Genomic DNA, 57,671 nt, shown 5'->3' with positions numbered 1-57,671 from the left:
TCTGCAATCGATTTATCAATACTTCCGTTTCCTTTTATTTGCGCAAAATCGCGTGTTCTTCTTAACAAAGCATTTGCAATACGCGGTGTTCCACGACTTCTACCAGCAATTTCTATGGCCGCTTCAAAATCAATTGGAGTTCCTAAAATTCGAGATGAACGATCTACAATTGTACTTAATAATTCGACATTATAATATTCAAATCTAAAATTGATTCCGAAACGAGCGCGTAAAGGTGCTGTTAATAATCCTGAACGGGTTGTTGCGCCAATCAAAGTAAACGGATTAAGACCAATTTGTACAGAGCGTGCATTTGGTCCAGATTCTATCATAATATCAATCTTAAAATCTTCCATTGCAGAGTATAAATATTCCTCAATAATAGGAGACATACGATGGATTTCATCAATAAATAAAACATCATTTTCTTCCAAATTTGTCAATAAACCAGCCAAATCACTTGGTTTATCTAAAACTGGACCCGAAGTAATTTTAATTCCAACACCCAATTCGTTTGCAATAATATTTGCCAATGTTGTTTTTCCCAAACCCGGAGGTCCGTGCAACAACACATGGTCTAACGCTTCGCCACGTAGTTTAGATGCTTTTACAAATACTTCTAGATTTTCTAAAATATGCGCTTGTCCGGCAAAATCATCAAAACTTTGCGGACGAACGGTATTCTCTTGATTTAAATCGTCATCTGGATAAAATTCTTTATCTGGATTTAATAAATCTGACATAAATGATGATATAAATTATAATGATGATTTTACAAAGGTTAAATTAAATAATCCTCCGTACTTTTACAGCTACAAAGAACGCAATATTTTTTTAGATAAAAAGAATTTATGAGCAAAGGAATATTATTAGTGAATTTAGGTTCGCCAGATTCTACCAAAGTTGAAGATGTAAGAACTTATTTACGCGAATTTTTGATGGATAAAAAGGTTTTAGACTCACCTTGGATTATTCGTAAAACAGTTGTTGAATTATTTATATTACCAAAAAGACCAATAAAATCAGCGGAAGCTTATCGTAAAATTTGGACAAAGGATGGTTCACCATTAATCGTTATTTCAAAAATTTTACGCGAAATGGTTCAAAAACAAATGGATATTCCGGTTAGTTTGGCCATGAGATACAAAAATCCGTCGATAGAAGTTGGTTTACAAGAATTGTATGATAAAGGTGTGCGCGATATTTTAGTTGTTCCACTTTATCCTCAATACACAATGTCTTCTACAGAAACTGTTGCAGATAAAGTACTTGAAATTCAGAACAAGAAATTTAAGGATACAGAAATCAATTTCTTAAAAGCTTTTTATAATCATCCAGATTATATCAAAGTTTTGGCAGAATCTATAAAAGAAAAATTACCAGAAAACTACGATAAGCTTTTATTCTCTTATCACGGTATACCAGAACGCCACGACAATAAAGCTATTGGAGCTGCAAAACGCACAAAATTACCAATAGAAACTTATCGTAATCAGTGTTTTGAAACAACAAAATTAGTTGCTGCGTATTTAGAATTACCAGAAGATAAATATTACACTTCTTTTCAATCTCGTTTGGGTAGAGATCCTTGGATTAAGCCTTATACAGATCATATATTAGAAGAATTTCCCGAACAAGGTGTTAAAAATTTAGCTATTTGTACACCAGCCTTTGTTTCGGATTGTTTAGAAACTTTAGAAGAAATTTCGATGGAAGGTCGAGAAGAATTCTTAAAAGCTGGAGGAGAATCATTTACTTATATTCCTTGCCTTAATGATCGTCAAGATTGGGTGGATGTTTTAGTAAAATGGTTGAAAGGTTGGCAAAATAATTAAAAACGGTTTTAGGCTTACAAAATAAATTAAATATCTTTGTTTGGAATTTTTCAATTTTAAACAAAGATATTTTTTTTTAATGCGACTAATTTTCTCAGTCATATTTTTAGTATTGTCCTTATTTACTTCGGCTCAATTTTTAGATACCAGCGGTAATCTAATTATTGATGGTCGTAAATACCTAAAATCTAAAGTTGACACAACTGGAAGATCTTCGGGTTGGGAAATTTATGGTTCAAATACATTAACAGTCAATCAGAATACTTTTTCTAATTGGATGGCCGGAGGAGAAAATTCTGTTTCTCTAAATGCAAAAGTCGATTATGAGTTTAATTATCGCAAGAAAAAACATTTTTGGGACAATCGTTTTATTCTCGAGTATGGTTTTTTAGATAATAAAACCAACGGAACTCGTAAAACGACAGATAATATCAATATCACAACTTCTTACGGATATCTTATTCGAGAAAAATGGTATTTAACATCGTCGCTAAATATTCGTTCACAATTTTCTGCTGGATATGATTATGCTCCAAATCCGAAGAAAAAATTATCCAATCTTTTTGCGCCAGGTTACGTGACTATTGGAGTTGGGGCAAATTATACGCCTAATTCTAATTTTTCGATTAGTTTTCATCCAATAACATCACGAACAACGGTTGTTGCCGATAAAGATTTACAAACCAAAGGTAATTATGGTTTAAAAAATGACGGCGATGCTTTGTTGTTTGAAATTGGTGCATATTTAGGTGGACGTTATAAATTGAAACTTTTTGACAATGTGACCTACGATAATAACATTGGAATTTTCTCTAACTATTCGCACAAATTTTATAATCTAGATATTGTGTATGCTGGATTATTGGACATGAAAATTAATAATTTTATGTCGACACAATTAACTATTAATTTAATTTACGATGAAGATCAAGTCAAACAAACGCAGTTTAAACAAGCGTTAGGAATTGGTTTGACGTATAAAATTGATAGTACAAAAAAGAACGAAAAGAAACGAAAACGTAAAAAAGAAATCTTACCTTATTTTGATACATCGCATGTTTATCCTGTTATTATTCCTAAAATAAAACTGAATAAACAAAATTATGATCGTGTTTTTGATAAAAATACTGTTGATGAAAAATCAACTTATATCAAATCAGAATCAATATTTTAGATTAAATTTGTCGTATAAATCAACTTAATTATATGAAAAAAATTTTATTCTCATTAGCGCTTATAGCAACAGCTACAACTTTTGCGCAAACGGTAAAAGATGGTAAAGTTGCTACTGATAGCAAACGATATTTAAAAGAACAAAAATTTGACGGTCGTCAACCAGGCTGGTTTGTATCTGGTAATAATTCACTTTTATTTTCTCAAAGTGCATTCTCTAATTGGGTTGCGGGTGGTGTAAATTCTTTTGCGCTAAATGCCAATTTAGATTACGAATTTAATCTAACAAAAGACAAACACATTTGGGATAATCGCATCGTTTTGGGATACGGTTTACAAGCCAATAAAGGTGAAGGAACAAGAAAAACAAATGATGTTATTGATTTAACTTCGTCGTACGGTTACAGCATCGGAAACAATTGGTATTTGGCTGCAGCTATGAATTTTCGTACACAATTTGCCGAAGGTTATGATTATGCAACAGAGCCTAAAACAAAAATATCTAACCTAATGGCACCAGGATATTTAAGTTTAGGATTAGGTGCAGATTATAAACCAAACGAAAATTTTCAGGTAAATATTCATCCATTTACGCCAAGAGTAACTTTTGTTTTAGACAAAGATTTACAAACAAAAGGAACATTTGGTCTTAAAAATGATGGCGATAATACGTTGTTCGAGTTCGGCGCATATTTAGGCGCACGTTATAAATTACAAATTATGGAAGGAATTTCTTACGATAATCGTGTAGGTATTTATGCAGATTATCTTAAAAATTTCGGAAATATGGATGTTGCTTATCAAGGAATTTTAGACCTAAAAGTTAACCGATTTGTTTCGGCTCAGGTTAGTATAAATTTGTTGTATGATGAAGATCAAATCATGAAAACGCAAATCAAACAAACTTTAGGTGTTGGTTTTAATTATAAATTTGACAATACACCGCCAAAAGTAGAAGAAGTTCCTGCAGTAAGTTTTATACAAGAACAACCAATTTTTGAAGAAACAAATTCGCCAGAAATTGCTACAAATGTTCTACGAAACGAACCAATTTTAAATGAAACAAAATTAGTCACACAATAAATTAAAAAAACCTGCTTATAACGAGCAGGTTTTTTATTTTTCTTATTTTTACACTTCAATAAAAAAATAAAATGACTAAAAATATTTTCGGAACATTAATTCCACAACTTGTAATTATTATTTGGGCAGCTTACGAACTTTGCATTGGTTTAACTCAAAACAATACAAGTACCGTGATTATTAGTTCTATCGTTATTCTAATTTTCTCTATAATTTCTATTAATGCATTGGTTAAAGTAGTAAAACACCCAAATAACCCTACTTATTTGAAGAAAAATAAAAAATAATTTTAGATGAATACAACTCTTACTACAGAACGATTAACTTTAAGATTAGTTAAAATTGATGACTTAGCACATATTCATCAATTACATTCTTTAGAAGAAGTTGATAAATTTAATACGCTAGGAATTCCTAAAAACATAGATGAAACTAAAGCTTTAGTTGAGAAGCTAGTAGAGTCTAATAACAAAGAAAAACCTAACAAATATACATTTGTTTTACAAACGACAAATAATGAGATTTTTGCAGGTTTAATCGGCATATCTTTAGGTAAAGAAAAGTATAAAAATGCCGAAGTTTGGTTTAAATTACATCCTAATTTTTGGAACAAAGGTTTTGCTACAGAGGCTTTGAAGAAAATTATTGATTTTGGATTTAATGATTTGAATTTACATCGAATAGAAGCTGGTTGCGCTATAGAAAATTTTGGTTCGATAAAAGTTTTAGAAAAAGTTGGAATGATACGTGAAGCGCATACAAGACAACTTCTTCCATTAAAATCTGGTTGGTCAGATAATTATGGCTACGCTATATTATCAACTGATTAACTGCAATCAAACTCATTTTAAAATAAGTATTCATAATTGGTAATTCCTTAATATCTCCTTTAAATTTCGTAAAATTGTAGTGTAAAACAACAAAAAATGAAATTAATAGGTCCTTTCAAACAAATCGTTACACTTGCCAATCTACCCTTAAAAGGAAAAATAAACGAAGATCAATTAGAAATTATCCAAAATGGAGGAATCATTGTTGATGATAATACCATTGTTGCTGTCAATAATTTTGATGTCCTTCTACAAGAAAATCCAACCATAGAAATTGAACATATAGAAACTGAACAAATTCTACTTCCTGGATTTGTAGATTCGCATACACATATTTGTTTTGGAGGAAATCGCGCTAAAGATTTTGCAATGCGTTTGGACGGAAAAACCTATTTAGAAATTGCGCAAAGCGGTGGTGGTATTTGGTCTACAGTTACGCAAACACGTAACAAAACGGTAGATGAATTGAAGGATATCACACTAAAACATACTACTCAATTAACCAAACAAGGTATAACAACTGCCGAAGTAAAAAGCGGTTATGCATTATCTGTTGATGGTGAAATTAAAATGTTAGAAGCTATAAATATGGCAAATCAAGAAACTGAAATTGACTTGATTCCTACATTTTTAGGCGCACACATGAAACCAAAAGATTTTGATGGCTCTAATAAAGAATATTTAGAAATTTTAGTTAATCAAGTTTTTCCAAAATTAAAATCGGACGAGCTTACTAATCGTGTTGATATTTTTGTAGAGCAATCTGCTTTTTTGGTTGAAGAAGGTGATTATTTTTTGAATGAAGCACAAAAACAAGGTTTTCAGATTACAATACACGCTGATCAATTTACACCTGGCGGAAGTTATTTAGCTACAAAATACAATGCTTTGAGCGCCGATCATTTAGAATTTTCTGGAGAAAAAGAAATTGAAATACTAGCCAAATCTGACGTTGTTGCAACGGTTTTACCTGGTGCTTCTATTGGTTTGGGCATGCAATATGCACCAGCGCGCAAATTATTAGATGCCGGTTGTTGTGTTTCTATTGCATCAGATTGGAATCCTGGCTCTGCTCCTATGGGAAATCTTTTAACTCAAGCATCCATATTAGCTACTTTCGAGAAATTATCAATGGCAGAAGTTTTAGCTGCAATTACTTTTAGAGCTGCAAAAGCACTTAATTTAAATGATCGTGGAACAATAGAAAAAGGTAAAAAAGCCGATTTTATCAGCTTCTCTACCTTTGATTATAGCAATATTATTTATCATCAAGGACAATTACAACCAACGCAAGTTTGGAAAAATGGACTGTTGATTAATCAATAATGTAAATATTATCAGATGTGAAGGTCATTGTTGGCGAATAAATCAACCAATCGGTGATCATTTCTTGCGGATAAAGACCTTCATCTCCTTCATTTAAACCTTCTACAGCATAAGGACGATTTAAACAAACAGCCAACATTTCGTTGTTTTCATTTATATCATATACATCAAACCAAATGTGTTCTTTGCTCATTTCATGGTCTACATCAAAACCTAATTTCACCAAAAATCGCCAATAATTATCACCATCTGCTTCTGGATCAAAATGTTCTTTAAAAGCTTTTTTGTATGATCCAAAACGTTGATAAGCCAATGCTGACATTCGTTCCGTTTCTTGATCGCTGATAAAAAATATCGGATTATCTGCAATAGTTGTCGCGTAAACTTCGGGCGTCAATGTTATACCTTCTTGCACCGCAAGTAAAACACCAGACGGTTCGTAGTTTTCATTTTCGGGTTGACGCTCATCATAACCTCCAGGTATATTTGCAGGATAATCTTTGACCACATCTTCCCAACGTTTCCAACAAAATGTAATATCTAAACCATCATATCCAATATTAAATTCATGGTTTTCTGGCGCGCGATAATCTGGTTTTATAAACGCATTTACAATCATATCCAACGCAGAATTTAATTGCTCTATTCCACTTTTCACATTAAGCATTTCTAATTCTACAGATCCGCAACGATGCAAACCATGCGTATGCAACCAATATACTTTTTCGCCATTTTCTAACTCATCATAAACACCATGAATCGTATACAAATAAGTTGGCGCTGGCGGAATTTCTGACTCTGCAGTAACTTTTGCCCATTTGCCCGAAAGCAAACGAAAAGGCATAAAATCGGCTATAACAGACGGTTTTTCTACAACAGCCTGCATTACTTTTAGTTGTAAATGAAAACTATCCAAAGCATCATTTCCAAAATACATGGCAGTTTCTAAATAATATTTTTGCAGTTTTGCAATTTCCATCTCTTCATCAGAAATCATGTTTCCTAAACCAAATTCAGAAAAATCATACGATTTTACATCAACTACAAATAAATCAACATCAAATTCTTCGTCTAAATAATTAATTTTAATCGAATATTCTTGTGTAATCGCTTCATTTTCGTCTTTGTCTTTTTCTACTTCATCAAAAGAAATCAACGTAAAATAATTGCTCCCTTTTAGTTGATTTTCAATAAATTCTTTTGAAAAAACAACAGCATTTGACGAAGGAAAAATTCCCATTGCAGACGGTAAACTCAATCCTTCGTTGGCTATTCCGTCATATAATTCTTGATTTGTCATACTCCGTTTCGTTTGGTTTATATAAATATAATCGAAATCTTTTCAATATAATTTTATCGAAATGTTAAACTTTGGTTGGATTAAACTTGAGTAGAATTATCGATTTACGTTAAATTATTGTAATTTTACCCGCATAATCATGCAATTATGATAGCATCAATGACAGGTTTCGGTAAAGCCGTTTTAGAATTACCTGAAAAAAAAATAACGATAGAAATTAGATCTTTAAACAGTAAAACACTTGATTTAAATACTCGAATTCCATCTTTTTATCGTGAAAAAGAATTAGAAATCAGAAATCTTATTTCAGAAAAAGTACAGCGCGGAAAAGTCGATTTTTCGATGATGGTTGAATTAAATCTTGGTGCTAGAAATCAAAGTATAAATGCGGATTTAATCAAAAGTTATATCGCAGAATTTAAAGCAATTACTCCTAATGTTACAGATGGCGAATTGTTGCCAGTTGTAATGAGATTGCCTGATGTAATAAGCTATACGCAAGATGATTTGGGCGAAGATGAATGGAATCAAATTCGTGCAACAATAATTATTGCAATTAATTCTTTAAATGAATTTAGAAGTGATGAAGGAAATGTTTTAGACAAACATATTACCCAAAACTTAACAAATATTTTAGAGCTTTTGACCCAAGTTATTCCTTTTGAAAGCGAAAGAATTACAACAATAAAAGAGCGTTTTGCAAAACGTATGGACGAAATGAAAATTGATATTGATCAAAATCGTTTTGAACAAGAATTGATTTTTTATCTAGAAAAATTAGACATTACAGAAGAAAAAGTACGTCTTAAAAATCACTGCGAATATTTTTTGAAAGAGTTACAAGGAACAGAATCTAACGGTAAAAAATTGGGTTTTATTTCGCAAGAAATTGGTCGTGAAATTAATACGTTAGGCTCAAAATCAAATCATCCAGAAATGCAAAAAATTGTTGTTCAGATGAAAGATGAATTAGAAAAGATAAAAGAACAATCGTTAAACGTTTTATAATGAAAAAGGGAAAATTAATCGTCTTTTCAGCTCCATCAGGCGCAGGAAAAACTACTTTAGTAAAACATGCTTTAGAAACTTTAGAAAATATTAAATTTTCAGTTTCTTGTACAACGAGAGAAAAACGCGAAGGTGAAGTAGACGGAAAAGATTATTATTTTTTAACACCAGATGAGTTTAAAGCAAAAATTGCAGATGACAAATTTGTTGAATACGAAGAAGTTTACCGTGATAATTTTTATGGAACTTTAAAAGCCGAAGTAGATCGCATTACAACTGAAGGAAATTCGGTTATTTTTGATATTGATGTGATTGGCGCTTTAAATATTAAACGTTTATATGGTGACGAATGTTTAACAGTTTTTGTTAATCCACCGTCGTTAGAAACGTTAAAAGAGCGTTTGATTTCTCGTAATACCGAAAGCGAAGACAAACTAAAACAACGTTTGGACAAAGCCGGAATTGAAATGGAAAAAGCAGCAGAATTTGATATTATTTTATTGAATGATGATTTAGCAACAGCCAAAGAAAAAACAAACGAAATTATTACAGATTTTTTGAAATAAAATAGAAATCCATTCCGAAAAAAATCGGTTGGTATAAAAAATAAAATGCCTTGGATAAATAAATTCAAGGCATTTTTTTATCTTTATTCTTTCTTAAAAAAACATCTATTTATCATGGAAAATACGAGTACAATACAAATCAATAACGCTACTATTAATTATTATCACCACGAAATAAATCCATCTAAACCTACGCTTATTTTTTTGCATGATTCGTTAGGTTCTACTCAACTTTGGAGAGATTTTCCGAAAGAAGTTGCAGAAAAAACCAATTGTAATTTGTTTATTTATGATCGTCAAGGTTACGGAAAATCTTCACCATTCGTAATCGAAAAACGCACAATAACTTATATGCATGATGAAGCAGATTTTTTGAATGCGCTTGTTAAACAATTCAATTTTAAAGAAATAATTTTATTTGGGCATAGCGATGGCGGAACTATTGCGTTACTATATGCCGCAAAATACCACGAAAACTTGAAAGGAATAGTTGTTGTCGGTTCGCATATTATTGTGGAAGATGTGACGTTGAACGGAATTAGAGCTGCTAAAATTGCCTATAAAGAAACTAATTTGGCCGAACGTTTAGCAAAATATCACGGTGATAATACACAAAAAGTTTTTGAAATGTGGACAGAAACTTGGTTAGAACCTGATTTTATGAATTTCGATATAAGAAAAGAATTAAAAACTATCGAATGTCCAACATTGGTTATACAAGGAATTGATGACGAATTTGGAACGATGAAACAAGTAGACGGAATTCTTGAAAATGTAAAAAGTCGAATAGAAAGTTATATCGTACCAAACGCAAAACATACGCCTTATAAAGAAAATAAATTGCCTACTTTAGAAAAAACTATTGCATTTATTGATACATTGCAATAACTTATAACTAACAAATAATGAGCGTTTTATTGATTCGTATTTTACTGATTTGTGCAATACCTCTCGAAATTTATATTCTAGTAAAAGGAATTAAATTACTTCGAAAAGCATTTCATGGAAAAATTATTTTAGAACTTCCTCTCGATAAACTTTCCGAAAATTTTATGCTTACAAAATCAGGAATATATTCTATTTGGTGGAAAGGTCAATTTTTACAATCAATTCCGATTCATGTTTTTAAACCTAAAATTATAAATCAAACAACAAAAGAAATTATACCATTAATTCCATCTCTTTTAGCACCAAGATCCAATGATTTTTATGAAGCAAGATTAGAAGTTTACACGTTTAGAGCGAAACAAGGAAATTATATACTTGAAATAGTTGAAGGTACAAGTGTCAATGTTTTTCAGACAGAAATTGCAAGATATTTTTCAGGAAATAAAAACTTTGATTATACTAAAATCCGAATTCAAATCAGAGAAAGTCAATCGCAATTACTCACTTTATTAGGAATTCCTATTTGTATCATCGGCGGCGGCGGACTTATAGTTTCTTTTGTATTTAGTCTTTTAGCCGATCAAATTTTCTAACTAATTTTAAATAATCTTTCTGATACAACGCAAACGGTGCGAATATTTTTGTGAATCGGTATTAAAAATCCCATTTGTATCAATTGGATCAATTCGTACTTTTCCGTGCGCATGAAGAATTTTACCATTTCCACACATAATTCCGACATGTATTATTTTACCATCTGCATTATCAAAAAAAGCTAAATCGCCTGGTTCTGCTTCTTCCACAAAACTCAAAACTTCGCCCATTTCTGCTTGTTCGTAGGCATCGCGTGGAATTTTATAACCTCCAATTTTATATACTTGTTGCGTTAATCCAGAACAATCTATTCCAAAAGAAGATTTTCCGCCCCACAAATATGGCACATTCAAATACGCTTTTGCAATTTCTACTAATTGTTCTTTTGATTTTTTTCCGGATGTATAAACACCAAAATATTCAAAACATTTTGGTCCTATACTTATTTTATTTTCACGTAAAGATCTTACCTCAGCACCAATTGTTAAAGTCATTGGTAATCCGCATTCCATCGCGTGATTGTATGGATTTATGGCAAATTTATCGGTAGAATTAGCTAAATATTCTGCTTCCGAAACGGTTAATATTTGTTTCGGATCTACCCAACCTTCGTAACCGTCAAATGCAAGCTGAACTTTTGTCCACTTTTCTAATTCTTCTAAGATAATTAATCTTTCTCCAAATAAAATTTGACTCACCATTTCTGATGAATCTCTTGCTTCTGCGCGCAAAGGCGACACACTAACTTGGCAAATGGCGTACTTCATTATTTCTTTCGGATTAATGTAATACCATCACGAATTGGTAAAATAATAGATTCTACACGTTCGTCTTTTGTTACCATCTCATTAAATTCTTTTAAGATTTTTGTTGATGGATCTTTTTTATCTTCTTCCTCCAACATCACTTTTCCGTACCACAAAACATTGTCCACTAACATTGTTCCGCCTGGGCGAAGAAGTTCTAAAATTTTTTCAAAATAATAAGGATAACTTTCTTTATCGGCATCTATAAAAGCTAAATCTACAGAATTTTTCTCAATTGTATTTAATTCTTCGCGCGCATCATTGATTCTGAAATCAATTTTTGACGCAAATTCAAATTCATCAAAATATTTTCTGCACAGATATTCTAATTCATCATTTTTATCAATCGTTATTATTTTTCCGTCACTTGGCAAACCTTCTGCCAAACACAACGTTGCATAACCAGTAAATGTACCTAATTCTACTATTGTTTTAGGCGAAAGTATCTTAGCCAAAATACTTAACAAACGCCCTTGATATTCTCCCGAAATCATGTGCGGTTGTGTTGTACATTGATAAGTTTCAACACGTAAACGACTCAAGATTTCTGGTTCTTGATCTACGTGATGATCCAAATACGATTCTAAAATGGGTGAAATGTTTATCATACCTCTAAAAAAGTCTACAAAAATAAAAAATTCGTACCAAATTAGGGCTATATAAAGCTAATTTCGGTACGAATTCTTTTATATTGAGTAAAATTATTGATTTATAAATTAAATGTCATTCATTCTGAATCATTTCAAGAATCAACGAACGTAATTAATTTATAAATACTTAAACCTTTCCTTTTTGAATAATTGTTACAATTTCTGGATCTAATAATGTTGATGTATCACCAAAATCAGTTTCGTCACTTGCAATTTTTCTTAAAATACGACGCATAATTTTTCCACTTCGTGTTTTTGGTAATCCAGGTACAAATTGTATTTTATCTGGTTTAGCAATTGCACCAATTGATTTTGCAACTTCGTTTTTAATGTCTTTTTCTAATTCTGGCGAGCCTTCTATACCATCTTGCAAAATAACATACGCATACAACGCATTTCCTTTTATATCGTGTGGAAAACCTACAACTGCACTTTCCGCAACAGCTTCGTTTTGATTAATTGCATTTTCTACTGGCGCCGTTCCTAAATTATGTCCCGAAACAATTACCACATCATCTACACGACCCGTAATTCTGTAATTGTCCATCGCATCGCGATATGCACCATCTCCTGTAAAATAATAACCCGGAAATGTAGAAAAATAGGTTTCGATATAACGTTTATGATCGCCATAAATAGTTCGCGCCATTGCAGGCCAAGGAAATTTAATTGCTAAACGACCTTCTGCTTTTTCATTAATTGTTTCAACTTCTTTTCCGTTTTCGTCCATCAAAACGGGTTGAATTCCTGGTAATGGTAAAGTTGCAAAAGTTGGTCGAAGTGGCGTAATTCCTGCCAAAGGCGAAATCATAATTGCACCAGTTTCTGTTTGCCACCATGTATCTACAATTGGGCAATTTCCTTTTCCAACATAATCATTTAACCAATGCCAAGCTTCCTCGTTTATTGGTTCGCCAACAGATCCTAAAACTTTAAGACTTGATAAATCATATTTTTCGACATAATCTAACGATTCGCGAGCTAAAGATCTAACTGCTGTTGGTGCTGTATAAAAATGAGTGACTTTTAATTTTTCTACAATTTCCCAAAAACGTCCAAAATCTGGAAAACTTGGAATTCCTTCGAACATTACCGAAGTTGCACCGCACATTAATGGTCCGTAAATAATATAACTATGTCCCGTTATCCAACCAATATCAGCTGTACACCAATAAATATCATTTGGTGCCATTTGAAAAATATTGTCAAACGAATATGCTGTCTCCACCATATAACCTCCACACGTGTGCACCATACCTTTCGGTTTTCCCGTAGAACCAGATGTATAAAGAATAAATAAAGGATCTTCTGCATCCATTACCTCAGCAGGACAATTGTCATCAACTTTGTACATTTCGTCCATCCAAAACTTATCTCGCCCTCCAACCATCGATGTTGGCTCTATAGCACGACGATACACGATACATGTTTGGATAGATGGACAATCTTTTAGCGCTTCATCACAAATTGCTTTTAAATTGATTGGTTTCGTACCACGATAAACTTCGTTTGCTGTGACCAAAACTTTACATTGTGAATCGTTGATACGCGAAGCAATTGCCGAAGATGAAAAACCTGCAAAAACAATAGAATGCACAGCGCCAATACGCGCGCAAGCTAACATTGCAATTGCTAATTCGGGAATCATAGGCATATAAATACACACACGATCGCCTTTGTTGATTCCATTATTTTTTAGAACATTCGCAAATTGACAAACTTTTGAATGTAATTGACGATAAGTTATGATTCTAGTTTCTTCTAAAGGATTATTTGGTTCCCAAATTAAAGCAGTTTTATTTCCATTTTTTTCTAAATGACGATCTAAGATATTTTCGGTAATATTTAATTTACCACCTTCAAACCATTTAAAATCTGCATTTTCAAAGTTGTAATCAAGTGTTTTAGTCCAACGTTCTTTCCAAACAAAGCTTTCTGCAACTTTATCCCAAAATTTTGCAGGATCCTTTACACTCTTTTTATACTCTTTTTTGTACTCGGAAAAAGAGTTGATTCTAAAATCATTAATCATTTGTAACTTATTTTGTGGTTTTGAATACACAATATAAAAAAAGTGAGTCAATTTATCAAATTAACTCACTAATATTTTTGAAATGAATAAATACTATCCTATTTTCCTTTATACGGACTTGCATTGTAATAAGCAATTGCTGTAGGCAAAGCTTGTTTTATTGTACTAATACGTGTCGCATCCGAAGGGTGAGTGCTTAAAAACTCTGCTGCACCAGCGCTACCACCTTTTGCAGACATTCTTTCCCAAAAAGGAATTGCTTGAGATGGATCATAACCAGCCATTGCCATTAAATATAATCCTGTAACATCAGCATCTAACTCCATCTTACGCGAATAATTTAACAAACCTACTTGCGCACCTACTGGATATAATTTTTCGAAAGCTGCTGCGTAATTAGAATTTGAAAGAGAACCGCCTACAATTTGTCCAATTCCTTGTGCTGCCATTTGCTGAGAAGCTTGTTCTGCACTATGACCTGCCAAAGCATGTCCAATTTCGTGACCTAAAACTACCGCCAAACCTGTTGCGTCTTTTGTTATTGGTAAAATACCAGAATAAACTGCAACTTTTCCGCCTGGCATACACCATGCGTTTACTTCGTTAGATTGTAATAATGTAAATTGCCATTGGTAACCTTGCAATTGAGCAGATAATCCTTTTTCTGCATAATATTTATCAGCAGCGTATTTTAAACGATCACCAACTGTTTGTATCATTTTAGCATCCGTTGTTCCTGTAATTACTTTACCTTCTTTCAATACTTTTGAATATTGTGTAAAAGCTGTAGGCATCAATTCTGCATTAGAAACTAATGATAATGATTTGCGCCCTGTTACTGGATTTGTAGCACAAGCTGCCAAAACTAAAGCAGTTGTTACTGTCAAAATTATTTTTTTCATATTTATAAGTTTATTTACCGAGTTTCTTTTTTATTTCGTTCAATTTCATCAATGCTTCAACAGGTGTTAATGTGTTGATATCGGTGTTTATAATTTCTTCTCGAATTGATTCTAAAATTGGATCATCTAACTGAAAAAAGCTTAATTGCATATTATCCTGCGTTATTTTTTCTGTTTTATTCGAGAATCCTTCATCTGTTTTAGACGCTTCAAGAACTTTCAAAACATCATTTGCTCTATCAACCACTCGTTTTGGCATTCCCGCCATTTTTGCAACATGTATCCCAAAACTATGCTCGCTTCCTCCCGGAATTAATTTTCTCAAGAATAAAATCGTGTCTTTTGTTTCTTTGATACTGACATTAAAATTCTTAATGCGTTCCATTGATTTTGACATTTCATTTAATTCGTGATAATGCGTTGCAAACAATGTTTTTGGTTTTAAAACACTTTGATGCAAAAATTCTGCTATTGCCCAAGCAATCGAAATACCATCGTATGTAGATGTTCCACGTCCAATTTCATCCAACAAAATCAAACTTCGTTCCGAAATGTTATTTAAGATACTTGCCGTCTCATTCATCTCTACCATAAAAGTAGATTCGCCCGACGAAATATTATCCGAAGCACCAACTCGTGTAAATACTTTATCTATAATTCCTAATTCGGCAGATTCGGCAGGAACAAAACAACCCATTTGCGCCATCAAAACAATTAAAGCTGTTTGACGAAGCAACGCCGATTTACCAGACATATTAGGTCCTGTAATCATTATTATTTGCTGATCTATTGCATTTAGCTCAACATTATTCGACACATATTGTTCGCCAATTGGTAATTGTTGCTCGATTACCGCGTGTCGTCCTTCTTTTATTTTTAAATCAAAACCATCATTCAAATTTGGTTTGATGTAATTATTTTTCTCTGCAATTTCTGCAAAATTTGATAAAACATCTAAAAAAGCAATTGCTTTTGCGGTTTGTTGAATTGGTAATAATTTGGTAATTATATTTTGTAAAAGATCAATAAACAATTGATTTTCTATTGCTAATATTTTTTCTTCAGCACCTAAAATTTGTGTTTCATATTCCTTTAATTCTTCGGTAATATAACGCTCTGCATTTACCAAAGTTTGCTTGCGAATCCATTCTTCTGGAACTTTATCACGGTGCGTATTTCTAACTTCAATATAATACCCAAACACATTATTGAAAGCTATTTTTAAAGAAGAAATTCCTGTACGTTCCGTTTCGCGCTGACACATTTTGTCTAAATAATCTTTACCAGAAAACTGAATTTCTCGTAGTTTATCTAATTCCTCCGAAACACCTTTTCTTATCACATTTCCTTTTACAATTTGATGTGGTGGTTCGTCGGTTAATGTTTCAAAAATTGTTTCATTTAACGGCTCAATATTTTCTATTCGAGTAAATAAATCGACAATTTCACTAATTTTAGAAGTTTCTCCAATTGTTTTAATTTCTTGCGAAAGTTTTAAACTTTGTGCTAATTGCAACAATTGACGAGGCGTTATTTTTCCTGTCGAAACTTTTCCAGCTAAACGCTCTAAATCGGTTAATTGACCTAATTTTTCTCTTAAATCATATCGAATATCTCCTTTTGAGAAAAAATAATCAACAATTGCTTGACGACGTTGAATTGATTTAAAATCTTTCAAAACCATAACCATCCAACGATTCAGCAAACGTGCGCCCATCGGCGTTTTGGTATCATCCAAAATATTAAGCAACGTTACACCTTTTGCATGCGGCGAATAAACTAACTCGAGATTTCGAATTGTAAATGGATCCATCCAAACAAAATTTTCTTGATTTAGACGTTGAATTGACGTTATATGTTGAATTTCGAAATGATGCGTATCATCCAAATAAGCTAAAATTGCACCAGCAGAAGTAATTCCTTCTTTTAAATTCTCGATTCCAAAACCTTTCAAATTTTGAGTTTTGAAAAGATTGGTTAATTTATCAACCGCAAAATCATATTGAAACGCCCAATCGTCTAAAAGAAATTTACTTTTAACATCCGAAAAATTATATTTTACTCGTTTCTGATAAATTACTTCACTTGGTCGAAACGATTGAATGATTTTCGCCACTTGATCTTCTGGACCTTCCGAAACCAAAAATTCTCCCGTAGAAACATCTAACAAAGCAACTCCAAAAGATTTATCGCCTTGATGAACAGCCATCAAAAAGTTATTAGATTTAGAAGATAAAACCTCATCTTGTAAAGCTACACCAGGCGTTATCAACTCGGTAACACCACGTTTTACAATTCCTTTCGCTGTTTTTGGATCTTCCAGCTGATCGCAAATTGCAACACGCAAACCAGCTTTTACCAATTTTGGCAAATATGTATTTAGCGAATGATGCGGAAAACCTGCCAAAGCACTATTGTCCGAGCCATTTGCTCGTTTAGTTAAAACTATATCTAAAATGCGCGAACAACGCACAGCATCATCTCCAAAGGTTTCGTAAAAATCTCCAACTCGAAACAACAACATGGCATCAGGATACTTTGTCTTGATGGCGTTATATTGTTTCATAAGAGGAGTTTCCTTATTCTTTACTACTTTTGTCAAATTATTATAAATTTTGAACAGCTAAGTTAGTTAAAAACGCAGTGATGAGAAAACTAAAATTAGACGAATTAGGTCGTGTTTCGACTGAAGAATATAAAGAAATTGAAAAACATCCGATTGTAGTTGTTTTAGACAATGTTAGAAGTATGCACAATGTTGGTGCGGTTTTTAGAACATCTGATGCTTTTTTGATTGATAAAATTTATTTGTGTGGAATTACGGCAACGCCTCCACATAAGGAAATTCATAAAACTGCAATTGGTGCAGAAAATTCTGTAGCGTGGGAATATGTAGAAGATTCTAACAAATTGGTTGCAAAATTAAAAGCAGATAATTACCAAATTGTAACAATAGAACAAGCGGAAAATTCGGTTTTATTGAATGAATTTAAAGTTGATCAATCTCAAAAATATGCAATCGTTATGGGAAATGAAGTAGATGGTGTACAACAATCTATTATCGATCAATGTGATACATGTATTGAAATTCCGCAATCTGGTACAAAACATTCGTTAAACGTTTCGGTTTGTACAGGAATTATCTTGTGGAAATGGTACGAAGGTTTTATGAAATAAATTTCAAATTAAGATAAATAAGAAGCTGAAATAAATTTAGCTTGACAAAAAAAAAGCGATTCAAATTGAATCGCTTTTTTTATTAAAATTTTACTGATACATTAATCCATTCTGGATCAAAATCAGCATTGTATTTTTTATAGAAATTAATTGCAGACTCGTTCCAATCCAACACTTGCCAAACCATCCCGTTATAATTATTTGCTTTACCGTAAGCAATTAATTCATCTAACAATATTTTTCCGATTCCAGTTCCACGCATAAATTCGGTTACAATTAAATCTTCCAAATATAAACGACGACCTTTCCAAGTTGAATAACGGTCATAATGCAACGCAATACCAACAATTTCGTTGTTTACTTCTGCAACCAAAGAACCCCAAACTGGCTTTTTACCAAAACCACATTCTTCCATTTCTTCTAATGTTACCGTCACCTCATCTGGCGCTTTTTCGTACAAAGCTAATTCTCTAATCAATTCTAAAATTCGAGGACAATCTTCTCTCCTAGCCTCTCTTATTGTTACATTATCCATTTTATATCTAAAAATTTTACTTTTTTAAAAAGATTTTTCGACAAGCTCAAAATGACACGATTTTGAACTTATCTGATGTGATGTTGAAATAAATTCAACATGACTTAATTAGCAAAAATCAATATTTAAATGATAGCTTTTTAACTTGTTTGATGTGATGTTGAAACAAGTTCAACATGACTTTTCTAATTAATAATTCATCATTTATAATTCAAACTAAATTGTCATTCCGATTTCAATTCCTTTGATACGACGATATAATTCTGTTGCGTAATTATCTGTCATTCCCGAAACATAATCTAAAATTCCCATCACTTTTTGGTATTTTGTTCCTTTTTCGTACAAAAATTGAGAAGGAACCAAGCGTAATGCTTTTTTCTCGAAACTTTTTCTTTCAGCTTCATCTTTCAAAATTGGTGGAATAAATTGCGAAAGTAATTCGGACATTACATTATAACCTGCATTTTCGATTTCTAAAACCGAACGATGATTGTAAATATTTTCTCTGGAAAAACGTTGAATTTCGGTCAAAACTTTTTTAGTTTCGTCTACCGTTTCATCTTTAATAATATCTAACAGCGCTGTTTTGAATTCACCTTTTACAATTTGTTCAAAATTTTGTTGGTAAACTTGCACCGATTTTTGCGTTAATAAATTGATTGATTTTGCACGCAAATAAGCGATTCTATCATTTTTATCAGAAATTGATTTTAATGTAATTTTTGTTTTATCAATTTGGGAAGGATCCAATGATTCTACCAAATTCAAAAATAATCTTTTGCATTTATCATGATCAATAATTCCTAAACGTTGCGAATCTTCAACATCAATTATGTTATAACAAATATCGTCGGCCGCTTCTACCAGCCAAACAAACGGATGTCTTTTGTAAATAATTGGTTCGTTAGCTTCTAAAATCATATTCGTTTTAGATGCAATTGTTTTGAAGGCTTCTTTCTGTGCTTGAAAAAATCCAAACTTTTTACGGTGCAATTGACTTTTATCTTTCGCTACCGATTCGCACGGATATTTAGCAATTGCAGCCAATGTAGAATATGTTAAACGCAAACCTCCTTCGGATTTTCCGTTTTGTTGTTGCGTTAAAATTCTGATTGCATTCGCATTTCCTTCAAAATTAATTAAATCTGCCCATTCAGCTTCTGTAAAAAAACCTTTCAACTCTTTTTCATGTCGATCAAAATAAGACGCAATTGCATCTTCTCCCGAATGTCCAAATGCGGGATTTCCGATATCGTGACACAAACAAGCCGCCGAAATAACGTCGTGAATACTATAATTATAAAAATCATAAGATTCTTCACTCAAATTATAATTTTCGGTAATAAATTTCCCAACCAAATTTCCCATAGAACGTCCTACCGAAGACACTTCTAAAGAATGTGTCAATCTATTGTGTACAAAAACACTTCCGGGTAAAGGAAAAACTTGGGTTTTATTTTGCAATCGCCGAAAAGCCGATGAAAAAATAATTCGATCATAATCTCTCTGATATTCAGACCTTGCATCCGATGTATCGTTGGTATTACTACGTTGATTGGTGTATATGTGATTGAGAGATTCCATAAATTGATTTAAAAATCTAAATTAAGTATTAATAATTAGCTATAAAAAATCCAAGCTGTAAAAACAACTTGGATTTTTTATATTTTTTAGTAATTTATTTTACCAACTTCCTGAAGCGCCACCGCCGCCGAAACTTCCGCCGCCGAAACCGCCAAAGCCACCGCCGCCAGATGATCCACCAAATCCACCACCCGATCCGAAGCTTCCGCCTCCAAAAACTGATCGCCCAGTGTTCATTAGAATTACATCATCTAAAATGCTTCGTCTTCCACCGTTGTTTCCGTTACCTTTTCCACCGTTATTACCTTTTGACATGATGTAAAAAATAAATACAAAAAATAAAATACCGAATATTAACGTTAACCAATCGAGACCAGAATCTGTTGATTTTTTTGGTTTATCTTGTTTATATTGCCCTGCAAATGCTTTAAAAATATTATCGACACCTGCATTAATTCCGCCCGCATAATCGCCTTGTTTAAAATACGGTATAATCGTATTGTCAATAATAGCTTTATTGATGCTTGGTGGTAAATAAATTTGAGCGCTATAACCTGTTCTTATGGTTATTTTGCGGTCTTGTTTACTCAAAACAATTACAACACCGTTGTCTTTGCCTTGTGTACCAACACCCCATTTTTCTCCAATATCATTCGCAAATGTTTCTAACGGATAACCATCTAACGATTCAACTGTTAATACTAGTATTTGTGTTGAGGTAGAATCGTCATATGCAACCAATTTTCGTTCTAATTGATCCAATTGCATGGCATCAAAAACATGGGCATAATCATGGACTAATCTTTTTTCTGGCTTCTGTTTTAATAACTGTTCTGGTGTTTGACCAAAAGCAGTAATCAGTGCAAGAAAAAATGTTAGAAAAAAGTATCTAGCTGTAGCTAATTTCATCTGGTAATTCGTTTACATCGTCCTCTTGATGAGGAAAATATTTTTTTAAAGCTTTTCCGGTTTTTTTAATTCCTTCGCAAAGCCCTTTTACATATTTTTCTTTTTTGAAGCGTTTTACAACATCTTCTTTTATATCATCCCAAAAATCATCAGGCGTTACTTTGTCAATTCCTTCATCGCCAATAATCGTAAAATTATGATCGTCCGGAGAAACATGAAATAAAACCCCATTTCTGTCTTTAGTTTGATTCATTTCTAATCGCTCAAAAACTTCTAAAGCTTTTTCTAAATGATTAGCAGAAGATTCGAACTCGATATGAATTCGAATCTCTCCGCTTGTATTTTTTTCAGCTTTTTGAATGGCTTTGATGATTTTTTTTTCATCTTTTGGAGAAAGAAATTTGTGTTTCTTATTTCCCATATCTACTTAAAATTCTACTTTAGGTGCATTTTCAGAACCTGCAGCAGCTTTAAAATAACCTTTCTTCGTAGCACCTGTAAATCCAGCAATTAAGCTATTAGGAAATGTAACAATCATGCTATTAAATTTTTCTGCAGAATCGTTGTATTTTTTTCTTTCGAATAAAACTTCTTGTTCAATGCTAGATAATTCTGCTTGTAATGCCGTGAAATTTTGGTTGAATTTAATGTCTGGATATTTTTCTACAGAAACTAATAATCTACTCAAAGTTGATCCCAATTGATCTTGAGCCGCTTGAAATTTAGCAATATTAGCATCCGTTAATTGACTTGCATCATCAATTTTAATTTGATTAGATGTTGCTTTTGCACGCGCATCAATTACAGCCGTCAATGTTTCTTTTTCCATATTAGCCGCACCTTTTACCGTGTTTACTAAGTTTGGAATTAAATCAGAACGTTTTTGGTATGTATTTTCTACATTTGACCATTGTTTTTGTACACTTTGATCTGTTGTTTTAATGTTGTTGGAAATTCCAATTCCCCAGAAAACTACACCTGCTAATAACACAAGAATAATTCCCCCAATAAGACAGCCTTTGCTTTTCATAGTTTTTAAATTTATTAATAAAGTAAAAATAGTATTTTTCAACAACAATATAGCAAAAATAAAGCCGAGCTTTTATAAAACTCGGCTTGTACTTTTAATATTTTGTAAGACCTTAATTTAACAAGGTTTTTGCCCAACTATCCTCTAAAGGAAGTAACCAATTTTGTTTAAAATCGCTTAAAGAAGAAACACCGTTATTAAAAACATTGACATTTGTAATTTCTCCTGCTTTTACTTTTTGTTTAAAAGCTGGTAATTTTTCTACCACAACTTTTTCTTGGTCTTCGTAAGAAACTAACATTCTGTTTAATAAATCATACGAATAATCTGCATCAATTTCGCGGATTAACTTTGTTAATTTATCGATAGAACAACCACTTGCAGTTGCTTGCTTTTCGTCTACACCAACCACAATAAATTGATCAAATGGTAAATCAAAATCCGCTAAAAGTTCTGCACCATGTGCGTTCCAATCAGCAATAAAATTATTTAGTTTAGCTGTAATAGCTTCTTTTTCTGATGTTGAGAATTTACGATTGGATTGAAAAATCCAAATTCTTGAATCGTCTGTTAAATTCATTTTCCTCGTTTTAAATTTCTGTTTCAAAGATACAAAATAAATTTGGTGCTTTGATGCGCTTTCATTTTGAGAAAACATGAGATAATCTTCTCTTCTTAAAATTTAATCATAAAAAAAACCACCTCAACGAGATGGCTTTTTTATATTTTAAAACTAGAAAATTTGGTTATAAATCTTTCGCTTCCATAATCAATTCGGCTAAATCTTTTACAAGTACCGTTGATTCTTTCTCAAAATGTTTTACACCATCTGTCATCATTGTATTGCAAAAAGGACAACCCGTTGCAATAATATGTGGCTCTTTTTCTAAGGCTTCTTCTGTACGTTCTACATTAATGTCTTTATCACCTTTTTCTGGTTCTTTAAACATTTGCGCGCCACCTGCACCACAACATAATCCACGTGTTTTACAACGTTTCATTTCCACAAGTTCTGCATCTAATTTCTCAATCAAATCGCGAGGCGCTTGGTAAACATCATTACCACGACCTAAATAACAAGGATCGTGAAAAGTGATTCGTTTTCCTTTAAAAACATCTCCTTCAATTGTTAATTTATCTTCATTAATCAATTGTTGTAAATATTGAGAATGATGTAAAACCTCGTAATTACCTCCCAAACTTGGGTATTCGTTTTTTAAGGTATTGAAGCAATGTGGACAAGTTGTTACAATTTTTTTAACGTCGTAAGCATTCAATACTTCAATATTCATCATAGCTTGCATTTGGAAAACGAATTCGTTACCAGCACGCTTTGCAGGATCTCCGGTACATGATTCTTCTGTTCCTAAAACTGCAAATTCTATTCCGATGTTATTTAATATTTTGACGAATGCTCGTGTTATTTTTTTTGCTCTGTCATCAAAACTTCCGGCACAACCAACCCAAAATAAAACTTCTGGTTGTTTGCCTTCGGCCATATATTGAGCCATTGTTTTAACTGTAATAGTTGACATATTTTTTTGTAGTCTTTAAGTTATTTTATTTGATTTGGCTTAATGTTTACCGTCATCAAAAACTTGAATCGAGACATTTTTTTCTACCAAATCTGTAAATTTACCATTGTATCGTGTTGCTTTTACTAAATGGTTGTCTACCCAATGATAATTGCCTCCTCGAGGTTTTCCCATTAATAAACCATAGTATTTAAAGCCATGTTGTTTTAACCAAATTTCTGTGTATTCACGATGTTCTTCTGTTCTTGATGTAAAAAATGTGATAACATGTCCTTCGTCGTACCATTTATTTAATGTTTCTAAAGCATCAGGATAAACTTCTGCTGTTAACATGCGTTCTGGTTCTTCGTTTGGAATATCGTCGCAAATTGTTCCATCAATATCAATCAAATAATTTTTGATATCTTCTGGTAAAATAGGACTTACTCTTTCTCCGTTTTCAATCTTCTCCTCTAAAAAATTCTCCATTGTGTGTTGTGTTTGTATGTGTAATTAATAGTTTTTGAGAATGAGTAATTGTATTTTACAATTTTAGTCGTTTGCCCAGTTTAATCTGTCTGCTGTATTAAATTGCCATGGTGCACCATTGTTTTCGACATTGGTCATCATCATATTCAATTCATTTGGCGCAGCAGATTGTTCCATTACCAAATAACGACGTAAATCTATAATAATAGACAACGGATCGATATTTACAGGACAAGCTTGTGTACACGCGTTACAAGATGTACAAGCCCATAATTCTTCTGGCGAAATGTAATCGTTAACCAATGTTTTACCATCGTCAACAAATTTACCTTCGTTCGCATCCATATTACGGCTAATATCTTCTAAACGATCGCGCGTATCCATCATAATTTTACGAGGAGATAATTTTTTACCTGTTAAATTAGCTGGACATTCAGACGTACAACGTCCACATTCTGTACACGTATAAGCGTTTAATAATTGTACACGATTAAGATCAAAAACGTCTTTTGCTCCAAATGTTTCTGGCTCTCCCTGTGGTTCAGCAGGTGCAGCGTAAGGATCTGCATTTGGATCCATCATCATTTTTACTTCGTTTGTTACCGCTTGTAAATTGTTAAACTCTCCTTTAGGTTCTAATTTAGAAAACCATGTATTTGGGAAAGCTAGGATGATGTGTAAGTGTTTTGAATAATATAAATAATTTAAGAAAAAGAAAATCCCGACGATATGAAACCACCAAGCAGCTCTTTCTACAAGTGTTACAAAAGTAATGTCGTTAAAATGACTTAACAACGGCGCTGTTAACCAACTAGAAATTGGAAAAGATCCAGCTTTTGGATAATGAGCTGCGCCCATTTGTTGTAAAACTTGATCGGCACCATTCATTGTAAATAAAGCCAACATAAATGCAACTTCCATAAAAAGGATATAATTTGCATCATCTTTTGGCCAACCTTTCATTTCTGGCTTCCAGAAACGTTTAATTTTTACAATGTTTCTTCTGCACCAAAAAATGATACATGAAACCATTACTAAGAATGCTAAAATCTCGAAGAAAGCAATCATTCCATCATAAAATCCACCCATAAAACTTAATATACGGTGCGTTCCAAACAAACCGTCTATTATAATTTCTAGTACTTCAATATTGATTAAAACAAACCCTACATAAACAAAAATATGTAGAATACCAGCAAGCGGACGAGCGGTCATTTTGCCTTGTCCTAAGGCGACGCGCGCCATCGTTTTCCACCTTTCTTTTGGGTGATCAAAACGATCAATTTCTTTTCCTAATTTGATATTTCGAATCAGGCGTTTTACGTTTTGCGCAAAAAACCAGAGACTACCAATCATTATTAGGGCAAAGATTACATTTGGAATGTACTTCATCATTTTAAATAATTCTTTTGTGAGTTTTGAGTATTAGTATTTTTGTCTTTTTGTTATGGTTGAACAGGTTGTTTTTTTCCAAAAACCGAAATATTAACATATCGACTTGGATTTTTCTTTAAATCTTCAACCAAAGAATTCATATTTTTTATTGTCGCTTCTAGCTCATTTGCAATACTGTCGTCTTTTGCTAATTTACCTAAAGAACCTTTCCCATTATTCATATCTTCTAATAATGTGTTTAAGTTTTTAGATGCATTTTCAAAATTCTTGATTACTTGATCCAACTCTAATGCATTTAATTTATCAGCCGTTTTTCCAAATTTGTCAACCGTTGTTTTAGCCGAAGCTAAAGTTGCATTTGCATTATTAAGCGTTGCATTTAACGTTTTTTCGTTGGTTTTAATTAAATTATTTGCACTATTAGAAGTTGCAGTTAATGATTTTGCAGTTTGATCAAATGTATCAATTGTATGATTCAAATTCTTCAACATTGCTTTAATATCTTGCTGTGTATCGGCGTCTAACACCTTATTTACACTTCCTAATGTTTGATTAAAACTTAATAAAACACTGTCTAATTTTGCTTGTGTTGGTGATAATTGTTTTGTAAAACCATCTAACATTCCGCCTGCAATACGTCCTTCTAAATAATCGCCATCTTTTGCGATATCTGGACCATAATCTAACAATAAACGTACTTCTGGACCAGACATAAGTCCTGGTTCGTAAATTTCTGCAATTGTTTTCTTAGAAAATTCAATGTCTTTATCTACTGATAAAACAACTTCAAAATAAATTGGTTTAGCAGTTTCTATAATTTTTATCTCTTTTACTTGTCCAACCCTCAATCCGTTTATTGATACAGGTTTTGAAGGAGCAAGTCCATTCACGTTTTCAAATTTCACCGTAAATAAACGTCCTGATGAAAAAATATTTTGTCCTTTTAAGAAATTGAATAACATGAAAAAACCAATTAATGTTATAATGGTTATGATTCCTATTTTTAATTCTTTAGATAATTTCACTTGTAATGATTTTGTGCAAAAATAAAACTTAATTTGTAAAGAAACATTTTATATTACATTATAATGGATCTTCGCCATTAAATGTCACGATAAAGGCGTTTCTAAAACCTTTGTCTTGTACGTCTTTCAGTGTTTTTTGAGCAGCTTCCATTGTTTTATCTGCACCAAAATAGTATTTCTGTAAATTGCCTTCTTTTACGCGTAATACGTTTGTAAGACCGTTAAATTTATCGTCGCGATCTTTGTATTTTTTGTTCGAAGTCATAAACTGAACGCGGTAATTTTTACCACCTTCCAATCGTTTATTCGTTTCAAATTCTACAATTTTAGCACCAGAAAAACCTTTTCTTTTTACGGTATTTAGTAAATCATCTGCGCGAGATTGCAAATCTGTTTCACCATAATAATACACATAATTGTCTCCTTCTTGTATTACATCCAAATCTGTTAAACCTCTTAATTGTGGCGATGTTGCAGAAAATTTCATTTTAGATTCCATTACTTTCACCTTAAGTTTTTTACCTTCTACTGGTTTTTCAACTTTTTTAACTGGTTTTGGCGCTGGTTCATCTTCGATTCCACTTCTACGGTCAAATTCTTTTTTAAATTGTTTGAAAGATTCATACAAAGTTTCTGCCGTTTTTTGTTTTCCATCTTCCGAAGCCAAAAAAGTTCCTTCATCATAATTCGAGATAAATCCTAACTCGACCAAAACCGATGGCGATGCATTTCCTCTTAATACGTGAAAGTTATTTTGTTTAACTCCTCTACTTTTTCTGAAATCTCGGTTAACAAAATTCTTTTCTACCAAATCTGCAAAACGAATAGATTGCTCTTTATACGCAGCATTCATAATCTCGAAAGCAATAACAGCTTCGGGATCGTTTGGATCAAATTTCTCGTATTTCTCTTGGTCTTTTTCTAAAAAAACTACCGAGTTTTCTCGTCTTGACACCTCATCAGTCTCACTAGATCGTTTTAAACCCATCACAAATGTTTCGGTTCCTGTTGCGCTGCTATTTGTTGCAGAATTACAGTGAACTGAGACAAATAAATTAGCGTGATTGTCATTCGAAATACGAGTTCTTTCCCATAATTCTAAGAAAATATCCGTTTTACGTGTCCAAACCACTTTAACATCTTTGTGATTTTTTTCAATCATATTACCAAAACGAAGTGCCACATCTAGCGCGATATTCTTTTCTAAATCAGCTACTCCTCTTGCTCCTACATCTTTCCCTCCATGCCCAGCATCGATCACTATAACAAAATTTTGTTTTTTTTGTGCAAATGAAATCGTAGAAAATACCAACATCATTGCAAAAAATAAATACTTTTGTATGTTAATCATTTTTAAACTCATACTATAGGTTTGTTTTTTTGATTAATTTTGACGCAATTTATAAAAAATAAGTTTTTCAATTTGTTTACAAAAGCAATTAAATCGATTTTATTTTTTAGTCCAGTTATGGTTTGCACCATTTCCTTTGGACAAATTAAAGATAAAGATAACGCTAAAGTTGTTTCTGATTCAATAAAATTAGATACAATTATTCCTGTAAAGGAAAAATTAGAGTTTATAGTGGAACATAGTTCTGAAGACGAAATTCATAACCGTAAAAAACGCATGACGTATTTGCTACGCAAAGCGCGTGTGGTTTATGGCGATATGACTATTGATGCTGATTACATTGAGCTTAATTGGGATACGGGTGACGTATATGCCGAAGGTAAGCGCGACTCTATTGGTAATATTATTGAAAAAACAAAGTTTACGCAAGGGCAGCAAGAAATTCTTCAAGATGCTTTTAAAGTTAATTTCAAAACCAAAGTAGGGATTGCGTATAATATCCGAATGACGCAAGATGAAGGTATTATTATCGCTGATAAAGCAAAGCGAGTTAACGACTCTGTAATGCTTTTGAAACGTGCAGATTTTACAACCGATACTTATTTTAAGGAAGGAAAAGATACGCGACCAGATTATTTTATGCGCGCAAGCGAAGGTAAAATGATTGATAAAAAAGGAAAGAAAACATTGATTACAGGTCCAATTCAGTTTTGGGTATATGATGTTCCTACACCTTTGGCGTTACCATTTGGTTATATTCCTGCAATGGGCGAAAAACGTGCGGCAGGTATTTTGATGCCTCGACCAGGAGAACGTTCAAACCTTGGTTTTTTTATTGAAGATTTAGGTTTTTATGTACCATTTGGGGATAATTTTGATTTAAAACTTTCTGGTGATATCTATACAAAAGGTAGTTGGGCAGCTCGTGCAGAATCTACTTACCGAAAACGATACAAATACAATGGTCAAGTATCTGCCAATGTAGAAAATAGATTAACGGGTATAAAAGGTTTAACTGAAGGTACCAATGCATTTTCTAAACAAAGCTTGTTTGGTGTTATGTGGTCGCATACACAAGATAGTAAAGCCAATCCGTATTTATTATTTAACGCAAATGTTAACTTTTCGAGTTCTAAATATTACCGTGAATCTGTAAGAAATCAATATATCAATACCGGTCAAGTTTTTACAAATAACGTTAACTCGTCTATCAACTTAACAAAAAACTTTGAAAATGCACCTTTAACTGCTCAATTGAGTATGTCGCACTCTCAAAATTACAATACAGGTGATATTAACATTGCTTTTCCTCGACTTAACTTAAACATGTCTCGTATTTTTCCGTTTGCAAAGAAAAATACACCAAAAGAAGGTTTATTACAAAATCTTGGATTAACCTATGCAATGCAGGCTGGGAATGAAGTAAAAACCAACGACAACGATATTTTTACAGATAAAATGTGGAAAGAGCAAATGCGTATGGGTGCAAATCACAAGATTGGTTTGCAAACTGGTATTACGCTTGCTAATTATTTCCCATTAACTTTATCTTCTGATTATAACGAAGTTTGGGGAGATAATAAATTAGTGAGAAACTATAATTCGGTTAATAATAAAATCGAAGATACCTATCTAAAAGGATTTAATGCATATCGTACTTTTAACTTTAACGCATCGGTTTCTACCAATATTTACGGAACGTTTATCAACCAAAATAAAGAAGCTAATATTTTAGGAATTCAGCACGTTATTACACCGTCTATTGGGTATAGTTACACACCAAACTTTCAGTCAGAAAATTGGGGATATTATTCTTTTTATAAGAATATGAACCAAGAAGAAATTTGGTATTCTCAATACGAAAACATGTTATATGGTGTTAGTATTCCTGGTTTAACAAATTCTTTAAACTTTAGTTTATCTAACAATTTAGAGATAAAAGTAAAAGATAGTAGCGATCCAAAAGGTTTCAAAAAAGTAAAAATATTTGAATATTTACGTTTAAGCTCTGCTTATAATTTTTCTGCAGAAGAATTTAAACTTTCTCCAATTAGTGTTAACGGAATGACTTCTTTGTTTGATCGTAAAGTTAATGTTCAATTTGCGGCAACTGTTAATCCATATAAAATACAACGTTATATTGATGCATCTGGTCAAGAAAGATCTGAATACATTGATAAATTGGGAGATTTCAAAGTATCTAACGTAACATTAGGAACGGGTTATACATTTGACAATAGTACTTTTGGAGGTAAAACATTTGATGCCAAAAACTACAGAAAACGAGGAACAGTACGTGATGAAAACTTTTATTACGACAACGATAATTACGCGCATTTCGCAATTCCGTGGAGTTTAACTACCAATGTTAGTTATACGTATTCAAAAGGAACAGCCAGAAAAGGTATCGGAACTGGATCTTTGGCTATGAATGGTAAAATATCGCCAACACCTTATTGGGCAATCACAGCAAATGCAACGTATGATTTTATTGACAACGAGATTACTTATGTACGTTTCGGTTTTGAGAGAGATTTACGAAGTTTCACTTTATCATTTGGTTGGACACCAATGGGAACATATAAAAGTTATGATTTCTTTATCGGAATCAAAGCTTCAATCTTAAGCGATTTAAAATACAACGACAGATCAAGACTTAATTACTAAAAATATAAAAAAATGAAAAAACAAATTGTACATACAGACAAAGCGCCACAAGCAATTGGACCATATTCGCAAGGTGTAAAATACAACGGTTTTCTTTACACATCTGGACAAATACCTTTCAATGTAGAGAAAAACGAATTGGTTACAACTGGAATTCAAGACGAAGTTCATCAAGTAATGAAAAATGTAATTGCAATTCTAGAAGCTGGAGGAACTTCTATTGATAACGTTGTAAAAACAACTATTTTTGTAAAAGATTTAAACGATTTTAATGCGTTAAACGAAGTTTATGCTTCATACTTTAACGACGAAAATTATCCTGCACGCGAATGTGTAGAAGTTGCGCGTTTACCTCGCGACGTAAATGTAGAAATATCTGTGATTGCAATTGCAGACTAAAATAAAACTATGCTAAAAGACAAAACTGTATTAAGAAACACAATTGCCGTAATTATAGGATTAGCAATAATCTTTGTAATTATTCAATTTGGACTTTTATACAATGCAGATAGATTAGGATGGGATGATAAAGTTTTTCCAGAATGGAGACATATCATCAAATACTTTTCGCACGGAGAAGGAAAAAAACACGAAGTTCAATTTTTTGGGTCAATGCTGGCTATCAGTGGTATTGCAGCGCTTATTGGTGGTGTAATCACAGCAATTATTGTAAGAAGAGCCAAACAAGCATACACCATGTTTGTAGGTTTTATTTTACTAATTGTTGCGCTTGGCGACGTTATAATAACGCCATATCACCCAACTTGGTACGAAATTGCAATTTGCCCAGTTTTATTCTTTTCTTCTTGGATTGGAGGTTTATTTGTCGATTTAATTTACAAGAAATTTTTCAAAAAATCGAAACCTTCAAGTCAATCATTTTAAACAAAAATTATGTCTGAAAAAGATAGAAAAATTAGAGTTGCCATCTCAATTGGTGATTATAACGGAATTGGAATAGAAGTTATTCTGAAAACGTTACAAGAAAAAGAAATGACAGAGTTTTTTACACCTGTTATTTTTGGTTCGACAAAATTGTTATCTTTTCAAAAAGATCGCTTAAACTTTGACAAAATTAATTTTCAAGGAATACAAGATGTAAACCAAATTGTTGACGGAAAAATAAATGTTGTTAACCTTTGGAAAGACCAAATTGATATTCATTTTGGTAAAGTAACCAAAGAAGCTGGCGAACATGCTTATCAATCTTTAAAAGCAGCTGCACAATCGGTAACAGACGGTTTTACGGATGTTTTGGTAACTGCGCCAATCAACAAAGACAATATTCAGTCAGAAGAATTTCATTTCCCTGGTCATACCGAATATTTGGGCGAAGTTTGGGGCGGAAATCCTTTGATGTTCTTAGTTTCAGAAAAATTACGTGTTGGTTTAGTTACACAACATATTCCGGTTCATAAAATTGCAGAAAGCATTTCTCAAGAATCTGTTTATGCTAAAATTCAGCAGATTTACAAAAGTTTAGTAGAAGATTATGCCATTTCAAAACCAAAAATTGCCGTTTTAGGATTAAATCCACATGCTGGTGATAATGGTTTATTAGGAAGCGAAGAAAAAGAAATTATTCAACCAGTTATTCAGCGTTGTATTAATGATGATCAATTGGTTTACGGACCATATTCTGCCGATAGCTTTTTTAATCCTTCTAATTTAGATGTTTTTGATGCTGTTTTGGCAATGTATCACGATCAAGGTTTAGTTGCCTTTAAAACGATTAGTTTTGACGAAGGTGTAAACTATACAGCAGGATTAAAATTTGTGCGCACATCACCAGATCATGGCGTAGCCTACGACATCGCTGGAAAAGGAATTGCAAACGAAGAATCATTTAAAGAAGCAATTTTTTCGGCAATAGAATTACACAAAAATCGTTTAGAGTATCAAGAGTTAACGAAAAATGTGCTACAATCTACCCCTTTGAAATTAGAAAGAGGAGAAAATTAAAAAAAAATAAAATATCATTGATAAAGACTATTTATTTCAAATAAAATAAATTATCTTTGCAGACCTTTTCATGGTATGGACAAGTTAAAAAATTATAATATTGTATTTTCAAGCTTGCCTTTAGGTGAGAATGATTTTACGTTCGAATTATCGCAATCGTTCTTTGATTTATTTGAAATTGAGCAAGATTTTGAAAGTCCTAAGTTGAATATATCAATCAGTTTAGAAAAAAAATCGACAATGTTAGAGTTACAAATCGACTTAAATGGACACATTACTGTGCCATGTGATTTGACTGGAGAATTGTTTCCGCAAAAAATTTCGAATAATGCAGAATTAATTGTTAAATTTGGCGACGAGTTTGATGATACAGATAGTGAAGTATGGGTTATTCCTCGTGAGGATTACCAAATCAATGTAGCGCAAGTTCTTTATGAATTAGCCATGCTATCTGTGCCAACAAAAAGAATTCATCCCGATGTTTTAAACGGAGAAAGTAATTCAGAATTAATTGATTTACTCGATCAGTATAGTATTTACGAAATAAACGAAGATACGACAGACAACGAGTATGATGAAGAAGAAAACAACGAAGGAGAAGATGACGACGATAATGAAGACATTGATCCACGTTGGGCAAAATTGAAAGATTTAAAACCTTAATTGGTTTTATTAGTTAATATAACATATAGAAATAAAGAAAAAAAAGTAGTTAGATATGGCACATCCTAAGAGAAGACAGTCGTCAACAAGAAGAGATAAACGTAGAACGCACTACAAAATCGAAGCTCCACAAATAGCAATCGATAAAACTTCTGGTGAAGCACATTTATACCACAGAGCTCACTGGGCTGACGGAAAATTATACTACAAAGGTAAAGTAGTATTAGAAAAAGTACAAGAAGTTACTGAATAATACAATCTTTGAAAGATTTTGGAGCTGTTTCTTAAAAAAGAAGCAGCTTTTTTTATTTTTTTTAATACCTTTGGTCTTCGTTTAACAAAAATATAACGAACAAGGTCAAAATAAAAACCGCATTATATGGACATTAAAGACATTCAAAATTTAATTAGATTCGTATCAAAAGCAGAAGTTGCTGAAGTAAGTATCAAGCAAGAAGATATTGAGATTAAAATCAAAACGTTACACAGCGTTCCTGCTCAAACAGCTTCTCAACAATTTTATGTACCGCAAGCTCAACCACAATTTAACGCGCCATTACCTCAAGCGCCAGCTGCAGTAACATCTGACTCTACTACGCCAGTTGCTGATGAAAACAGTAACTTAATTACAATTAAATCTCCGATGATTGGTACATTCTACCGCTCTTCAGGACCAGGTAAAGACTCTTTTGTAGGTGTTGGTGATACTATCGCTCCTGGTAAAGTTTTATGTATTGTTGAAGCAATGAAATTATTCAACGAAATTGAAGCTGAAGTTTCTGGAAAAATTGTTAAAATATTAGTAGACGACGCTAGTCCAGTTGAGTACGATCAACCATTATTCTTAGTTGATCCAGCTTAATCTATTTTTAGAATCAAAACTATGTTTAAAAAGATATTAATCGCTAATAGAGGTGAGATTGCTATGCGTATTATACGTACAGCAAAAGAAATGGGAATCAAAACGGTTGCCGTTTACTCTAAAGCAGACGAAACATCTTTACACGTACGCTTCGCAGATGAAGCTGTGTGTATTGGTCCTGCTCCAAGTAAAGATTCATACCTTAAAATGTCAAGTATCATTGCAGCTGCAGAAATTACAGACGCTGATGCTATTCACCCAGGTTATGGATTTTTATCTGAAAACTCAACTTTCTCTAAAATCTGTCAATCAAACGGAATCAAATTTATTGGTGCTCCAGCAGACAACATCGACCGTATGGGAGATAAAGCAAATGCAAAGGCGACAATGAAAGAAGCAGGTGTTCCTGTTGTTCCTGGATCTGAAGGATTATTAGAAAGCTACGAACAAGCTATAGAGGTTGCTCGCGAAATAAAATACCCAGTAATGATGAAAGCAACTGCCGGTGGTGGTGGTAAAGGTATGCGCGCAATTTGGAAAGAAGAGGATTTATTAAAAGCATGGGAATCTGCTCGTGCCGAAGCTGCTGCAGCTTTTGGTAACGACGGAATGTACATGGAAAAATTGATTGAAGAACCTCGTCATATCGAAATACAAGTAGCAAGTGACCAAAATGGGAAAGCTTGTCACTTATCAGAGCGTGATTGTTCTATCCAACGTCGTAATCAAAAATTGGCAGAAGAAACACCTTCTCCAATCATGACAGACGACTTACGTAAACGTATGGGTGATGCTGCTGTAAAAGCATGCGAATACATCGGTTACGAAGGTGTTGGTACAATTGAGTTTTTAGTTGACAAACACGGTGATTTCTATTTTATGGAGATGAACACTCGTATCCAAGTAGAACACCCAATTACAGAACAAGTTACAGGTTTTGACTTAGTACGCGAACAAATTATGTTAGCATCTGGCGAGCCTATTTCTGGTAAAAATTATTATCCAAACGGGCATTCTATCGAGTGTCGTATCAATGCAGAAGATCCGTATAACGACTTCCGCCCTTCTCCAGGTAAAATTAGTTCTATTAATATTCCTGGTGGTAATGGTGTTCGCGTAGATACACACGTTTATGCTGGATATACAATTCCACCAAATTACGATTCTATGATTGCAAAATTAATTGTTACGGCACAAACGCGCCAAGAAGCAATTGCAAAAATGAGACGTGCTTTAGCCGAATTTTATATCGAAGGTATCAAAACAACAATTCCTTTCCACTTACAGTTAATGGATCACCCAGACTTTATTGCGGGTAACTATACAACTAAATTTATGGAAGATTTTGTGTTTGATGAAGCTTACGCAAACTATGGTGAATTTTAAAAAATTCTATCTATAACTCATAAAAAAATCTAGAACATTGTTCTGGATTTTTTTATGCAATAAACTTTCACAATCTATGTCAAAATGACAGAAAAAAGCAATTGGAACGTGATTTGAATATACACGAAAAAGGAATGTTTAAAATTTTTATAAATAGATTATTACAGTAAAAACATTTATTTCAAAATTATCTCGAATAATTGTTAAAATAAAGTAAATGAATTGCTTGTAATCTTAGTTTTTACTATTAAAAATGATTAAAATTTTATACATTTGCACTCCAAATTTAAGGTAGATGAATATTACTAAAAATACAACAGACAATTTAAATGCAGTGTTAACTGTAACTGTTGACAAGGCAGATTATCAAGAAAAAGTAGTTAATGTATTAAACCAATACAAAAAAACTGCAAGTATCAAAGGTTTCCGTAAAGGACAAGTACCAATGAGTTTTGTAAAAAAACAATACGAACAAGCTGTTATTTTAGATACAGTTAACGAAATTTTACAAAAAAGTGTATCTGACTACATCAACACAGAAAAATTATCAATTTTAGGAAATCCAGTTCCTGTAATTAAAGAACAAATTGATTGGAATGCTGATCAATTAAATTTTGATTTCGAATTAGGATTAGCTCCAGAATTTGATGTTGATTTATCTAAAGTAGAAGTTGACAGCTACAAAGTACAAGTTGCTGACGAAGAAGTACAAAAATACGTTGATAACTTTGCTGGACGTTTTGGTTCATTAAAATCTTTAGCTGAAGTTGAAGCTGAAGCTATTTTAAAAGTTGATGCACAAGTAGAAGGTCAAGAAGCTAAACCAACATTTATCCGTTTAGAAGAATTGAAAGATACTGCTGCATTTATTGGTAAAAAAGTTGGTGATGTTATCGAAGTTAACGCAAACACAATTTTTGATACTGCTGAAGAAGCTGCACAACAATTAAATACAGAAGTTTCTGAAGAAGGTGTAAATGTAACATACACAATCAAAGAAATTAACAAAGCAGAAAAAGCTGAAGTTAACCAAGAATTATTTGATAAAGTTTATGGAGAAGGAACTGTAGATTCAGAAGAAGCTTTCCGTAACAAAATCAAAGCAGAGTCAGAAAACATGTACAACAAAGAAGCTGACAAGCAAATTATTAATGATGTTGTTTCTAAATTATTAGATACTGTTTCTTTTGAATTACCAACAACGTTTTTAACAAAATGGTTATTAACTTCTAACGAAAATGTAACTTCGGAAGAGCAAGCAAAAGAGGAATTGGCTAAAATGGACAAAGGTTTACGTTACCAATTAATCGAAGCTAAAATTGCTGAAGCAAATAATGTAGAAGTAAATGCTGAAGAAGTAAAAGAAGCTGCTTTTGCTGCAATTAAAGATCAATTAAAAATGTACGGTCAATCTTCTATTCCAGAAGAAACTTTACAACAAATAGCAATGTCTGCTTTACAAAATCAAGAAGAGTATAACCGTTTATCTTACCAAGTATTTACAGATAAAATGTTAGCTGTTTTTAAAGAAAATGTAAAATTAAACGAGAAAGAAGTTACTTTTGACGAGTTTGTAGACTTAATTACAGAAAAAAATAAAGAATTAGCAGAAGCTTAATTAAAACTTCTGAAAAATTCTTTAACTTTCATTAAAATCTAAATTAATAATGAAGAACGTAGGAGAAGAATTTAAAAAATATGCGGCGTTGGACAAAGGTATTAGCTCTTTACATTTAGAAAGCTACATCCAAAACACAACACCATACATTGTTGAAGAAAGAAAATTAAACGTTGCACAAATGGACGTATTTTCTCGATTAATGATGGATAGAATTATCTTTTTAGGAACAGCTATTGATGATCAAATTGCGAACATCATCCAAGCACAATTATTGTTTTTAGAAAGTGTAGATTCTACAAAAGATATTCAAATTTATGTAAACTCACCAGGTGGTGGTGTTTATGCAGGTTTAGGTATTTATGATACAATGCAATTAATCAAACCAGATGTTGCAACAATTTGTACAGGTATGGCAGCTTCTATGGGAGCAGTTTTATTATGTGCTGGTGCGGCTGGTAAACGTTCTGCATTAAAACATTCGCGCGTGATGATTCACCAACCTTTAGGTGGTGCACAAGGACAAGCAACTGATATGGAAATTACATTGAAAGAAATCTTGAAATTGAAAAAAGAATTATATGATATTCTTGCAACACATTCTGGTCAAACTTTCGAGCAAATCGAAAAAGATGGTGAACGTGATTACTGGATGACTTCGCAAGAAGCTAAAGAATATGGAATGATTGACGAAGTTTTAACACCTCGTTCTAAATAATTTTCATAAAAACAATACAACTAAAAAGGATACTCTAATTGAGTATCCTTTTTTATTTTACAATTACTTACAAATGCTTTTATAGCTTACATACAAACAGAAAAAAAATTGGTTGACTAAAAAACTCTAACGTTGTAGTTTTTTAGCTTGAGTGTTAAAACAGAATCATTATCGATAATTAACAATACTAATTAAGCAGAATATCCATTTCAATTTACTTTATTTTATTACCTTTAATTAAATTAACAAAGAAATTTTTTCTAAATCAATAAAAATAAATAACTTTGCAGCTTAATTAAGCTTAAAAAAATTGGAAGAAAATAAGTGTTCTTTTTGTGGAAAAAACAGAAATGAAGTCAATATTTTAGTCTCAGGAATCGACGGTAATATTTGTGATAACTGTATAGAACAAGCTCATGGCATTGTTCTTGAAGAGTCAAAATTTAATGATAAGAATGAATTGATTAAACCTTTAACATTAAAATCACCAAAAGAAATCAAAGAATTTCTTGATGATTACGTTATTGGACAAGATCAAGCTAAAAAAATATTATCTGTAGCGGTGTATAATCACTACAAAAGAATTTTATTAGACAAAGACAATGATGTAGAAATTGATAAATCTAACGTAATTTTAGTTGGAGAAACAGGAACTGGTAAAACATTATTGGCGAAATCAATTGCTAAATTATTAAACGTACCATTTGCGATAGTTGATGCAACCGTATTAACAGAAGCTGGTTATGTTGGTGAAGATGTGGAAGGAATTTTGACACGTCTTTTACAATCTGCAGATTATAATGTAGAATTAGCCGAAAAAGGAATTGTTTTTATAGATGAAATGGATAAAATTGCACGTAAAAGTGACAATCCATCAATCACACGAGATGTTTCTGGTGAAGGTGTACAACAAGCTTTACTAAAAATATTAGAAGGAACTGTAGTTAATGTTCCACCAAAAGGCGGTCGTAAACACCCAGATCAAAAATTTATCGAGGTAAATACCAAAGATATTTTATTTATTGCGGGTGGTGCTTTTTCTGGAATAGAAAAACACATTGCAGATCGTTTAAAGAAACACGTAATTGGTTTCAAAAATGAAGAAACAAAGGTGATTGATAACCTTTTAGATGAAGTAAATGCACAAGATTTGAAAAATTTTGGAATTATACCAGAGTTAATCGGGCGTTTACCAATTATCACGTTTCTAAAACCATTAGATAAAGGAGCAATGAGAGCAATTTTAACAGAACCTAAAAATGCCTTATTGAAACAATATACAAAGCTTTTTGCATTAGACGGCAAGGAGTTAGTAGTGACGGACGAAACTTTAAATAAAATTGTCGATAAGGCAAATGATTTAGGGTTAGGAGCTCGTGGTTTACGAGCGGTATCGGAAGAAATTTTTACCGATTTAATGTATGAAATTAAAGATTTACCAGAAAAAGTTACAATATAATTGATTGTATGATAACTTTTTAATAAAAGTTTTTATCTTTGTAATGAATTTATTTTTTAAATTTAAAGAAACCCAACCTAAAGCAACATAATAATTATGAAAAAGAATCTACTTGCTTTATTTGCACTTGGTGCAATATGTAGTGTTTCTGCTCAAGACACTACTATCAACGATGCTGTGATTGTTAAAGTAAACCCTAACACCTTATTTTATAATGGTGGGAATGTTAATGTAAAAACAACTACGACAACAGCTACAACTGAAAAAATAATTAACGACGGTAATATACAAGTTCAAGGTAGTTTTAGTAATGAGAATACACTTGGTAAAAATTTTGTAAATAAATATACAAGTACTACCTCATATGGTCAATTAATTATTCCTAATGCAGCTACAGTTACAGGATCAATTGCAATGGAAAATGCTAAAATTGATATTGTTAATAATCAATATTTCCCAATAGGATTACCATTTCAAGGTGCTAAAGTTGAGGATGTTTTCAACAACATGACAGGAGCAAAAACTTTTACTGGTAATTGTGCTGTTAATACACCGTGTGGAGATAATCGATATATACAAACTTTGTTAGTATGGGATGCTACTCAAACAGAGTATGATGCTGTACCTGCAGGAACAGATATTAAACCAGGCTCTAATTATACTGTAAATGTTCAAAATGGTAGTTTCAAAGCTTTTATGCAGTCTGTTACAACTAAGTTTGCTATGTTAGGAAAACCTAATAACAAAACTGCATCTTTTCTTAATTTAGAAAGTGGTATTAAAAATAGTCCTAAAACAGTATTTTCTGACTACACATATGCTCAATGGAAAAACCTTTTTAACAATTATAATGAAGATTATAAATCTTATATAGGTGCTGGGATTGATTCAAATGCAAGATATGGAAAGAATTTACATCGTTTCTCAAATCCATTTACATCAAATTTAGATTTAAGTAATGTTGCAAAATTACAATCTTGGATCTCAGTTATGATTGGAGGAGTAAAAAAAGACCCAACAGATTTATATGATACAACTTTACGTTTCAAAATAAATAGGTTACCTGCTAATTATACTGTTAATTGGTCTAGTCAAACTGGTGGCTCTAATACAGGAGGTATCAGAATTAGTGCATATCTTCAAAAAGGAACTGGAGCAACTCCTTATTTTTGGGCAGGAAATCCTGATGCTTTAATTGTAAAACCTTTTGAATATTTTGAAATTGATTATTATACTTTAGTAAAGGCTGCAAATAATAATAGTAATATTGTTACAGCTAATTATAACATTGGTGATAATCTAAAAACCTTTAAATATGACTTCTCTACAGGATCATCTGGAGCTTTTGCTAGAGGTACAAAAGGAAATTACGATTTAAACGATGAAGCTTTAAAAGAAAGTGGATTAGTAGCTGATAATGATTTTACACAAGTAGAATTATTTTTATTAAATAATAATGGAATACAAGGAGAAGCTGTATATTTTGTAAATGGAGATTTCTATACGACAGGTAATAGCACAACTGAAAAATTATTAGATAACCCTATCTTCTTATATGAAGAAAGTAAAGATGGTAATGTTATTACAACAGCTCAAACATTATTAAACCAATTTAATTCTAAAGATTATGTTGGAAAACCATTAAGATTAGGATTTAATAATTTAAAACTAGGTGATAATTATACAATTAATTTAAGATTATTTGAACACTCAATTTTAAATCAAATTAAAGAATTATCTTTAGGAAAATACTATATTTTAGATAAAGTAAAAAATGAAATAACTGAAGTTGATAGCTCTACTCAAATTAGTTTTACTGCTGATGATAAAATTAATAATCGTTTTGAGTTTTATTGGAATGAAAAACCAACTACTTTAAATACAGATGATTTAAACAAATCAAATGCAACATATTTATACACAGATAATGCTAATAAATATATCCGCTTTGAGAAGAAAAATACAACAGCAAAAATTGAAGTTTTTGATGTGTCTGGAAGATTAATTTCACGAAAAGAAAATGTTAATACTACCTCTGACTATAAACTAGAGTTAGTAAAATCTCCAATTTTATATGTTGTTGTAATTACATATAAAGATGGAAAAGTAGTAAGTGAAAAAACCATTAATCAATAAACCTAGCCATATGAAAAATTTAAAATTATATTTAACTATCTTTATATTCAGCCTATTTACATTTTGTTCTAATACCTTTGCTCAAGATTGTATGCCTGGTGACCCTGAATGTGATCCAAATACTCCTCCTGATCCAACAAATTCCCCAGGAAATAGAAAACTTCCTATAGACGATTATGCACCGTTATTAATTATAACTGCAATTACAATTGCAGGATTAATTTCTTATAAACAAAGAGAATTACTTAAAAAATAAATTCATACTTTTAAACCTCAATCACATGATTGAGGTTTTTTTTATATAATAAACATATACTATGAAAAATAAATTTATACTACCTCTTGTTGTTTTGGGAAGTTCTGTCTTTGGACAGTTTACAGTTTCTGGACAATTAGAGAATTATGCAAACAAATCTGTATTGGTTAAAATTTACGAAAATTCTGATCTTAAATTAATCAAAAATACAAAAACAGATGCGCAAGGAAATTTCTCTGCGAATGTTCCAAAAGAGTATAATGGTTTTGTACGAATTGATTTACCAACTGGTGAAAACCTTTCGTTATTAACGGATAATAAAAATTTAAAATTCAAAACTGTAGCAGGGCAAGATATTATGAATCGATTAGAGATAATCGAAGGTAATACACAAAAAGAGTACAATAAGATTATTGCAATGCAACCATTAAATGAGGTTCAAAATCAAGTTTTTCCTTATTTAATGCAAATGTATAAACCGACTGATGAATTTTATCAAGCAATGATAAAAGAACAAAATCGTATCAATGTTTTAAATAAAGATGCTAAATATTCTGGTTTAGTCGAATACATCAAAACTTTAAACGATTTGAAACAAGCTGCGCAATCTGGAAAAGATACGCAAGCAGTTGATAAAATTGTAACTCATTTTGTAAATGATGATGATCGTTTAGAGCAATCTGGTTTATTTAATGATTTAGTTTTTGCGTATGTAAACACAAAATTAAGTACAGGTCAAGGCGATAATGTTGAAGAAAAATTGATTGCTGCAACAGACGAAATATTAGCTAAAACTGATATTACAACTCCTCGTGGTCAAAATATTTTATCAACGTTATTAAACATTGTTCCAAAAGATCAATATGCTGGTTTTCATAAAAAATATGTAGACAAAGTAAATGGTTTGACATGTAAAATTACAGATCAGTTAAAAAAACGTGTTGGTCAAGCAACTTCTATGCAAGTTGGTAGTCAAGTTCCAAACATTACTTTTGATAAACCGATTAATGGTAAAAAATCTTTATACGACATCAAAGCAAATCAAAAACTAATTGTTTTTTGGGCTTCTTGGTGTCCAGCTTGTCAACAAGAAATTCCTTATATCAAAGAGTTTTACAAAGACTTTAAAGCAAAAGGTGGCGAAATCGTAGCAATCTCTTTGGACTTTGATGAAACTGCTTTTAAAGACGCTACAAAAGATTTACCTTGGTATAATTATACTGATTTGTTACGTTGGGATTCTCCAATTGCAGAGCAATTTAGCGTAAGCTCTACTCCTACTTTATTTTTAGTAGACAAAGACAATAAAATAATCAAAGAAGTACATCATATTTCCGAATTAGAAGCTGCTAAGAAATAACAGTTCTAAAACATATAAAAATAAAAAAGCTATACTCAATCGGTATAGCTTTTTTTTATATCTGAATCTAAATAAATCCTTGACTATTTTTATAATGTATGATTAAAAATATACCTATCAAAATGGTGAATCCCCACAACGAGCTTCCTCCATAACTAAAGAAAGGCAGTGGAATACCTACGGTCGGAAATAAACCTATAACCATCGCGATATTGATAAAGAAATGGAAAAACAATATAGATGCTACGCAATAACCATAAAAGCGTGCAAAACGATTCTTTTGGATTTCTGCGAGATAAAATAATCGTCCCACAAAAACGGCGTAGATCAACACTAAAAATGTGCTTCCTAAAAATCCCCATTCCTCGCCTACAGTTGTAAAAATGTAATCGGTTTGTTGTTCGGGTACAAATCTTCCTTTTTTGATTGTTCCTTGATTGTATCCTTTCCCATACAATTCGCCCGAGCCAATTGCTGTTTTCGCATACAATAAATTATAACCCGAAGTATCGCGGTATTTGGCTTCACCTTCGTACAAAACCATCACCCTTTCTTTTTGGTGTTTAGGTAATTTTTCGAAAATAATTGGTGAAATAAAACTGATAATACTGGTTACTAACAATAAAACAATCGAAACAATAATACTCAGATTTAGCATATTTGCTGCTAAACCAGATTGCGTTTTGAAAGGTGAATTATTAATTTCTTTTTGTTCTGTTAATTTCAAAACAATAATCGGAATCATAGAAATTACGAATCCAATCAACCCAAAAAATACAGTATTGAAAAATATCGGTTCAGAAAAAAACAACGAACGCATCGGAAAAAGATGTCCAAAGGACTCTCGTGTTTCTTCTGATAAATTTTCGACGAAATAACAAACAACAATTAATAATAAAAAGTAAATTGATAATCCAACTAATATTCCGTGCATTGCATCAATCACATCTTTTGTATAATTGAAAGCGAGCATTAAAAGTACAATTACTAAAACGATGAATCCAAAAACCAATAATACATAAAAAGGAATTTGTACAATCGAAATTAGAAAGACAATTAAGCCAATAATTGGTGTTATAATTATCCAAGGATTTAGTCCTTCTCGGTACAATGCAATACTTAATGAACAAAAAATAATAACAGATCCTAAATCGGGTTGAAGTAAAATTAATGCAACTGGAATTCCAATTATAAGCAAAATTTTCCCTATAAAACTGATATCTTTTAGATTAGCATTGGAGTGATTGAGGAAATTTGCAATAAGTAAAGCTGTACCTATTTTTGCAAATTCGGCAGGTTGTAAACTTAGCGGGCCAAACCTATACCAAGCTTTTGCACCGTTAATTTCTTTTCCGACGAGCAATACACCAACGAGTAACAATACCGAAATAATATAAAAAACGGGACTATAAATCTCGAAAAAGTTACGGTTATTTCCACTTGCAATTATCAAAGCTAAAATCATGACCATACCAAGTCCAAACCAAATCATTTGTTTTACGCCCAAATCTTGGTTTACACTATATACGTTCATAATTCCGAAGGTTACGATAATCAACCCCAGAATAAGAACCATCCAATCAATTCCTTGAAGCAATCTGTTTTGGCTCATTTTTACCTTTTGTAGAAACTTTTTTTAACTTTAATGAATCAGCTTTATTAATTACCGAATCTTTTTTAACAGGTTCTATATATAATCCTTTTTTCTTTAAATAATTTACCCATTGACGGTTATATTCTCCGTTTAAGTTACCATTTTTCATACGTTCTAACAACGCAGGACGTTTTATGGTATCTGTAATATATAATTCTGCAACTAAACTCGTCATTGGTCCAGCCCAAGTTGCACCATAATGACCATTTTCTATAATTGCTGCAATTGCAATTTTGGGTTTATCCGCAGGTGCTAATAAAACAAATAATGAGTGATCTTGTCCTTGCGAATTTTGCGCAGTTCCGGTTTTTCCTAATTGTTCAAAATCTCTTACAGCAAATCCACGACCAGTTCCCATCGTAAATACATTGTGCATTCCGCGAAGAATAATATCAAAATGTTTTGGATCGACTAACGTATGTTTTTTAGTTGTATAAGTAGAATCTTTGATTGATTTACCATCTATTTGACGAACAATATGTGGCGTATAAAAGAATCCTTTATTGCCTATTGCTGCAACAAAATTCGCCATTTGCAAAGGTGTTGTATTAACATCTCCTTGTCCCATACCATTAAAAATGATACGATACGGATTCCAAACACCTTCTCCAAAACGGTTATCGTAAAACTCCGAAGTTGGTATTAATCCTTTGCTCCCAACAGGTAAATCTGTTCCCATGAATTTTCCTAATCCGAAACTATTCATAATTGCAGCCCATTGATTCATTCCAACACTATAATCATTTGGATCTTTACGCACAATATCGCGGTAAGCTTCAGAAAAATAATTGTTACACGATTTTCCTATCGCATGCTCTAAACCTTGCGGCGTAAAATACATACCACAGTGACAACCAATTTTCATACGTCCGTATCTAAAACCGTGTTTACACACATAAGTTGTCTCTTCGGACATTGTTCCCATTTGCATACCAGCCAAAGCCGTCATCAATTTGAAAGTAGATCCTGGAGGATAAGAACCTTGCAAGGCTCTATCGTAAGTTGGTCGAGAAATAGAATCGTTAATTAATTTATTTCTCAGTTTAGAATCTAAAAAATCGTTTGGATTAATTGTTGGTGCTGAAGCTAAAGCTAAAATTTCGCCGGTGCTTGGGTCTAAAGCAACAATTGCACCTCGTTTATTTTTTAGCATTTGCTCTGCTAATTCTTGCAATCTGAAATCAATTGTAAGATTAACTGTTTTTCCACTTTTTACGGGACGATCGTATTCACCATTTTTATATGGTCCAACAACATTCATTGTTCTATCTACAATCCAGTTTTTTACCCCTTTTATTCCGCGTAAATCTTTTTCGTACGATTTTTCTACACCCGCAATTCCTACTAAATCTCCTGGTTGATAATAAGTAGAATCTGTTTTTATGTAAGCTGGTCCTGCCTCGTTTATATAGCCCAGTATATTTCCGGCAGAACTTACCATATATTTTCTTTCGGGACGTTTAATAATGCTAAATGCAGGATACAAATACAATTGCTCTTGCATGCGTGCAAAATTTTCTCTCGAAATATTTTTTATAAATGGATATGGTGATAATCGTTTATAGTCTTTTGCGCCAACAATTTTATTCATGATAGAATCAAATTGAAGTGGAGAAATTCCCACCATATTAGCGAATTTATTTTTATCAAAATTATTAATCGCAATTCCCGAATCGTTGATTACTTTTCCTGGAATAACATCTAATTCGTACGAATAAGTGTTACTTACTAATAATTTTCCATTTCGATCTAAGATATCGCCACGGTTTGGATAAACAATTTCTTGTTTGATAGAAGTATTAAAAGCATTAAGCGTGTAGCGATCTGTAAATAATTGTAAATACGCCAAACGTCCTATAAATAGACAAACTATAAATAGGATTAATGCATAAACAATCATTAGCTTTTTCATATTCCAACTTTATTTTTAAATAAAATTTTATAAATAAAGACAAATACAAATGTAATACCTGCACTAATGAGTGCTTTGATTAATAACGGACCAATACCTGTTAGTTTAAAGTTTTCTAACAACAATAAAATAACGTGGTGTGTTAAGATCAATATAATCATGTAGAACAACCATTGTGCAAAACTAAACGAACTGAAAGAGAAAAACTCGATTTCATAATCTTGTTTTCCTGCCAATAATTGGATAATTGGATTTCTTATATAAGCAACAAATGTTAATGCGAATGCATGTATTCCGCCTGTATATTCAAAAATATCGATTGTTAATCCCAATAAAAAAGATAAGATTAATAATGCATATTTATTTTGTGATGGTGGATAAAACAACACAAAAATAATATAAATATAGGGTTGATAGCTTCCTAAAAAGTTAATGTGATTGAATACAAAAACTTGTAGCAAAGCTAAAATGATAATCTTGATTAAATTGATAAAAAAATCTTTATTGAACATTCTTCGTATTTGTTATTGTATCCGATTTCTCTACACGTTGCACTTCAACTTTATTTAGGTTTGTAACAACATAACCTTGCGACAAGTTAGCAAAATCTTGTTTTAGTCTGACCTGAATTTTTAATTCACCCGAAACCTCATCCACTCCTTTACTTACTACTTGCCCGATGATTAAACCTTCTGGAAAAACAGGCGATTTACCATCCGTCTCTATAATATCTCCTCTTTTTACAGGAATATATTTTGGTATTTCATACAATTGCACATAACGTGGATCTTTTCCGTCCCATCTAATTGTTCCGAAATATTGATTTCCTTTGATACGCGCATTGATATTAATGTCTTTATTTAACAACGATATAGCACGAGAATAATTTTTGTCGGCATACGTTATAATTCCTATTACACCATTATTTGTAATAATACCATCACCTTTTTCTACACCATGATTTGTCCCTTTATCAATTGTTAAAAGGTTTTGTGTTTTGATGATTGAATTATTAATAATTTCTGCAGGAATAAATGAATAGGTTTGATGATAACCCAAAGAATCTGTTTTTACAAATTTCTTTATTTTAGCATCTTTAATGCCTAAATGCAGTAATTGCTCGCGCAAAAATGCATTTTCATCAAGTAATTCACTATTTGTTTGAGGTAAATTAACAAAATTTGTCACCTTCGCAATTTTATCGTCCACATAACCTGTAAACGAAGTGCTTGCAGAGGCAAGAATAGTTTCGTGATAAATGTTTTTCTTAAAGACAAGAAACAACGCAATTAACTCTAAAAAGACAAAAATTAATAGCATTCCATTTCTTCTAATCGCATTCAGAATATATTGCATTGCTCTTTATCGTACTATTTCATTAAGAAAGTAAATTTATCAATATTTTTAAGTGCTATACCTGTTCCACGAACAACAGCTCTTAAAGGATCATCAGCCAAGAAAACTGGTAAACCTGTTTTTTTAGAAATACGTTGATCTAAACCTCTCAACATAGCACCACCACCGGCCATATAAATACCTGTGTTGTAAATATCTGCTGCTAATTCTGGCGGAGTTTGAGATAACGTTTCCATAACACCATCTTCAATACGCAAAATAGATTTGTCTAATGCACGTGCAATTTCGCGGTAGTTTACAGTAATTTCTTTTGGTTTTCCTGTAATCAAATCACGTCCTTGTACTGGCATATCTTCTGGTGCGTGCTCTAATTCTTCTACAGCTGCTCCAACTTCTATTTTAACGCGCTCTGCAGTGCGTTCTCCAATATATAAATTATGATGTGTTCTTAAGTAATATGCAATATCATTTGTAAATACGTCACCTGCAATTTTCACAGATTTATCACAAACAATACCACCTAAAGCAACAACTGCAATTTCTGTTGTTCCTCCACCTATATCGATAATCATGTTACCTTTAGGTTGTGTAATATCAATTCCTACTCCAATTGCAGCCGCCATTGGTTCGTAAATTAAACGAACATCTTTGGCATTTACACGAGCACAAGAATCTTTAACTGCACGTTTTTCTACTTCTGTAATTCCTGATGGGATACAAATAACCATACGTAATGATGGCGAAAATAATTTCCCTTGAATTCCGGGAATCATTTTAATGAATTCAGTTAACATGAATTCTGAAGCTTCAAAATCTGCAATTACACCATCTTTTAATGGTCGAATTGTTTTTATATCGTCATGCGTTTTACCTTGCATGTGTTTTGCTTGTTCTCCAACAGCAATAACTTTATTTGTTCTTCTATGTATAGCGACGATTGACGGACTATCTACAACCACCTTATTATTGTGTATAATTAAGGTATTCGCAGTCCCCAAGTCAATCGCAATTTCTTGCGTGAAAAAATCAAATAATCCCATCGTTGATTATGTCTCAGTATTATTAAAAAAAATGAATGTACAAAAGTAAGATAAATTTAGATGATTATAAAAGTTATATTAACAATAATCAACTAAATTTTTTACTAAAGTAGTAAGTTTTTAATAATAAAAAAGGGTTAAAATTTTTTTAACCCTTTTTTATGATTTTTACTGAATTTCTATATCGTACGGCATTCTTAGTTGCACGCCTTTTTGTTGATTTATAAGTTTGATTTCTTTGTAAATTTTAACACCATCTGAACCTAGTTCTTGTGCCAATTTCATTTCTACGTTTTTACCTTGTAATTTATCCATCATTTCTTCAAAAGAATCTTTTCGTTTTGGATAATTTTCTGTTGAATATTTATCGATTTTTGCTAAACGTGCTGCTTCTTTTATCGCAACATCTAAACTTCCAAAATCATCAATCAATCCAATTTGTTTTGCTTTAGTTCCAGACCAAACACGTCCTTCTCCAATTTTATCAACTTGCTCAAAACTTAATTTTCTGTTTTTAGCTACATGATTTACAAAACGACTATAAATCATCACAACCGATTTTTGCATTGTACTTTCTGCCGTTGCTGATAAAGGCGTAGTTAATGATTTTAATTGATCTGCATTGGCATTTGTTTTAACACCGTCAAAATTTAATCCTACGTTATTGAATAATTTTTGCGCGTTAGGAATCATTCCGAAAACACCAATAGAACCTGTAATTGTATTAGGTTGTGCATAAATCTTGTCCGAAACTTGCGCAATATAATAACCTCCCGAAGCGGCTACATCACCAAAAGAAACGACAATCGGCATTTTTGTTTTAAGCTGAGCAAGTTCAAATAAAATTTCATCCGAAGCATTTGCACTTCCTCCTGGCGAATTTACACGTAAAACCAATGCTTTTATTTTATCATTTTCTCCAATTTTACGAATTGCTTCTACGTATGTTTTTGATTGTATTCCATCAAATCCATCTCCTTCTGTTATTGTTCCAGATGCATATAAAACTGCAATTTTATCTTTTTCAGATTTTTCTGATAATGTGCTGTAATAATCTTCAATTTTAATAGTATGCTTATCTAAAACTTCAAAATCTGTTTTTGATTTATCTGCTGTTAATTCTAGTTTTTTGAATAACATTTGTTGATATTCATTTTCTTGTGCTACAACATCATATATTTTATGCTCTTTCCCTACTTCTGGTATAAAAGAATACAAACTATCCGTAATTAAATTAAATTGTTCTGGAGAAATTTTTCGTGATTTAGAAATTGTTCCAGCAACATTTCCCCAAACATCTCCTAATAATTCAGTTAATTGCAAACGATTTTCATCCGACATATTTGTTCTAAAATAAGGCTCAACCGCACTTTTAAACTGTCCGTGACGAATTACTTGAAAATCTACACCATATTTATCTCCTGCATTTTTATAAAACATAATATTAGAGCTTAAACCTTGAATTAAAGTTCCGCCTAATGGATTTTGGTAGATTTGATCCGCAACCGAATTTAAATAATATGACAATTGACTACCCGAATTTGAATAAGCGTAAACAAATTTTCCTGATTTCTTAAAATCTTCCAAAGCATTTCTGATATCTGTTGCTTGCGTCGCTCCACCAGAAAACTTATCTAATTTTAAACTAATTCCCTTGATATTCTCATCATTTTTCGCTTCTTCTATTGAACGAATAATGTCCGAAAGAAAAATTTCTGGTTCTTCTGACATATCAAATAATGAAACCGAACGATCCATTTCGCTTTCCATAATTGGTTCTTCTAACGAAATTTCTAAAACCGATCCACTTTTCACACTCTTTGAGGGTGAAGAAAGTGCTGAAACAAATATTAAAACGATGATAATTCCAAAAAATACACCAATCGTTAATAGGTTTCCTATAATTGTAGAGAATACTCTCCCTAAAAAGTTCTTCATTTCTAAAATATTATTACTTTTGCCAGATATGTCGACAAATACTATCATTTTGTTACTAGGTACAAACCTAGGAAATAAATTTAACAATTTAGAAAGTGCCAAAAACCATATTAAAAATGAGATTGGAGAGATAAAAAAAGAATCTAACTTACTAGAAAACAAAGCAGAAGGATTTACAACAGAAAATTTATTTTTAAATCAAAAAATTGAAATAATTTCTCAACTTTCTCCTTTTGAAGTTCTTAAAAAAGTAAAAGATATTGAAATTATGATGGGAAGAATGTATTCTCAACCATTAGAAAACGAATTATATGTTGATCGACTTATAGACATTGACATCTTGTACTTTAATAGTATAATAATTGATTCTAATCGTTTAAAAATACCACATCCTCAAAATTACTCTCGAAGCTTTATTAAAAGTTTATATTTTTATTAAAATATTAATTATTAATTTGTTAGTTTTGTAAAATATTAATTATGCTTTATATTCGTTATAAAAATAATTTTAACCTATGAAAAAACTTTTATATTTATTAATTCTTGGGTCACTCACGACTGTGTCTGCCCAGAACTCGTACGATGAAAAACCTTTTAACAACAGTAAAAAAGAATTCAATGATTGGTCTATCTCAGCTTTTGCAGGGACTAGTTTAATTCAAAACTCTGATCTTTCATCATGGTGGGGTGGATATATGACACCTGGTTATGACTTTCAATTCCAGGTAAATAAACAAATTAGTCATGCATTTGGATTAAGTTTACAATACCAAATGGGTAAAACTAGACAAAAAGGTACTATATATGACAATACACCCTGGGGAAATGCATACCAAGGTAAAACTCATGGAAAAACAGAATATACTGGTATATCTGCTTTAGTAGATATTAACGCTTCTAATTTATTAAGAAGAGTTGACAATAAAACTGAATTTAAATGGGCTATGCATTTATATGCAGGTGCAGGTATCTTAGGTTATAAAGCTTACAGAAATCATTATTACGGATCTAACAATGATTACTCATTAGTTACTGACCAAAAACTAGCTGATAAATCTGTTTTTGCTCAGGTAGGAGCAGGAGTACGCTATAAATTAAATGATAAATTTGATTTAGAATTTAAAGGAATGTATGTAATGTCTGGTGACGAAGAGTTTGATGGCTCGGGAAAACCAGAGATTGGTTATTGGACTGCTGCTGATGCAGAAGAAGGTCGTGATGACAATATGCTTACTTTTTCTTTAGGAGTACATTATAAAATTGGAAAACATAAAGAAGCTTTACAATGGAACTCTCCATTAAATAGACCTACTGTTGTTCCTCCAACTCCTTTTGAATGTATTGATGCTGATAAAGATGGTGTTTGTGACCAATGGGATAAATGTCTTGATACACCAGAAGGAATTCGTGTAGACGGTTCTGGATGTTCATTAGATTCTGATGGTGATGGTGTTCCAGATTCTGAAGATAAATGTCCTACAATTCCTGGTCCTCCAACAAATGGTGGTTGTCCTGAGAAATTAGTAAGAATTTCTGGTGAAGATGTTGCAACAAGAATTAATGCGTATTTAGAAGGTATTGAATTTGACTACAACTCTGATCGTATTAGGGAGCAATCTTACGATAAATTAAATCATGCTGCTGAAGTTTTATTAGCAAATCCTGATTTCAAATTCGTAGTAGAAGGTCATACTGATGCTGCTGGTGGTGTAGATTATAACCAAAAACTATCTGATAGACGTGCTGCTTCTGTTGTTCGTTATTTAGCTAACAAAGGTGTTGACACTACAAAACTATCATCTATTGGTAAAGGTAAATCTGATTTAAAATGGCCAGAATGTAATCCTGTTACAAACTGTCCAGCTTGGAAAAACTTAGAAAATAGACGTGTTGTATTTAAAGAAATTAAATAATTTCATTTCATATAAAACAAAAAAGTCGGTTAATATAACCGACTTTTTTTATGCTTAAATTTAAAAAAATAATTATAAAATTACTATTTGATTTTGGTGAGATGAAGTTTTATATAAAAAATACTTCAACATATTTTTAATCTCATCTGTCTCTTCAATTGGAATTAAAATATGATTAATCATTTCCAATGTTTTTATTTGATGATGATATTCAAAATAACCATATCCTTTAAATTGATTGTCTTCTATTAAATAAAAAGATTTTTCAATGCCTTTTCTTCCTTTATCAAGAATTAAAAAAGTTGGTGCTGGATATTCTGTTGTTTTAATAAAATCTTCGATTCGTTGATTATAAACTTCTTTGGCTTCTTCTTTTATACAAGCACCATTACATTCGTTTACCTTATATTGAAAACAAGATTCTTCCGATTTAATTCCTGCATTTACCTGCAAGCAAAGTTGATAATCGTGTAAAATCTTTTCTAAAACCTCTTTCGCTCTTTCCTTCGTTTTAAATTTAAGAACTGGTTCAACTTTTCTTAATTTACCAATTTCTAATCGCGAATAACCTCTTTTCGATTCCAAATAATAAAGTCCATAAGGATACACTTTATTCTCAACCAATCTATTATTATACATAGGTTGATTTTTAAGCACTTCATTATTTTCTTTAATTGCTGCTAAAAAACCACTTCCTGTTTCTTCAAACTTTATTGATCGCGTATAACGTTTTAACTTATTTGCTTTTAACGTTTTTGAAGTAAAAATATGATTAATAGTTTGCGCAATATTATTGCTCCTACTAATATAAATAAGTTGTTTTCGACTATTATACAAGTAAAAAACACCTACCGAATTGGGTAAATTATCTAATAATTTTTGGTATTTAGAATGGGTTTTCTTTGGCTGTTGTAAACCTGTTTTCTTCGAAATTATTTTCTCTGTGTCTTTATCCAATAACATTTTAAATAAAGAAACAGTTGCTCTCGCATCTCCAGAAGCGCGATGTCTATCTGTAACTATAATTCCCAAAGATTCGCACAACTTACCTAAAGAATATGATGGTAAATTTGGAATTAACTTTTCACTATATTCAAACGTATCAATCCATTCTTTCTCAAAATTGTAACCTAATCGTTCAAACTCTTGGCGCAACATTCTATAATCAAACATTACATTATGTCCAACCAAAATACAATCATCTGTTATTTCTACAATTCGCTTTGCTATTTCGTGAAATTTAGGTGCAGTTCGCACCATTTTGTCGGTAATATGAGTTAATTTCTGAACGTAATAATCTATCTTTCTTTCTGGGTTAACCAACGAAATAAACTGATCTACAATTTCTTTTCCATCATATTTGTAAACAGCAATTTCTATAACTGATTCCTCTCCTACTTTTCCGCCAGTCGCCTCTATGTCTAAAATTGCGTACACTTGCCTTATTTTTTTCCTTTTAAAACGTTCATTAAAATCTTCATTCCCCAATCAATCAACTTACGCGTTGCCGTACGGCTAACGTCCCGAACCATTTTATTATCCGTCCAATCTTGCTCTCTTGGTGCTGATCGAGAAGAAGTTGTTCTACTTACAGGTTTCTCTATATTTTTTTGTTGCTCTAATTCTTGCGACAAAATTTCATTTGCCGTTTGTCTATCAATATTCTGATCGTATTTTTTAACTAAAGATGAATTTGAAACGATTGAATTAATCTCTTCATTTGTCAAAACGTCCATTCGCGAATTTGGCGCACGCATATACGTGTATGCCAATGGAGTCGGGATTCCTTTTTCATCTAAAGCCGTCACAAAAGCTTCTCCAATACCTAATTGCGTAATTACTTCATCCGCTTTATAATATGTTGTTGTCGGATAATTTTCGATTGCTTTTGTAATTTCTTTACGATCTTTTGCTGTAAAACCCCTTAATGCATGCTGAATTTTAAGCCCTAATTGACTCAAAACCGCATCTGGAACATCGCCCGGAACTTGGGTTACAAAATATAAACCAACTCCCTTAGAACGAATTAATTTTACCATTGTTTCAATTTGACTTAACAAAGCTTTTGTTGCTTCCTTAAAAATCAAATGGGCTTCATCAATAAAAATAACCAACTTTGGTTTATCCGAATCTCCAGCTTCGGGAAATTCAGAATAAATTTTATTCAATAAACTCAACATAAAAGTTGAAAATAAATTGGGTTGATTTTGTATATCAACCAAACGAATAATATTTACAATTCCTTTTCCGTCTTCTATTTTCAATAAATCTTGTACATCAAAACTTGGTTCTCCAAAAAATTTAGATGCACCTTGTTGTTCTAATCCTACAATTTTTCTTAGAATTGCACCTAAAGAAGCTGGCGCAATTGTACCATAATTAGAGTTTAATTCTTCTTTACCAACGGCAGAATCTGTAACATACTGCAATACGCGGCGAATATCTTCTAAATCTATTAATGGTAATTTTTTGTCTTCGCAGTATTTAAAAATAATTGAAATGATACTTTCTTGTGTTTCATTCAATTCTAATATTTTACTAAATAATATTGGTCCAAAATCTTCTACAGTCGCACGTAATCTTACGCCTGGTTCTCCAGAAATAGACAATAATTCAACAGGTGAAGCTTGTGGGTCGAATGGCAAATTTAATGCACTCATACGATCTACTGCATTTTTATCCGAAGCATTTGCCGCAGCTCCAATTCCAGATAAATCACCTTTTATATCCATTAATAATGTCGGAACACTTTTTAATGAAAGTTGCTCGGCAATAATTTGTAATGATTTTGTTTTTCCTGTTCCTGTAGCTCCACCAATTAATCCGTGTCGATTCATAGTTTTTAATGCGATCGCTATTTCCACTTCTTCTACTATTTCGCCTTCAAACTTAGCTTTTCCTAAAACAATTTTGTCGTTTTTGTACGAATAGCGCGATTGCATTTCTTGAATAAAACTATCTTTTTGACTCATTTTCTAATTGGATTAATAAAATAAATATAATAATTATTATTCAGAAATCTTATACTTTACGCTAACTGGATAATGATCTGAGAATTTTTTTCGAATAACTTTTCCTTCTACAGGTTTAAAGTGTTTTGAATGAAATAAATAATCGATACGAATCGGGAATTTAAATCCATGAAAAGTTGTTGCATTTCCTTTTCCAACTGCTATAAAAGAGTCGTATAAATAATCATTTAAATATTGATATTCGTAAGATGCTGGAGTCGAATTTAAATCTGTTCCTAAAATTACAGGATAACGCGATTTACTGATAAAAGGTTTTATTGCATCTAATTGTTTTTGATGTTTTTGCATTCCTTTTACCAATTTCAGCTCCACTTTTCTACTCGAAATTTCTGCTTGTTGCGTATTATCAGACTCAATAATATCTTTTACCAATGCTTTGTCGATGTACATTGGCTCTAAATAAACATTTATTACGCGAATTGTATCATTTCCTAAATCAATATCAGCATAAGCAGCTTCACCGTTAAGTTCTGAATCTTCTACTTTTATTTCGTTAGTTTCGATGATTGGATATTTGCTGTAAAACGTCAACAAATCATAAAACTCAACATAATAATCTTTAAAATCGTTGTTTTTTAATCTTTTTTGCTGACCTTCTCTTGCTTCTTGCAAAAGCATAATATCAGCTTTATTATCAATCAATAATTCTTTTGTTCCTTCTTCTTTAAAACCATGTACATTATACGTCAAAACAGATAAATCTGAAGTTGTATCTTTTACTTTATTGAACTGAAACAATGGATAAGACAGATAAATAGGATAAATTAATCCTGCTGTAAGAACTAAAATCACAAAAAAATGACGCCAACTAAAAAATAGCCAATATGCTAGAAATAGCAATAAAATGACAAAAATAATTGGAAAACCAATCGAAATAAAGTTTAAATACGGAATTTCTGACGGTGTAAAAACTTGATTTAAATACACACAATAAGCCACCAATAGTACAACAATGTTAACTATTAGTACTAAGCGATTAAAATAATTTAGCTTAAACTTACTGTAAATACTCATTTTATCTTCCTTCTTTAAATAGAAAATCTTTCTCTTCTTTAGACAAGCTTTCGTAACCCGAACGCGAGATTTTATCTAAAATTGTATCAATCTTTTTCTGTTTTTCAACTTTAAGATGATTAAAATCGTAGTCATCTCTCGGAACACTTTGATTGTTAGTTGATGATGTGTTTTTATAGGTTTTAAAAGTCGATTTTTCTCTTTTCTTAAATAATCCTTCAATCTGAAAAATAAATTTACCTAAAAAATCATTTCCTTTTTCAAATTGTTTCATATAAAGATAACCAAATAAAGCGCCGCCCAAATGCGAAATACTTCCGCCAGCATTTTGATCACTAATAATATTGTAAACATCAAAAGCTATAAAAACATAGCCAACGTACAACAAAGGAAACGCCGAAGGTATAAACATCAAACGAACTGGCATTTTAGGATTGTAAGCAATCAACGCAAAAAACACTGCATAAACAGCCGCCGATGCGCCAACCAATAAATGTGAATAATTAAATATATTTTGAAAAAGTAGAAAGAAAATTCCTCCAAAAATTCCTCCAAAAAAATAAAACGTATAAAAATTTCGGTTCTGAAATTGTTGCAAAAACATTTGTCCTACAAAGTACAATAAAACCATATTCATTAACAAATGAAAAAGGCTACCATGCAACCACGAATACGTGATTATTTGCCATGGTTTATAAAGTAATTCTTGTGTAGACGAAAGTG

Annotated in this window: 55 protein-coding genes (2 of these 55 running past the window's edge); 27 read left to right on the top strand and 28 right to left on the bottom strand. The window is 32.0% G+C overall.

The window, feature by feature from the left end; translation table 11 throughout:
* A protein-coding gene (gene ruvB, locus BM072_RS02655; RefSeq protein WP_092906289.1) for a Holliday junction branch migration DNA helicase RuvB crosses the window boundary here: on the bottom strand, positions 1 to 743 show its 5' portion. 295 nt of this gene lie to the left of the window's left edge; only the first 743 of its 1,038 coding nucleotides appear in the window; it begins with the start codon at positions 741 to 743; its stop codon lies beyond the left edge, outside the window.
* 108 nt (positions 744 to 851) lie between these two features.
* Between ruvB and hemH the strand changes: the two genes are divergently transcribed.
* The 6 genes from hemH to hutI all read left to right on the top strand — a co-directional run bounded on the left by hemH (position 852) and on the right by hutI (position 6,247).
* On the top strand, positions 852 to 1,835 hold the full coding sequence (gene hemH, locus BM072_RS02650) for a ferrochelatase (RefSeq protein ID WP_092906287.1): 984 nt from the start codon (positions 852 to 854) through the stop codon (positions 1,833 to 1,835).
* Between the two features lie 112 nt (positions 1,836 to 1,947).
* Positions 1,948 to 3,009, top strand: a complete 1,062-nt coding sequence (locus tag BM072_RS02645) for a DUF3078 domain-containing protein (RefSeq protein WP_245752032.1) — start codon at positions 1,948 to 1,950, stop codon at positions 3,007 to 3,009.
* 32 nt (positions 3,010 to 3,041) lie between these two features.
* Positions 3,042 to 4,091, top strand: a complete 1,050-nt coding sequence (locus tag BM072_RS02640; protein ID WP_092906283.1) for a DUF3078 domain-containing protein — start codon at positions 3,042 to 3,044, stop codon at positions 4,089 to 4,091.
* A gap of 71 nt (positions 4,092 to 4,162) precedes the next feature.
* Positions 4,163 to 4,378, top strand: coding sequence for a hypothetical protein (locus BM072_RS02635; protein WP_092906281.1), 216 nt, complete (start codon positions 4,163 to 4,165; stop codon positions 4,376 to 4,378).
* A 6-nt stretch (positions 4,379 to 4,384) separates the two neighbouring features.
* A complete protein-coding gene (locus tag BM072_RS02630; RefSeq protein WP_092906279.1) occupies positions 4,385 to 4,921 on the top strand; it encodes a GNAT family N-acetyltransferase in 537 nt (178 codons plus the stop codon).
* Positions 4,922 to 5,017: 96 nt separating this feature from the next.
* Positions 5,018 to 6,247, top strand: coding sequence for an imidazolonepropionase (hutI, locus tag BM072_RS02625; RefSeq protein WP_092906277.1), 1,230 nt, complete (start codon positions 5,018 to 5,020; stop codon positions 6,245 to 6,247).
* On the opposite strand, the gene BM072_RS02620 is transcribed toward hutI, so the two are convergent.
* A complete protein-coding gene (locus tag BM072_RS02620; protein ID WP_092906275.1) occupies positions 6,237 to 7,547 on the bottom strand; it encodes a DUF4026 domain-containing protein in 1,311 nt (436 codons plus the stop codon). The genes hutI and BM072_RS02620 overlap by 11 nt on opposite strands.
* Positions 7,548 to 7,694: 147 nt before the next feature.
* Here BM072_RS02620 and BM072_RS02615 point away from each other — a divergent pair, with 147 nt between their 5' ends.
* From BM072_RS02615 to BM072_RS02600, 4 genes are all read left to right on the top strand, one after another.
* Positions 7,695 to 8,555: a YicC/YloC family endoribonuclease gene (locus tag BM072_RS02615; protein ID WP_245752031.1), complete on the top strand. Its 861-nt coding sequence runs from the start codon at positions 7,695 to 7,697 to the stop codon at positions 8,553 to 8,555.
* Entirely contained in the window at positions 8,555 to 9,121 is a 567-nt protein-coding gene (gmk, locus tag BM072_RS02610) for a guanylate kinase (RefSeq protein WP_092906273.1), read from the top strand. The genes BM072_RS02615 and gmk overlap by 1 nt, the downstream gene beginning before the upstream one ends.
* Positions 9,122 to 9,235: 114 nt before the next feature.
* Entirely contained in the window at positions 9,236 to 10,009 is a 774-nt protein-coding gene (locus BM072_RS02605) for an alpha/beta fold hydrolase (protein WP_092906271.1), read from the top strand.
* 17 nt (positions 10,010 to 10,026) lie between these two features.
* A complete protein-coding gene (locus BM072_RS02600) occupies positions 10,027 to 10,602 on the top strand; it encodes a hypothetical protein (RefSeq protein WP_092906269.1) in 576 nt (191 codons plus the stop codon).
* A 6-nt stretch (positions 10,603 to 10,608) separates the two neighbouring features.
* Here the strand turns inward: BM072_RS02600 and BM072_RS02595 are convergent, their stop codons facing one another.
* The 5 genes from BM072_RS02595 to mutS form a co-directional block, all read right to left on the bottom strand.
* Positions 10,609 to 11,370 (bottom strand): C40 family peptidase, encoded by a 762-nt coding sequence (locus BM072_RS02595; RefSeq protein ID WP_092906267.1) that lies wholly within the window; start codon positions 11,368 to 11,370, stop codon positions 10,609 to 10,611.
* Entirely contained in the window at positions 11,370 to 12,017 is a 648-nt protein-coding gene (locus tag BM072_RS02590; RefSeq protein ID WP_092906265.1) for an O-methyltransferase, read from the bottom strand. Before BM072_RS02590 ends, BM072_RS02595 begins: the two co-directional genes overlap by 1 nt.
* Positions 12,018 to 12,186: 169 nt before the next feature.
* A complete protein-coding gene (gene acs / locus BM072_RS02585) occupies positions 12,187 to 14,091 on the bottom strand; it encodes an acetate--CoA ligase (RefSeq protein WP_177190245.1) in 1,905 nt (634 codons plus the stop codon).
* Between the two features lie 98 nt (positions 14,092 to 14,189).
* Positions 14,190 to 14,993: a M48 family metallopeptidase gene (locus BM072_RS02580; RefSeq protein ID WP_092906263.1), complete on the bottom strand. Its 804-nt coding sequence runs from the start codon at positions 14,991 to 14,993 to the stop codon at positions 14,190 to 14,192.
* 10 nt (positions 14,994 to 15,003) lie between these two features.
* On the bottom strand, positions 15,004 to 17,559 hold the full coding sequence (gene mutS / locus BM072_RS02575; protein ID WP_092906261.1) for a DNA mismatch repair protein MutS: 2,556 nt from the start codon (positions 17,557 to 17,559) through the stop codon (positions 15,004 to 15,006).
* A gap of 80 nt (positions 17,560 to 17,639) precedes the next feature.
* On the opposite strand from mutS, the gene BM072_RS02570 reads away from it, so the two are divergent.
* A complete protein-coding gene (locus tag BM072_RS02570; protein ID WP_092906259.1) occupies positions 17,640 to 18,170 on the top strand; it encodes an RNA methyltransferase in 531 nt (176 codons plus the stop codon).
* A gap of 82 nt (positions 18,171 to 18,252) precedes the next feature.
* On the opposite strand, the gene BM072_RS02565 is transcribed toward BM072_RS02570, so the two are convergent.
* From BM072_RS02565 to BM072_RS02515, 11 genes are all read right to left on the bottom strand, one after another.
* Entirely contained in the window at positions 18,253 to 18,705 is a 453-nt protein-coding gene (locus BM072_RS02565) for a GNAT family N-acetyltransferase (protein WP_092906257.1), read from the bottom strand.
* A 216-nt stretch (positions 18,706 to 18,921) separates the two neighbouring features.
* Entirely contained in the window at positions 18,922 to 20,289 is a 1,368-nt protein-coding gene (gene dgt / locus BM072_RS02560) for a dGTP triphosphohydrolase (protein WP_092906255.1), read from the bottom strand.
* A 99-nt stretch (positions 20,290 to 20,388) separates the two neighbouring features.
* A complete protein-coding gene (locus BM072_RS02555) occupies positions 20,389 to 21,198 on the bottom strand; it encodes a TPM domain-containing protein (RefSeq protein ID WP_092906253.1) in 810 nt (269 codons plus the stop codon).
* Entirely contained in the window at positions 21,179 to 21,619 is a 441-nt protein-coding gene (locus BM072_RS02550; protein ID WP_092906251.1) for a TPM domain-containing protein, read from the bottom strand. Before BM072_RS02550 ends, BM072_RS02555 begins: the two co-directional genes overlap by 20 nt.
* 6 nt (positions 21,620 to 21,625) lie before the next feature.
* Positions 21,626 to 22,228, bottom strand: a complete 603-nt coding sequence (locus tag BM072_RS02545; RefSeq protein ID WP_092906467.1) for a LemA family protein — start codon at positions 22,226 to 22,228, stop codon at positions 21,626 to 21,628.
* Between the two features lie 112 nt (positions 22,229 to 22,340).
* The gene (locus tag BM072_RS02540) at positions 22,341 to 22,808 is read right to left on the bottom strand and encodes a hypothetical protein (protein ID WP_092906249.1); all 468 of its coding nucleotides are present in this window, start codon (positions 22,806 to 22,808) and stop codon (positions 22,341 to 22,343) included.
* Between the two features lie 166 nt (positions 22,809 to 22,974).
* Complete coding sequence (locus BM072_RS02535) at positions 22,975 to 23,763, bottom strand: (Fe-S)-binding protein (RefSeq protein WP_092906247.1); 789 nt, start codon at positions 23,761 to 23,763, stop codon at positions 22,975 to 22,977.
* A gap of 39 nt (positions 23,764 to 23,802) precedes the next feature.
* Positions 23,803 to 24,231 carry an LNS2 domain-containing protein gene (locus BM072_RS02530; RefSeq protein ID WP_092906245.1) on the bottom strand — a complete coding sequence of 143 codons (429 nt, stop codon included), beginning with the start codon at positions 24,229 to 24,231 and terminating at the stop codon, positions 23,803 to 23,805.
* Between the two features lie 63 nt (positions 24,232 to 24,294).
* On the bottom strand, positions 24,295 to 25,623 hold the full coding sequence (locus BM072_RS02525; RefSeq protein ID WP_092906243.1) for a 4Fe-4S dicluster domain-containing protein: 1,329 nt from the start codon (positions 25,621 to 25,623) through the stop codon (positions 24,295 to 24,297).
* 53 nt (positions 25,624 to 25,676) lie between these two features.
* Positions 25,677 to 26,651: an MlaD family protein gene (locus tag BM072_RS02520; RefSeq protein WP_092906241.1), complete on the bottom strand. Its 975-nt coding sequence runs from the start codon at positions 26,649 to 26,651 to the stop codon at positions 25,677 to 25,679.
* A 58-nt stretch (positions 26,652 to 26,709) separates the two neighbouring features.
* Positions 26,710 to 28,002, bottom strand: coding sequence for an N-acetylmuramoyl-L-alanine amidase family protein (locus tag BM072_RS02515; RefSeq protein WP_245752030.1), 1,293 nt, complete (start codon positions 28,000 to 28,002; stop codon positions 26,710 to 26,712).
* Between the two features lie 72 nt (positions 28,003 to 28,074).
* On the opposite strand from BM072_RS02515, the gene BM072_RS02510 reads away from it, so the two are divergent.
* From BM072_RS02510 to BM072_RS02450, 14 genes are all read left to right on the top strand, one after another.
* The gene (locus BM072_RS02510) at positions 28,075 to 30,669 is read left to right on the top strand and encodes a putative LPS assembly protein LptD (protein ID WP_092906465.1); all 2,595 of its coding nucleotides are present in this window, start codon (positions 28,075 to 28,077) and stop codon (positions 30,667 to 30,669) included.
* A 12-nt stretch (positions 30,670 to 30,681) separates the two neighbouring features.
* Positions 30,682 to 31,068, top strand: coding sequence for a RidA family protein (locus tag BM072_RS02505; RefSeq protein ID WP_092906237.1), 387 nt, complete (start codon positions 30,682 to 30,684; stop codon positions 31,066 to 31,068).
* A 9-nt stretch (positions 31,069 to 31,077) separates the two neighbouring features.
* Positions 31,078 to 31,554 (top strand): hypothetical protein, encoded by a 477-nt coding sequence (locus BM072_RS02500; protein WP_092906236.1) that lies wholly within the window; start codon positions 31,078 to 31,080, stop codon positions 31,552 to 31,554.
* Positions 31,555 to 31,563: 9 nt separating this feature from the next.
* The gene (gene pdxA / locus BM072_RS02495; protein WP_092906234.1) at positions 31,564 to 32,631 is read left to right on the top strand and encodes a 4-hydroxythreonine-4-phosphate dehydrogenase PdxA; all 1,068 of its coding nucleotides are present in this window, start codon (positions 31,564 to 31,566) and stop codon (positions 32,629 to 32,631) included.
* Between the two features lie 75 nt (positions 32,632 to 32,706).
* Positions 32,707 to 33,294: a YceD family protein gene (locus BM072_RS02490; protein ID WP_092906232.1), complete on the top strand. Its 588-nt coding sequence runs from the start codon at positions 32,707 to 32,709 to the stop codon at positions 33,292 to 33,294.
* A 55-nt stretch (positions 33,295 to 33,349) separates the two neighbouring features.
* Positions 33,350 to 33,547, top strand: coding sequence for a 50S ribosomal protein L32 (rpmF, locus tag BM072_RS02485; protein ID WP_092906230.1), 198 nt, complete (start codon positions 33,350 to 33,352; stop codon positions 33,545 to 33,547).
* Positions 33,548 to 33,673: 126 nt separating this feature from the next.
* The gene (gene accB, locus BM072_RS02480; RefSeq protein ID WP_092906228.1) at positions 33,674 to 34,156 is read left to right on the top strand and encodes an acetyl-CoA carboxylase biotin carboxyl carrier protein; all 483 of its coding nucleotides are present in this window, start codon (positions 33,674 to 33,676) and stop codon (positions 34,154 to 34,156) included.
* A gap of 21 nt (positions 34,157 to 34,177) precedes the next feature.
* Positions 34,178 to 35,542 (top strand): acetyl-CoA carboxylase biotin carboxylase subunit, encoded by a 1,365-nt coding sequence (accC, locus tag BM072_RS02475; protein WP_092906226.1) that lies wholly within the window; start codon positions 34,178 to 34,180, stop codon positions 35,540 to 35,542.
* Between the two features lie 295 nt (positions 35,543 to 35,837).
* Positions 35,838 to 37,160, top strand: a complete 1,323-nt coding sequence (locus tag BM072_RS02470) for a trigger factor (protein ID WP_092906224.1) — start codon at positions 35,838 to 35,840, stop codon at positions 37,158 to 37,160.
* Positions 37,161 to 37,209: 49 nt separating this feature from the next.
* Entirely contained in the window at positions 37,210 to 37,878 is a 669-nt protein-coding gene (clpP, locus tag BM072_RS02465; RefSeq protein ID WP_092906222.1) for an ATP-dependent Clp endopeptidase proteolytic subunit ClpP, read from the top strand.
* A gap of 310 nt (positions 37,879 to 38,188) precedes the next feature.
* Entirely contained in the window at positions 38,189 to 39,337 is a 1,149-nt protein-coding gene (gene clpX / locus BM072_RS02460) for an ATP-dependent Clp protease ATP-binding subunit ClpX (RefSeq protein WP_092906220.1), read from the top strand.
* 96 nt (positions 39,338 to 39,433) lie between these two features.
* Positions 39,434 to 41,473 (top strand): hypothetical protein, encoded by a 2,040-nt coding sequence (locus BM072_RS02455; RefSeq protein ID WP_092906218.1) that lies wholly within the window; start codon positions 39,434 to 39,436, stop codon positions 41,471 to 41,473.
* A 10-nt stretch (positions 41,474 to 41,483) separates the two neighbouring features.
* Complete coding sequence (locus BM072_RS15400) at positions 41,484 to 41,729, top strand: hypothetical protein (RefSeq protein ID WP_125112886.1); 246 nt, start codon at positions 41,484 to 41,486, stop codon at positions 41,727 to 41,729.
* A 61-nt stretch (positions 41,730 to 41,790) separates the two neighbouring features.
* Positions 41,791 to 43,089, top strand: coding sequence for a TlpA family protein disulfide reductase (locus tag BM072_RS02450; protein ID WP_092906216.1), 1,299 nt, complete (start codon positions 41,791 to 41,793; stop codon positions 43,087 to 43,089).
* A 67-nt stretch (positions 43,090 to 43,156) separates the two neighbouring features.
* Here BM072_RS02450 and rodA read toward each other — a convergent pair whose 3' ends face one another.
* The 6 genes from rodA to sppA all read right to left on the bottom strand — a co-directional run bounded on the left by rodA (position 43,157) and on the right by sppA (position 50,989).
* Complete coding sequence (gene rodA / locus BM072_RS02445; RefSeq protein WP_092906214.1) at positions 43,157 to 44,701, bottom strand: rod shape-determining protein RodA; 1,545 nt, start codon at positions 44,699 to 44,701, stop codon at positions 43,157 to 43,159.
* On the bottom strand, positions 44,670 to 46,655 hold the full coding sequence (locus BM072_RS02440) for a penicillin-binding transpeptidase domain-containing protein (protein ID WP_092906212.1): 1,986 nt from the start codon (positions 46,653 to 46,655) through the stop codon (positions 44,670 to 44,672). The genes rodA and BM072_RS02440 overlap by 32 nt, the downstream gene beginning before the upstream one ends.
* Entirely contained in the window at positions 46,652 to 47,167 is a 516-nt protein-coding gene (mreD, locus tag BM072_RS02435) for a rod shape-determining protein MreD (protein WP_092906210.1), read from the bottom strand. The genes BM072_RS02440 and mreD overlap by 4 nt, the downstream gene beginning before the upstream one ends.
* Positions 47,157 to 48,011 (bottom strand): rod shape-determining protein MreC, encoded by an 855-nt coding sequence (gene mreC, locus BM072_RS02430; protein ID WP_092906208.1) that lies wholly within the window; start codon positions 48,009 to 48,011, stop codon positions 47,157 to 47,159. The genes mreD and mreC overlap by 11 nt, the downstream gene beginning before the upstream one ends.
* Before the next feature lie 14 nt (positions 48,012 to 48,025).
* On the bottom strand, positions 48,026 to 49,051 hold the full coding sequence (locus BM072_RS02425; RefSeq protein WP_092906206.1) for a rod shape-determining protein: 1,026 nt from the start codon (positions 49,049 to 49,051) through the stop codon (positions 48,026 to 48,028).
* A gap of 168 nt (positions 49,052 to 49,219) precedes the next feature.
* On the bottom strand, positions 49,220 to 50,989 hold the full coding sequence (gene sppA / locus BM072_RS02420; protein WP_092906204.1) for a signal peptide peptidase SppA: 1,770 nt from the start codon (positions 50,987 to 50,989) through the stop codon (positions 49,220 to 49,222).
* Here sppA and folK point away from each other — a divergent pair.
* Positions 50,910 to 51,428: a 2-amino-4-hydroxy-6-hydroxymethyldihydropteridine diphosphokinase gene (folK, locus tag BM072_RS02415; RefSeq protein ID WP_092906202.1), complete on the top strand. Its 519-nt coding sequence runs from the start codon at positions 50,910 to 50,912 to the stop codon at positions 51,426 to 51,428. The two genes, sppA and folK, sit on opposite strands and share 80 nt — an antisense overlap.
* A 76-nt stretch (positions 51,429 to 51,504) precedes the next feature.
* Positions 51,505 to 52,902 (top strand): OmpA family protein, encoded by a 1,398-nt coding sequence (locus BM072_RS02410; RefSeq protein WP_092906200.1) that lies wholly within the window; start codon positions 51,505 to 51,507, stop codon positions 52,900 to 52,902.
* Between the two features lie 72 nt (positions 52,903 to 52,974).
* On the opposite strand, the gene BM072_RS02405 is transcribed toward BM072_RS02410, so the two are convergent.
* The 4 genes in view from BM072_RS02405 to BM072_RS02390 are tightly spaced (at most 36 nt apart) and all read right to left on the bottom strand, a layout consistent with a single transcriptional unit that may run on beyond the window.
* Positions 52,975 to 54,339 carry an exonuclease domain-containing protein gene (locus BM072_RS02405; RefSeq protein ID WP_092906464.1) on the bottom strand — a complete coding sequence of 455 codons (1,365 nt, stop codon included), beginning with the start codon at positions 54,337 to 54,339 and terminating at the stop codon, positions 52,975 to 52,977.
* Positions 54,340 to 54,344: 5 nt separating this feature from the next.
* On the bottom strand, positions 54,345 to 55,874 hold the full coding sequence (locus BM072_RS02400; RefSeq protein WP_092906198.1) for a helicase HerA-like domain-containing protein: 1,530 nt from the start codon (positions 55,872 to 55,874) through the stop codon (positions 54,345 to 54,347).
* Positions 55,875 to 55,910: 36 nt separating this feature from the next.
* A complete protein-coding gene (locus BM072_RS02395) occupies positions 55,911 to 56,948 on the bottom strand; it encodes an endonuclease/exonuclease/phosphatase family protein (protein ID WP_245752029.1) in 1,038 nt (345 codons plus the stop codon).
* A gap of 1 nt (position 56,949) precedes the next feature.
* Positions 56,950 to 57,671, bottom strand: partial view of a rhomboid family intramembrane serine protease gene (locus tag BM072_RS02390; protein WP_092906194.1) — the 3' portion only. It continues 163 nt past the right edge of the window; 722 of the gene's 885 nt are visible here — the last part of the coding sequence; the start codon falls outside the window, past its right edge; it ends in the stop codon at positions 56,950 to 56,952.

The organism is Algoriella xinjiangensis (assembly GCF_900115015.1).
In the GTDB taxonomy this organism is placed as follows: Bacteria; Bacteroidota; Bacteroidia; order Flavobacteriales; family Weeksellaceae; genus Empedobacter; species Empedobacter xinjiangensis.
Note: the sequence above shows the minus strand (reverse complement) of the source record. Positions and strands in the feature narration are given on the sequence as shown.

Coding starts and splice junctions, on each gene's coding strand:
- hemH (WP_092906287.1), top strand. CDS start 852: ATGAGCAAAGGAATATTATTAGTGAATTTAGGTTCGCCAGATTCTACC.
- BM072_RS02640 (WP_092906283.1), top strand. CDS start 3,042: ATGAAAAAAATTTTATTCTCATTAGCGCTTATAGCAACAGCTACAACT.
- BM072_RS02635 (WP_092906281.1), top strand. CDS start 4,163: ATGACTAAAAATATTTTCGGAACATTAATTCCACAACTTGTAATTATT.
- BM072_RS02630 (WP_092906279.1), top strand. CDS start 4,385: ATGAATACAACTCTTACTACAGAACGATTAACTTTAAGATTAGTTAAA.
- hutI (WP_092906277.1), top strand. CDS start 5,018: ATGAAATTAATAGGTCCTTTCAAACAAATCGTTACACTTGCCAATCTA.
- BM072_RS02620 (WP_092906275.1), bottom strand. CDS start 7,547: ATGACAAATCAAGAATTATATGACGGAATAGCCAACGAAGGATTGAGT.
- BM072_RS02615 (WP_245752031.1), top strand. CDS start 7,695: ATGATAGCATCAATGACAGGTTTCGGTAAAGCCGTTTTAGAATTACCT.
- gmk (WP_092906273.1), top strand. CDS start 8,555: ATGAAAAAGGGAAAATTAATCGTCTTTTCAGCTCCATCAGGCGCAGGA.
- BM072_RS02605 (WP_092906271.1), top strand. CDS start 9,236: ATGGAAAATACGAGTACAATACAAATCAATAACGCTACTATTAATTAT.
- BM072_RS02600 (WP_092906269.1), top strand. CDS start 10,027: ATGAGCGTTTTATTGATTCGTATTTTACTGATTTGTGCAATACCTCTC.
- BM072_RS02595 (WP_092906267.1), bottom strand. CDS start 11,370: ATGAAGTACGCCATTTGCCAAGTTAGTGTGTCGCCTTTGCGCGCAGAA.
- BM072_RS02590 (WP_092906265.1), bottom strand. CDS start 12,017: ATGATAAACATTTCACCCATTTTAGAATCGTATTTGGATCATCACGTA.
- acs (WP_177190245.1), bottom strand. CDS start 14,091: ATGATTAATGATTTTAGAATCAACTCTTTTTCCGAGTACAAAAAAGAG.
- BM072_RS02580 (WP_092906263.1), bottom strand. CDS start 14,993: ATGAAAAAAATAATTTTGACAGTAACAACTGCTTTAGTTTTGGCAGCT.
- mutS (WP_092906261.1), bottom strand. CDS start 17,559: ATGAAACAATATAACGCCATCAAGACAAAGTATCCTGATGCCATGTTG.
- BM072_RS02570 (WP_092906259.1), top strand. CDS start 17,640: ATGAGAAAACTAAAATTAGACGAATTAGGTCGTGTTTCGACTGAAGAA.
- BM072_RS02565 (WP_092906257.1), bottom strand. CDS start 18,705: ATGGATAATGTAACAATAAGAGAGGCTAGGAGAGAAGATTGTCCTCGA.
- dgt (WP_092906255.1), bottom strand. CDS start 20,289: ATGGAATCTCTCAATCACATATACACCAATCAACGTAGTAATACCAAC.
- BM072_RS02555 (WP_092906253.1), bottom strand. CDS start 21,198: ATGAAATTAGCTACAGCTAGATACTTTTTTCTAACATTTTTTCTTGCA.
- BM072_RS02550 (WP_092906251.1), bottom strand. CDS start 21,619: ATGGGAAATAAGAAACACAAATTTCTTTCTCCAAAAGATGAAAAAAAA.
- BM072_RS02545 (WP_092906467.1), bottom strand. CDS start 22,228: ATGAAAAGCAAAGGCTGTCTTATTGGGGGAATTATTCTTGTGTTATTA.
- BM072_RS02540 (WP_092906249.1), bottom strand. CDS start 22,808: ATGAATTTAACAGACGATTCAAGAATTTGGATTTTTCAATCCAATCGT.
- BM072_RS02535 (WP_092906247.1), bottom strand. CDS start 23,763: ATGTCAACTATTACAGTTAAAACAATGGCTCAATATATGGCCGAAGGC.
- BM072_RS02530 (WP_092906245.1), bottom strand. CDS start 24,231: ATGGAGAATTTTTTAGAGGAGAAGATTGAAAACGGAGAAAGAGTAAGT.
- BM072_RS02525 (WP_092906243.1), bottom strand. CDS start 25,623: ATGAAGTACATTCCAAATGTAATCTTTGCCCTAATAATGATTGGTAGT.
- BM072_RS02515 (WP_245752030.1), bottom strand. CDS start 28,002: ATGATTAACATACAAAAGTATTTATTTTTTGCAATGATGTTGGTATTT.
- BM072_RS02505 (WP_092906237.1), top strand. CDS start 30,682: ATGAAAAAACAAATTGTACATACAGACAAAGCGCCACAAGCAATTGGA.
- BM072_RS02500 (WP_092906236.1), top strand. CDS start 31,078: ATGCTAAAAGACAAAACTGTATTAAGAAACACAATTGCCGTAATTATA.
- pdxA (WP_092906234.1), top strand. CDS start 31,564: ATGTCTGAAAAAGATAGAAAAATTAGAGTTGCCATCTCAATTGGTGAT.
- BM072_RS02490 (WP_092906232.1), top strand. CDS start 32,707: ATGGACAAGTTAAAAAATTATAATATTGTATTTTCAAGCTTGCCTTTA.
- rpmF (WP_092906230.1), top strand. CDS start 33,350: ATGGCACATCCTAAGAGAAGACAGTCGTCAACAAGAAGAGATAAACGT.
- accB (WP_092906228.1), top strand. CDS start 33,674: ATGGACATTAAAGACATTCAAAATTTAATTAGATTCGTATCAAAAGCA.
- accC (WP_092906226.1), top strand. CDS start 34,178: ATGTTTAAAAAGATATTAATCGCTAATAGAGGTGAGATTGCTATGCGT.
- BM072_RS02470 (WP_092906224.1), top strand. CDS start 35,838: ATGAATATTACTAAAAATACAACAGACAATTTAAATGCAGTGTTAACT.
- clpP (WP_092906222.1), top strand. CDS start 37,210: ATGAAGAACGTAGGAGAAGAATTTAAAAAATATGCGGCGTTGGACAAA.
- BM072_RS02455 (WP_092906218.1), top strand. CDS start 39,434: ATGAAAAAGAATCTACTTGCTTTATTTGCACTTGGTGCAATATGTAGT.
- BM072_RS15400 (WP_125112886.1), top strand. CDS start 41,484: ATGAAAAATTTAAAATTATATTTAACTATCTTTATATTCAGCCTATTT.
- BM072_RS02450 (WP_092906216.1), top strand. CDS start 41,791: ATGAAAAATAAATTTATACTACCTCTTGTTGTTTTGGGAAGTTCTGTC.
- rodA (WP_092906214.1), bottom strand. CDS start 44,701: ATGAGCCAAAACAGATTGCTTCAAGGAATTGATTGGATGGTTCTTATT.
- BM072_RS02440 (WP_092906212.1), bottom strand. CDS start 46,655: ATGAAAAAGCTAATGATTGTTTATGCATTAATCCTATTTATAGTTTGT.
- mreD (WP_092906210.1), bottom strand. CDS start 47,167: ATGTTCAATAAAGATTTTTTTATCAATTTAATCAAGATTATCATTTTA.
- mreC (WP_092906208.1), bottom strand. CDS start 48,011: ATGCAATATATTCTGAATGCGATTAGAAGAAATGGAATGCTATTAATT.
- BM072_RS02425 (WP_092906206.1), bottom strand. CDS start 49,051: ATGGGATTATTTGATTTTTTCACGCAAGAAATTGCGATTGACTTGGGG.
- folK (WP_092906202.1), top strand. CDS start 50,910: ATGATAATTCCAAAAAATACACCAATCGTTAATAGGTTTCCTATAATT.
- sppA (WP_092906204.1), bottom strand. CDS start 50,989: ATGAAGAACTTTTTAGGGAGAGTATTCTCTACAATTATAGGAAACCTA.
- BM072_RS02410 (WP_092906200.1), top strand. CDS start 51,505: ATGAAAAAACTTTTATATTTATTAATTCTTGGGTCACTCACGACTGTG.
- BM072_RS02400 (WP_092906198.1), bottom strand. CDS start 55,874: ATGAGTCAAAAAGATAGTTTTATTCAAGAAATGCAATCGCGCTATTCG.
- BM072_RS02395 (WP_245752029.1), bottom strand. CDS start 56,948: ATGAGTATTTACAGTAAGTTTAAGCTAAATTATTTTAATCGCTTAGTA.